Source organism: Clostridium sp., assembly GCF_050717535.1.
Classification (GTDB): domain Bacteria; phylum Bacillota; class Clostridia; order Clostridiales; family Clostridiaceae; genus Clostridium_AD.
In genome coordinates this window covers 57,672-115,342 of the sequence record NZ_JBOITM010000066.1, presented here as the reverse complement: position 1 = coordinate 115,342, position 57,671 = coordinate 57,672, and the positions used below count along the sequence as shown (strand labels likewise).

The 57,671-nt window shown below is 31.3% G+C and carries 54 protein-coding genes and 1 riboswitch (1 of these 55 only partly in view); of the genes, 23 read left to right on the top strand and 31 right to left on the bottom strand.

Annotated features, from left to right (window positions below):
- Positions 1 to 147 precede the first annotated feature (147 nt).
- From rsxC to rnfB, 6 genes are read left to right on the top strand one after another with little or no spacing between them, the layout of a single operon-like run.
- Positions 148 to 1,470 (top strand): electron transport complex subunit RsxC, encoded by a 1,323-nt coding sequence (gene rsxC / locus ACREVU_RS09645; protein WP_431551377.1) that lies wholly within the window; start codon positions 148 to 150, stop codon positions 1,468 to 1,470.
- A 15-nt stretch (positions 1,471 to 1,485) separates the two neighbouring features.
- Positions 1,486 to 2,406: an RnfABCDGE type electron transport complex subunit D gene (locus tag ACREVU_RS09640; RefSeq protein ID WP_431551376.1), complete on the top strand. Its 921-nt coding sequence runs from the start codon at positions 1,486 to 1,488 to the stop codon at positions 2,404 to 2,406.
- Entirely contained in the window at positions 2,407 to 2,973 is a 567-nt protein-coding gene (locus tag ACREVU_RS09635) for an RnfABCDGE type electron transport complex subunit G (RefSeq protein ID WP_431551375.1), read from the top strand. It abuts the gene before it with no gap.
- Positions 2,973 to 3,665, top strand: coding sequence for an electron transport complex subunit RsxE (gene rsxE / locus ACREVU_RS09630; protein WP_431551374.1), 693 nt, complete (start codon positions 2,973 to 2,975; stop codon positions 3,663 to 3,665). Before ACREVU_RS09635 ends, rsxE begins: the two co-directional genes overlap by 1 nt.
- A gap of 33 nt (positions 3,666 to 3,698) precedes the next feature.
- Positions 3,699 to 4,286 (top strand): electron transport complex subunit RsxA, encoded by a 588-nt coding sequence (gene rsxA / locus ACREVU_RS09625; RefSeq protein WP_431551373.1) that lies wholly within the window; start codon positions 3,699 to 3,701, stop codon positions 4,284 to 4,286.
- A 6-nt stretch (positions 4,287 to 4,292) separates the two neighbouring features.
- Positions 4,293 to 5,132, top strand: coding sequence for an RnfABCDGE type electron transport complex subunit B (gene rnfB, locus ACREVU_RS09620; protein ID WP_431551417.1), 840 nt, complete (start codon positions 4,293 to 4,295; stop codon positions 5,130 to 5,132).
- 387 nt (positions 5,133 to 5,519) lie between these two features.
- Here rnfB and ACREVU_RS09615 read toward each other — a convergent pair whose 3' ends face one another.
- From ACREVU_RS09615 to ACREVU_RS09595, 5 genes are all read right to left on the bottom strand, one after another.
- Positions 5,520 to 6,032: a Gx transporter family protein gene (locus ACREVU_RS09615; RefSeq protein WP_431551372.1), complete on the bottom strand. Its 513-nt coding sequence runs from the start codon at positions 6,030 to 6,032 to the stop codon at positions 5,520 to 5,522.
- Positions 6,033 to 6,055: 23 nt separating this feature from the next.
- Positions 6,056 to 6,451 carry a NusG domain II-containing protein gene (locus ACREVU_RS09610; RefSeq protein WP_431551371.1) on the bottom strand — a complete coding sequence of 132 codons (396 nt, stop codon included), beginning with the start codon at positions 6,449 to 6,451 and terminating at the stop codon, positions 6,056 to 6,058.
- Entirely contained in the window at positions 6,438 to 7,364 is a 927-nt protein-coding gene (locus ACREVU_RS09605; protein ID WP_431551370.1) for an FAD:protein FMN transferase, read from the bottom strand. Before ACREVU_RS09605 ends, ACREVU_RS09610 begins: the two co-directional genes overlap by 14 nt.
- 266 nt (positions 7,365 to 7,630) lie before the next feature.
- A complete protein-coding gene (locus tag ACREVU_RS09600) occupies positions 7,631 to 8,053 on the bottom strand; it encodes a hypothetical protein (RefSeq protein ID WP_431551369.1) in 423 nt (140 codons plus the stop codon).
- A gap of 215 nt (positions 8,054 to 8,268) precedes the next feature.
- A complete protein-coding gene (locus tag ACREVU_RS09595; protein WP_431551368.1) occupies positions 8,269 to 9,849 on the bottom strand; it encodes a sodium:neurotransmitter symporter family protein in 1,581 nt (526 codons plus the stop codon).
- A gap of 1,164 nt (positions 9,850 to 11,013) precedes the next feature.
- Here ACREVU_RS09595 and ACREVU_RS09590 point away from each other — a divergent pair.
- The 8 genes from ACREVU_RS09590 (at position 11,014) to ACREVU_RS09555 (ending at position 19,578) form a co-directional block, all read left to right on the top strand.
- Positions 11,014 to 11,934 carry an ABC transporter permease gene (locus ACREVU_RS09590; RefSeq protein ID WP_431551367.1) on the top strand — a complete coding sequence of 307 codons (921 nt, stop codon included), beginning with the start codon at positions 11,014 to 11,016 and terminating at the stop codon, positions 11,932 to 11,934.
- Positions 11,935 to 11,952: 18 nt separating this feature from the next.
- A complete protein-coding gene (locus tag ACREVU_RS09585; protein WP_431551366.1) occupies positions 11,953 to 12,891 on the top strand; it encodes an ABC transporter permease in 939 nt (312 codons plus the stop codon).
- Positions 12,892 to 12,906: 15 nt separating this feature from the next.
- Positions 12,907 to 13,917, top strand: a complete 1,011-nt coding sequence (locus ACREVU_RS09580) for an ABC transporter ATP-binding protein (RefSeq protein ID WP_431551365.1) — start codon at positions 12,907 to 12,909, stop codon at positions 13,915 to 13,917.
- Positions 13,917 to 14,894 (top strand): ABC transporter ATP-binding protein, encoded by a 978-nt coding sequence (locus ACREVU_RS09575; protein WP_431551364.1) that lies wholly within the window; start codon positions 13,917 to 13,919, stop codon positions 14,892 to 14,894. Before ACREVU_RS09580 ends, ACREVU_RS09575 begins: the two co-directional genes overlap by 1 nt.
- Before the next feature lie 102 nt (positions 14,895 to 14,996).
- The gene (locus ACREVU_RS09570; RefSeq protein WP_431551363.1) at positions 14,997 to 16,697 is read left to right on the top strand and encodes a peptide ABC transporter substrate-binding protein; all 1,701 of its coding nucleotides are present in this window, start codon (positions 14,997 to 14,999) and stop codon (positions 16,695 to 16,697) included.
- Between the two features lie 315 nt (positions 16,698 to 17,012).
- On the top strand, positions 17,013 to 17,594 hold the full coding sequence (locus ACREVU_RS09565) for a 5-formyltetrahydrofolate cyclo-ligase (protein WP_431551362.1): 582 nt from the start codon (positions 17,013 to 17,015) through the stop codon (positions 17,592 to 17,594).
- A gap of 63 nt (positions 17,595 to 17,657) precedes the next feature.
- Positions 17,658 to 18,386: an HAD-IB family hydrolase gene (locus tag ACREVU_RS09560; protein ID WP_431551361.1), complete on the top strand. Its 729-nt coding sequence runs from the start codon at positions 17,658 to 17,660 to the stop codon at positions 18,384 to 18,386.
- Positions 18,387 to 18,501: 115 nt separating this feature from the next.
- Complete coding sequence (locus ACREVU_RS09555; protein ID WP_431551360.1) at positions 18,502 to 19,578, top strand: diguanylate cyclase; 1,077 nt, start codon at positions 18,502 to 18,504, stop codon at positions 19,576 to 19,578.
- 123 nt (positions 19,579 to 19,701) lie between these two features.
- Here ACREVU_RS09555 and ACREVU_RS09550 read toward each other — a convergent pair whose 3' ends face one another.
- From ACREVU_RS09550 to ribD, 5 genes are all read right to left on the bottom strand, one after another.
- Positions 19,702 to 20,007, bottom strand: a complete 306-nt coding sequence (locus ACREVU_RS09550) for a hypothetical protein (RefSeq protein ID WP_431551359.1) — start codon at positions 20,005 to 20,007, stop codon at positions 19,702 to 19,704.
- A 511-nt stretch (positions 20,008 to 20,518) separates the two neighbouring features.
- Positions 20,519 to 20,980 carry a 6,7-dimethyl-8-ribityllumazine synthase gene (gene ribH, locus ACREVU_RS09545; protein WP_431551358.1) on the bottom strand — a complete coding sequence of 154 codons (462 nt, stop codon included), beginning with the start codon at positions 20,978 to 20,980 and terminating at the stop codon, positions 20,519 to 20,521.
- A 55-nt stretch (positions 20,981 to 21,035) separates the two neighbouring features.
- A complete protein-coding gene (locus ACREVU_RS09540) occupies positions 21,036 to 22,238 on the bottom strand; it encodes a bifunctional 3,4-dihydroxy-2-butanone-4-phosphate synthase/GTP cyclohydrolase II (protein ID WP_431551357.1) in 1,203 nt (400 codons plus the stop codon).
- An 81-nt stretch (positions 22,239 to 22,319) separates the two neighbouring features.
- Positions 22,320 to 22,970: a riboflavin synthase gene (ribE, locus tag ACREVU_RS09535; protein WP_431551356.1), complete on the bottom strand. Its 651-nt coding sequence runs from the start codon at positions 22,968 to 22,970 to the stop codon at positions 22,320 to 22,322.
- Positions 22,971 to 22,994: 24 nt separating this feature from the next.
- Positions 22,995 to 24,092: a bifunctional diaminohydroxyphosphoribosylaminopyrimidine deaminase/5-amino-6-(5-phosphoribosylamino)uracil reductase RibD gene (gene ribD / locus ACREVU_RS09530; RefSeq protein WP_431551355.1), complete on the bottom strand. Its 1,098-nt coding sequence runs from the start codon at positions 24,090 to 24,092 to the stop codon at positions 22,995 to 22,997.
- A gap of 239 nt (positions 24,093 to 24,331) precedes the next feature.
- Positions 24,332 to 24,444, bottom strand: a riboswitch (FMN riboswitch).
- Positions 24,445 to 24,778: 334 nt separating this feature from the next.
- Here ribD and ACREVU_RS09525 point away from each other — a divergent pair.
- The 3 genes from ACREVU_RS09525 to ACREVU_RS09515 are packed head-to-tail and all read left to right on the top strand — an operon-like array spanning position 24,779 to position 27,047.
- A complete protein-coding gene (locus ACREVU_RS09525) occupies positions 24,779 to 25,579 on the top strand; it encodes an amino acid ABC transporter substrate-binding protein (protein ID WP_431551354.1) in 801 nt (266 codons plus the stop codon).
- Positions 25,580 to 25,613: 34 nt separating this feature from the next.
- Positions 25,614 to 26,255 (top strand): amino acid ABC transporter permease, encoded by a 642-nt coding sequence (locus tag ACREVU_RS09520; RefSeq protein ID WP_431551353.1) that lies wholly within the window; start codon positions 25,614 to 25,616, stop codon positions 26,253 to 26,255.
- A 51-nt stretch (positions 26,256 to 26,306) separates the two neighbouring features.
- On the top strand, positions 26,307 to 27,047 hold the full coding sequence (locus ACREVU_RS09515; protein ID WP_431551352.1) for an amino acid ABC transporter ATP-binding protein: 741 nt from the start codon (positions 26,307 to 26,309) through the stop codon (positions 27,045 to 27,047).
- 153 nt (positions 27,048 to 27,200) lie between these two features.
- On the opposite strand, the gene megL is transcribed toward ACREVU_RS09515, so the two are convergent.
- The 6 genes from megL to ACREVU_RS09485 form a co-directional block, all read right to left on the bottom strand.
- Positions 27,201 to 28,403: a methionine gamma-lyase gene (gene megL / locus ACREVU_RS09510; RefSeq protein WP_431551351.1), complete on the bottom strand. Its 1,203-nt coding sequence runs from the start codon at positions 28,401 to 28,403 to the stop codon at positions 27,201 to 27,203.
- Between the two features lie 328 nt (positions 28,404 to 28,731).
- The gene (locus ACREVU_RS09505) at positions 28,732 to 30,303 is read right to left on the bottom strand and encodes a sigma 54-interacting transcriptional regulator (protein WP_431551350.1); all 1,572 of its coding nucleotides are present in this window, start codon (positions 30,301 to 30,303) and stop codon (positions 28,732 to 28,734) included.
- Positions 30,304 to 30,428: 125 nt separating this feature from the next.
- Complete coding sequence (locus ACREVU_RS09500; protein ID WP_431551349.1) at positions 30,429 to 30,848, bottom strand: hypothetical protein; 420 nt, start codon at positions 30,846 to 30,848, stop codon at positions 30,429 to 30,431.
- 76 nt (positions 30,849 to 30,924) lie between these two features.
- Positions 30,925 to 32,472 carry a DUF4153 domain-containing protein gene (locus ACREVU_RS09495; protein ID WP_431551348.1) on the bottom strand — a complete coding sequence of 516 codons (1,548 nt, stop codon included), beginning with the start codon at positions 32,470 to 32,472 and terminating at the stop codon, positions 30,925 to 30,927.
- A gap of 21 nt (positions 32,473 to 32,493) precedes the next feature.
- Positions 32,494 to 32,703, bottom strand: a complete 210-nt coding sequence (locus ACREVU_RS09490) for a helix-turn-helix domain-containing protein (protein ID WP_431551347.1) — start codon at positions 32,701 to 32,703, stop codon at positions 32,494 to 32,496.
- Positions 32,704 to 32,757: 54 nt separating this feature from the next.
- Positions 32,758 to 33,252: a DUF2975 domain-containing protein gene (locus ACREVU_RS09485; protein WP_431551346.1), complete on the bottom strand. Its 495-nt coding sequence runs from the start codon at positions 33,250 to 33,252 to the stop codon at positions 32,758 to 32,760.
- Between the two features lie 202 nt (positions 33,253 to 33,454).
- Here ACREVU_RS09485 and ACREVU_RS09480 point away from each other — a divergent pair, with 202 nt between their 5' ends.
- Positions 33,455 to 34,108, top strand: a complete 654-nt coding sequence (locus ACREVU_RS09480; protein WP_431551345.1) for a phosphatase PAP2 family protein — start codon at positions 33,455 to 33,457, stop codon at positions 34,106 to 34,108.
- Positions 34,109 to 34,203: 95 nt separating this feature from the next.
- Here ACREVU_RS09480 and thiI read toward each other — a convergent pair whose 3' ends face one another.
- Both thiI and ACREVU_RS09470 read right to left on the bottom strand, forming a co-directional pair.
- The gene (gene thiI / locus ACREVU_RS09475) at positions 34,204 to 35,346 is read right to left on the bottom strand and encodes a tRNA uracil 4-sulfurtransferase ThiI (protein WP_431551344.1); all 1,143 of its coding nucleotides are present in this window, start codon (positions 35,344 to 35,346) and stop codon (positions 34,204 to 34,206) included.
- 66 nt (positions 35,347 to 35,412) lie between these two features.
- Positions 35,413 to 36,555 (bottom strand): cysteine desulfurase family protein, encoded by a 1,143-nt coding sequence (locus ACREVU_RS09470; protein WP_431551343.1) that lies wholly within the window; start codon positions 36,553 to 36,555, stop codon positions 35,413 to 35,415.
- Positions 36,556 to 36,792: 237 nt separating this feature from the next.
- On the opposite strand from ACREVU_RS09470, the gene ACREVU_RS09465 reads away from it, so the two are divergent.
- Both ACREVU_RS09465 and ACREVU_RS09460 read left to right on the top strand, forming a co-directional pair.
- Positions 36,793 to 37,875, top strand: coding sequence for an HD-GYP domain-containing protein (locus ACREVU_RS09465; RefSeq protein WP_431551342.1), 1,083 nt, complete (start codon positions 36,793 to 36,795; stop codon positions 37,873 to 37,875).
- Positions 37,876 to 37,967: 92 nt separating this feature from the next.
- Positions 37,968 to 38,867 (top strand): DMT family transporter, encoded by a 900-nt coding sequence (locus tag ACREVU_RS09460; RefSeq protein WP_431551341.1) that lies wholly within the window; start codon positions 37,968 to 37,970, stop codon positions 38,865 to 38,867.
- A gap of 78 nt (positions 38,868 to 38,945) precedes the next feature.
- Here ACREVU_RS09460 and ACREVU_RS09455 read toward each other — a convergent pair whose 3' ends face one another.
- Both ACREVU_RS09455 and ACREVU_RS09450 read right to left on the bottom strand, forming a co-directional pair.
- Complete coding sequence (locus tag ACREVU_RS09455) at positions 38,946 to 39,542, bottom strand: metallophosphoesterase family protein (protein ID WP_431551340.1); 597 nt, start codon at positions 39,540 to 39,542, stop codon at positions 38,946 to 38,948.
- Positions 39,543 to 39,562: 20 nt separating this feature from the next.
- Positions 39,563 to 41,476: a BMP family ABC transporter substrate-binding protein gene (locus ACREVU_RS09450; RefSeq protein ID WP_431551339.1), complete on the bottom strand. Its 1,914-nt coding sequence runs from the start codon at positions 41,474 to 41,476 to the stop codon at positions 39,563 to 39,565.
- A gap of 254 nt (positions 41,477 to 41,730) precedes the next feature.
- Between ACREVU_RS09450 and ACREVU_RS09445 the strand changes: the two genes are divergently transcribed.
- Positions 41,731 to 43,074, top strand: a complete 1,344-nt coding sequence (locus ACREVU_RS09445; RefSeq protein ID WP_431551338.1) for an MATE family efflux transporter — start codon at positions 41,731 to 41,733, stop codon at positions 43,072 to 43,074.
- A gap of 118 nt (positions 43,075 to 43,192) precedes the next feature.
- Positions 43,193 to 43,642, top strand: a complete 450-nt coding sequence (locus ACREVU_RS09440) for a CBS domain-containing protein (protein ID WP_431551337.1) — start codon at positions 43,193 to 43,195, stop codon at positions 43,640 to 43,642.
- Positions 43,643 to 43,696: 54 nt separating this feature from the next.
- Here the strand turns inward: ACREVU_RS09440 and nagB are convergent, their stop codons facing one another.
- The 6 genes from nagB to ACREVU_RS09410 all read right to left on the bottom strand — a co-directional run bounded on the left by nagB (position 43,697) and on the right by ACREVU_RS09410 (position 50,257).
- On the bottom strand, positions 43,697 to 44,428 hold the full coding sequence (nagB, locus tag ACREVU_RS09435) for a glucosamine-6-phosphate deaminase (protein WP_431551336.1): 732 nt from the start codon (positions 44,426 to 44,428) through the stop codon (positions 43,697 to 43,699).
- Between the two features lie 32 nt (positions 44,429 to 44,460).
- Positions 44,461 to 45,636 carry an N-acetylglucosamine-6-phosphate deacetylase gene (gene nagA, locus ACREVU_RS09430; RefSeq protein WP_431551416.1) on the bottom strand — a complete coding sequence of 392 codons (1,176 nt, stop codon included), beginning with the start codon at positions 45,634 to 45,636 and terminating at the stop codon, positions 44,461 to 44,463.
- A gap of 59 nt (positions 45,637 to 45,695) precedes the next feature.
- Entirely contained in the window at positions 45,696 to 46,586 is an 891-nt protein-coding gene (murQ, locus tag ACREVU_RS09425; protein WP_431551415.1) for an N-acetylmuramic acid 6-phosphate etherase, read from the bottom strand.
- 30 nt (positions 46,587 to 46,616) lie between these two features.
- Positions 46,617 to 47,348, bottom strand: coding sequence for a GntR family transcriptional regulator (locus ACREVU_RS09420; protein WP_431551335.1), 732 nt, complete (start codon positions 47,346 to 47,348; stop codon positions 46,617 to 46,619).
- A 295-nt stretch (positions 47,349 to 47,643) separates the two neighbouring features.
- On the bottom strand, positions 47,644 to 49,782 hold the full coding sequence (locus ACREVU_RS09415; protein ID WP_431551334.1) for a heavy metal translocating P-type ATPase: 2,139 nt from the start codon (positions 49,780 to 49,782) through the stop codon (positions 47,644 to 47,646).
- A gap of 112 nt (positions 49,783 to 49,894) precedes the next feature.
- Positions 49,895 to 50,257, bottom strand: coding sequence for an ArsR/SmtB family transcription factor (locus tag ACREVU_RS09410; protein WP_431551333.1), 363 nt, complete (start codon positions 50,255 to 50,257; stop codon positions 49,895 to 49,897).
- Between the two features lie 267 nt (positions 50,258 to 50,524).
- On the opposite strand from ACREVU_RS09410, the gene ACREVU_RS09405 reads away from it, so the two are divergent.
- Positions 50,525 to 51,436 carry a transposase gene (locus ACREVU_RS09405; protein ID WP_431551332.1) on the top strand — a complete coding sequence of 304 codons (912 nt, stop codon included), beginning with the start codon at positions 50,525 to 50,527 and terminating at the stop codon, positions 51,434 to 51,436.
- A 332-nt stretch (positions 51,437 to 51,768) separates the two neighbouring features.
- Here the strand turns inward: ACREVU_RS09405 and ACREVU_RS09400 are convergent, their stop codons facing one another.
- The 5 genes from ACREVU_RS09400 to gcvPA all read right to left on the bottom strand — a co-directional run.
- Positions 51,769 to 52,629, bottom strand: coding sequence for a methyl-accepting chemotaxis protein (locus ACREVU_RS09400; RefSeq protein ID WP_431551331.1), 861 nt, complete (start codon positions 52,627 to 52,629; stop codon positions 51,769 to 51,771).
- 255 nt (positions 52,630 to 52,884) lie between these two features.
- On the bottom strand, positions 52,885 to 53,637 hold the full coding sequence (gene surE / locus ACREVU_RS09395) for a 5'/3'-nucleotidase SurE (protein WP_431551330.1): 753 nt from the start codon (positions 53,635 to 53,637) through the stop codon (positions 52,885 to 52,887).
- A 430-nt stretch (positions 53,638 to 54,067) separates the two neighbouring features.
- The gene (gene lpdA, locus ACREVU_RS09390; RefSeq protein ID WP_431551329.1) at positions 54,068 to 55,486 is read right to left on the bottom strand and encodes a dihydrolipoyl dehydrogenase; all 1,419 of its coding nucleotides are present in this window, start codon (positions 55,484 to 55,486) and stop codon (positions 54,068 to 54,070) included.
- Positions 55,487 to 55,620: 134 nt separating this feature from the next.
- On the bottom strand, positions 55,621 to 57,081 hold the full coding sequence (gene gcvPB / locus ACREVU_RS09385; protein WP_431551328.1) for an aminomethyl-transferring glycine dehydrogenase subunit GcvPB: 1,461 nt from the start codon (positions 57,079 to 57,081) through the stop codon (positions 55,621 to 55,623).
- A protein-coding gene (gene gcvPA, locus ACREVU_RS09380) for an aminomethyl-transferring glycine dehydrogenase subunit GcvPA (RefSeq protein WP_431551327.1) crosses the window boundary here: on the bottom strand, positions 57,078 to 57,671 show its end. The gene runs 750 nt beyond the window's last position; the window shows 594 of its 1,344 coding nt (coding positions 751–1,344); the start codon falls outside the window, past its right edge; the stop codon is at positions 57,078 to 57,080. Before gcvPA ends, gcvPB begins: the two co-directional genes overlap by 4 nt.

Sequence of the window (57,671 nt, the reverse complement as noted above, 5' to 3'; positions counted from 1 at the left end):
GCTATAAATTTATTGTATAATCACTAGTTTAACTTAAAATTAGTATAATGTGGCTTTCCATTTATTATTGTTATCTACTACATAAAACCAAAAATAGATAACAGGTAATAATTATTAGGTCCAAAGAGAACTACAAGGAGGTTTATTATGGGACTTTTGACTTTCAAAAAAGGGATTCACCCAAGTGGTAAAAAAGACTTAAGTATGCACAAAGCAATTGAAGATTTGCTTCCAAAAGGCAACTTAGTATTTCCTATGCAACAACATATAGGAGCGCCTTGCGATCCACTAGTAAAAAAAGGTGATCGCGTACTTATGGGACAGAAAATAGGTGAATCCAAAGCTTTTGTATCTGCGCCAATATATTCCAGTGTATCTGGAACAGTACTCGATGTAGCCACAAGATTACATAGCAATGGAGCCATGGTAATGTCAGTTATAATCGAAAACGATAACATCTATGAAGAAGCATCTACTATGACTCCGAACAAAGATTATGAAAAACTATCAAAAAACGAACTACTGGCTATCATTAAAGAAGCTGGCATCGTAGGTATGGGTGGAGCTGGTTTTCCAACTCATATTAAGCTTAACCCCCCTGCTGAAAAAGTTATTGACAGCATTATTGTAAACGCAGCTGAGTGTGAACCATACTTAACTTGTGATTACAGAATGATGCTAGAAAAACCAAATGAAATTGTAGAAGGCTTAAAGATTATTCTTCAAATGTTTCCTGGTGTTAAAGGATATATTGGAGTTGAAGATAATAAGCCTGAGGCAATAGCCGCTATGAAAAAAGCTTCAGAAAACATTACTAATGTAGAAGTCACTCCACTTACTACAAAATACCCTCAAGGAGCAGAAAAACAATTAATTTATTCTATTACTGGAAGAGAATTATCTTCTGGAAAGCTTCCTGCAGATGTTGGATGCATAGTTCAAAATGTTGATTCTGTGTTTGAGATATATAATGCAGTAGTAAATGGCAAACCGCTTATAGAGAGAGTTTTAACTGTAACTGGAGAAGCAATTAAAGAGCCACTTAATTTGAGAGTAAAATTTGGTACTTCTATAAGTGAAGTTATAGATGCTGCTGGTGGATTTAAAGAAGACCCTGTTAAAGTACTTTCTGGTGGTCCTATGATGGGAATGGCTTTACGTTCTTTAGATATTCCTGTAATTAAAGGAACCTCAGGAATACTTTGCTTAACAAAAGATCAAGCTAAACTTGAAGAAGAATCTAGTTGTATTAGATGTGGAAAATGCATAAGTGTTTGTCCTATGTTTTTAAATCCTACAAAACTTAATTCTTTAGTTTTAAGAGGCAAATATGATGAATTCGAAGAATTACATGGTATGGATTGCATTGAGTGCGCTTGTTGCTCTTATGTATGCCCAGCTAAACGTCATTTAACTCAAACTTGCCGTGAAGGTAAACGAACAATAAACATTAATAGAAGAAAAAAATAGATAGAGGTGACTTATATGTATACAGTATCTTCATCCCCACACATAAAATCAAATGATTCTGTGCAGGGCATAATGAGAGACGTAATAATAGCATTAATACCTGCTACCTTTGCTGGAATATATTTTTTCGGAATGAAAGCATTTTTAGTTACATTATTATCTGTGCTATCATGTGTTGCAGCAGAAGCATTATGGCAAAAACTTACACACAGAAAAGTTACAATTGGAGATCTTAGCGCAGTAGTAACTGGTTTATTACTTGCTTTCAATCTTCCAGTAGCTGTTCCACTTTGGCTTCCTGTAATTGGAGGATTTTTCGCTATTATTATAGTAAAACAATTTTTTGGTGGAATTGGACAAAATATAATGAATCCAGCTTTGGCTGCTAGAGCATTTTTACTTGCTTCTTGGCCAGTACATATGACTAATTTTACCGTTGATGGTACATCAGCTGCTACAGCACTTGGTATACTCAAAAGCGGTAGCGGTGAACTACCTAAATTAATGAACGTTTTTATTGGTAATGTAGGTGGTTGTATTGGTGAAACTTCTGTAATTGCATTACTAATTGGAGCAGCTTATCTACTATATAAAAAAATAATAAGTTGGCATATTCCAGTTGCATATATTGGTTCAGTATTTATCTTAACACTTATATTAGGTAGAAATGGCTTTATGAGTGGAGATGCAATATATGAAATTTGTGCTGGTGGCTTAATGCTTGGTGCCTTCTTTATGGCAACAGATTATACCACTTCCCCAATGACAAAAAAAGGACAAGTTATTTTTGGACTTGGATGTGGAGTATTAACCACAATTATACGTTTATATGGTGGTTATGCTGAAGGAGTATCTTATTCTATATTGATAATGAGTTTATTTGTTCCATTTATTGATAAGTTTACTGCTCCACGTATTTTTGGGGAGGTGAAATAATTGAAAGAAAATATAAAATTAGGTTTAATATTACTTTTAATTACAGGAATGGCAGGATTATTACTAGGCGGTGCCTATGAAATAACAAAAGCACCTATAGCTGAAAAGATTGCCTCTGATAAACAAACTGCTATGAAAGAAATATTACCCACTGCTGATAAATTTGAAAAAGCAGATGTAAAAATTAATGATAAAGTTTCTGAGGTTAATGTAGGGCTTAAGGGTACTGAAATAGCTGGATATGCTATAAAAGTTGCACCTAAAGGATATGGTGGTCCGGTAGAAATCATGGTTGGAATATCAAATGATGGAAAAGTTACTGGGATTAAAATTTTAACTCACACTGAAACTCCTGGTCTTGGTGCTAATGCTCCAAAACCTGAATTCTCAGGTCAATTTAAAAATAAACCTACAAAAGATAAATTAGAAGTTGTAAAAGTAGCTCCTTCAAAGGAAAATCAAATACAAGCTATTACAGGTGCAACAATTACTTCTAAAGCTGTAACTCTTGGTGTTAATGATGCTATTGATTTTTATAACTCTTCATTGAAAGGAGATAAAAAATAATGAGCGTATTTTCTGAAAGACTAAAAAACGGTATAGTAACCGAGAATCCAATATTCGTTCAAGTTCTAGCAATGTGCCCTACTCTAGCTGTTACTAGTAGTGTAGAAAATGGTATAGGCATGGGCCTGGCAGCTACAGTAGTTTTAATTGGTTCAAATCTTTTTATATCCTTACTAAGAAAAGTAATTCCAGATAAAATTCGTATACCTGCTTATATAACAATAATAGCAGCTTTTGTAATATTAATACAATTTATATTGCAAGGATTTGTTCCATCACTATACAAATCCTTAGGAATTTTCATTCCACTTATAGTTGTTAACTGTGTAATTCTTGGAAGAGCTGAATCTTATGCATCAAAAAACAAGCCACTTCCTTCAGTTTTTGATGCTATTGGAATGGGACTTGGTTTTACAATAGCCTTAGCTATTCTTGGTGCAATAAGGGAACTACTAGGAGCTGGTTCAATACTAGGATTTAAAGTATTTGGGAACTCCTTTGAGCCTGCTATAATTATGGTTTTAGCACCTGGTGCTTTTATTACACTAGGAATTTTAATGGCTTTATTAAATCAAAAATCAATTAGTAAAACAAATAAAGTTAATGACAAAATTGCACATTTTCATGAAATTAATGAAGAAACTGGTGAATGTACTAGCTGTGTATCTTGTCCTCATACTTGCAAAAAATAATTTTGTTTAATTTTTTAAGAAAGGTGGATAAAAATGAGACTTTTTTCGATTTTTATAAGTGCATTTTTGGTAAATAATTTTGTATTAGCTAAATTCCTTGGAATATGTTCTTTTCTTGGAGTTTCTAAAAAAACTGAGACTGCAAAAGGTATGGGACTAGCAGTAGTATTTGTTATGTTCTTAGCCTCAATAATGACTTATGGAGTCTACAACTGGATTTTAGTTCCTTTGAACATAACCTATTTATCAACTCTAGCATTCGTTCTAGTTATTGCAGCACTTGTGCAATTTGTTGAAATGGTTATTAAAAAAACTCAGCCAGGTCTCTATAGAGCACTTGGAATATTTCTTCCTTTAATAACAACTAACTGTGCCCTTCTTGGTATGGCTGTTATTAATATAGGTGAAAAATATAACCTAATCGAATCCATGGTTAATGCTCTTGGAGCAGCTGCTGGATACATGCTTGCTATTGTTCTTCTTTCAGGTCTAAGAGAACGAATGGAAGCGAATGATAATATGCCACTCTGCTTTAGAGGTTTACCTATTTCATTAGTTACAGCAGGCCTCATGGCTATTGCATTTTTAGGCTTTAGTGGTTTAAAATTGGGGGGTATTTAAATGGATATGAACAATTTAATTTACCCAGTATTAAGCCTTGGTGGTTTGGGACTAGTATTCGGAGTAGTACTTGGTTATGCTAACAAGAAATTTTATGTACCAGTTGATCCTAAAATACCATTAGTTAGAGAAGTATTACCCAGTGCAAATTGTGGTGCATGTGGCTTCGCTGGTTGTGATGCTTATGCTGCAGCAGTAGTTGGTGGAGATGTACCCCTTAATTTATGTTCAGTAGGTGGAAGTGCAGTTGCTGAAAAAATTGGAGAAATAATGGGTGTAACCGTTGAAACTGAAAATCCACAAGTTGCTTTTGTTAAATGTAAAGGCACTTGCACGGTTGCTAAAGATAAATATATATATGATGGAATTCAAGATTGCCGTCAAGCAGTTATTGCTCCTGGAGAAGGTCCTAAAGCTTGCTCAGATGGATGTATGGGTTTAGGGAGTTGTGTAAGAGCTTGTGAATTCAATGCCCTTCACATCATAGATGGAGTAGCTGTAGTATATAAGGATAATTGTGTAGCTTGTGGTGCTTGTATTAAAGTATGCCCTAAAAATTTAATAGAGCTCGTTCCAGCAAGTCAAGAAGTACTTGTAGAGTGTAACTCTAAATTAAAAGGTAAAGCAGTAAAAGATAATTGCGCGGTTGGATGTATTGCATGCCAAATGTGTGTAAAAGTATGTCCCGTTGGAGCAATTACTATGGTTAATAACCTAGCTACAATAGATTTTGAAAAATGTACACAATGTGGTCTATGTGCTGCTAAGTGTCCAACAAAAGCTATTTCTAAGCCTCTAAAAGCTCATGAAACTATGACTAAAGAGAGTGCAGCTGTAAGTGAATAATTAAGTAAGAAACAAAAAATAAAAAAAGATACTAAGGTTAAAATCTTAGTATGTTTTTTATTTTTTGTTTCTCTTCCTACCCGTAATAAAAGGATAGAAAATCCCGCCCAAGCGACTTGCAATATGAAACGCAGAAACTATTGAAATTTGGTTAAGGAATTCTTGCTTTGCGAATATAAAATTCTCGTGACACTGCCAGGACGGCAGTGTAGCGAACCCGAGGCAGGACGCCGAGTGCATAACAATTAATAATTGTTATGTCCCCCAGAGAACTACCCAGAGGAGAACGCTAGAGAATTTTATTTTCGCAAAAGATTAGAATTTTTTAATGGAATTTTCTGTTTTGAGTTCATTTGCAAGTCACTCGGTCGACTGCTCTATCCTTTTCTATAACCTTTTATCTAGTACTAATATTTTTTCCAATCTATTTTTTAATACATTAGCTAATACTCCAATAAAGTACCCTGTGACAATAGCTGAAATCAATAATACTGGTAAATACAAATATATTCTTAAATCTTTAATTATGAAGGCAGCTACTAGTAACTGACCTACATTATGAAAAATAGCACCACATACACTAATTGTAGGTAGACTTAGTGATTTCTTAAAATACTTATATAGTAATATCATTACTATGTTACTAAGTAGTCCACCAGCAAGGCTAAACATAAGTGCTGATAGTCCCCCTCCGAAAATAGACCCTAATACTGTTCTTAAAATCATTATTAAAAGTGCTTCTTTCCAACCGAATAAAATTAATGCAACTAAGGATATAGAATTTGCAAGTCCTAATTTTATTCCTGGAAATAACACCGGAATCTGTGCCTCAATCAAATAAATAACTAAGGCTATTGCCACTAATATGCTAAGTAAAACCATTTTTTTAGTTTTTCTCATATTCCACCCACATCTTTTTCAATTTAGAATGTTCCACCATCAATGGAACTATTCTCTTTTACTTGCTTTCCCTCAATAGTAATAATAAGTTTATTAGGTAAACATACAATAATTTCACCTGGTTTTGAAATTGATCCACTTTTAACACACTCTTTATGTAAACAATTAGCATCACTAACACGAATGCTATTATGTTTAACTAGTATGGTATTAAAATGACCATTACCTGTCTTTATTGTAAACTCTTGTGACTCTACTACCTTATTTAAATCAATAGTTTTAAACACCTTGCCATCACTTTTAATCACAGCAATATTTTCTGACCCCTTAATTGAAATTTTATATATTGAAGTTATGCCTATGGCTACTATTACAATAGCTAAAAGTACTATTCCAACTATTTTATCACCTTTTTTCATAAATAAACTCCTTGTTAGTCAAATTAAAATCATTTTTAAGACCGGACGTAACATATATTTTTTTATCCTTTGTAATAAAAATAGCATCTACACCTTTAATAGACTCTATAAGTTTAAGCCCTTTTGAAAGGCCCATAATATACGTACTTGTAGATAGTGCATCTCCATCTATTGACTTATCTGATACTATAGTTGTACTTATAAGACCTGCTTCAGATGGATATCCAGTTTTTGGGTCAAATATGTGATGATAACGCTTGCCGTTCACAATGAAAAATCTTTCATAGTTTCCTGATGTAACTACGGATTTATCTGTAACACTAATAGTTCCTATGTATTGTCCCCGAGTATCCAATGGGTTCTGTATCCCTATATTCCAGTTAGTCCCATCGACTTTACTCCCAATAGCAAAAATATTGCCTCCTAAATTTATAAGTGCACTACTAATCTTATTATCTAATAGCACCTTTTTTATTTCATCGGCTGTATATCCTTTTGCAATAGCACCCAAATCTATAGCTTCACCAGCACCTCTTAATTGTACTGTAGAATCTTTCTCATCTAAAAGAATATTCTTATAATCAACTAACTTTAACTTTTCCTCTATTTCACCTTTCGAAGGAACTCTCTCTTTATCTGTACCTATACCCCATAGCTTTACAATTGGTTCTATAGATATATCAAAAGAGCCTTCTGTTAATTTACTGTATTGCATTGCTTCATTTACTACAAAATAAGTGTCCTTGCTAAGCTTTTGCTCTGAATTTCCAGCCTTCTCATTAAGTTTGGTAATTTCAGAAGTCTCAATATTAACAGACATTTTATTTTCTATGTCGCTTATCCTTTCTAAGGCTTTCTCTGTTGCACTTTCTGCGTTTTCACCATATACCTTTAATTGAACAATTGTACCCATAAGGTATGTCTCTTTTTCAACAGGTTTACTATTATTTTTGCAAGATATTAAAAATGTTGAAATAATCAATAATAAAAATATATAATATTTTCTATGTAAACTCTTTATGATTCCTCACCATCCCTAGCTCGTTTTTAAATACATTATACCATATATACTTAAAATAAATATCTTGCTATATCATGAATTCCAGAAAATTTAAGTCTAAAATAAAAGCGCTGAAACAATAGTTCAGCGTTTTTAGTAAGCCTTTTATTTAATTTATTTCATCTAACTTGTGTGAAAATTTCTTTATTTCTAAGTAATTTCACCAAAAATAATACACAAATAGTAACCAAGCCAATGCTTAATGCAAAAAATACTGTAGTAAATGCCCCGGCCTTAGCAGACGATATATTATACTGTTCACTAATTTTAGCAATTTGGTTTATTCTATCAGCAAAAACACTTATAGAATATCTTATCCATAGCATTGAAATAGCAAACGCTATAGGAACTATTGCCATTCCTATTAAAAACCCACTCTTTCTTCTTTGCTTAATCCCTATAAGTCCCATATATATTGGTAAGACAAATAGTAACGGCAAAAGAAATCCTGTGAATTGTGAAGATAAGATTAAAAACAATGCACTTAAAATTGTAAAATATAAAGTAATCTTTTTTAAAGCCATACTTTCCTCAATATTCATATATCATCACTCTTTTCTTATTGATTCTTTAATACTGTTTTTAAACTGATAACTGATAAAGATATTATTGCGCCCCACATTACTAACATAAAACCCAATGCTTGACCACTCATATTTTATCCTCCTTATTTGTATCTAAAGTAGTAATAATAATCATTACTACTTTAGTGATTCTTAGTAATATAACAATTATTAATGGTTATAATTTTTTATTTTTACTTCCTTATAAGAACCTTGTTTTCTACAAGTTCTTTTCCATAAACACCTTTTATACTCCTATAAGTACCAATAAATCCGATGATAAATACTATTAATAAAACTATTCTCGCACCATTAACCCAAGGTACTAATACCGGTGTTTTTGCTACAAAAGTTGGTATCATTTTAAAATATCCTTCTTTAATATATGTTATAGTTGATCCTGTTAGAATAATTATTATAGTTGCAGGGGTTACAAACCTAATCATAACTGTATAAAGCCATTTTGGTGCTTGCCAGAAAGAACCATGATTCATCTCGTCTACTGGATTTTCTTTCATGAGCCAACCAGCTACAATGATTTCAATAAGACCCATTACAACTAGTAAATAAGTACCAACCCAGTTATCAAGCTCTGTAAAATAAGCAAGTTCAGCTGTTTTAGTAATTATTGGCTCTAGTGCAACTGGAAGTCCAACTATTATATATCCTATGAAAACTAACAAAGCAGCCTTCTTTTTTGCCATCCCCATGCCTTCTTCGAGTATTGTTACTAAATAATTATACATAGCAATAGCTGAAGTAAAGCCAGCAAAGAATAATAGTAAGAACCATAGTGTTCCCATTACCCTACCACCATTCATAACTCTAAATATATTAGGCAATGAGATAAATGATAGTCCTACTCCTGAACTTAAACCTTTTACACCCATGAAAGCATAAGTGATTGGTATTGCTATACTTCCTCCAAGGATTACTTCTGCAAATTCATTTAGTGATACTGTTGTCATTGATGAAGTTACAATATCATCATCTGACTTTAAATAAGAAGCATAATTTTGAATTATACCCATTCCAAGTGATAATGTAAAGAAAATTTGCCCTGCTGCTGCAAGAGCACCTTTAAAACTCAAATCTGCCCATCTTGGAGTCCAAAGATAATCCAATCCCTTTATAGCAGACCAATCTGGATTAACTGGTGATCCAATAGTTAATGTTTTATAAATTAATATGAATCCAAATATATATAGTGTAGGCATCATTAATTTTGCCCAAGACTCTATACCCTTTTCAATTCCTCTCGTAACTGCTAGTCCTAAAATTGCTAAACTAATAATCCAGAAAGTAAATACATAAGCGGGGTTTTGTATATAATTTGTGAAAAACTGTCCTGTAGATACAGCCTTATCTAAGTATCCACCAGTTGCTGATAAAAATGCATAACCTAGTGTCCACCCTATCAAATGATTGTAATATGAGTTTACCAGTAGTGTAACTCCAATAACTATCATTCCGCATATAGAACCTAAAATAATTGCACGTCGCGGTTTAATCTTGTCTCTTGATTGAATATAGATCATAAAACCTACAGTTCCATGCCCATACCTTCCACCGAGTCTTCCCATCATCCATTCTACAAGCATCAAAGGTATTCCTATTAAAATAAGAGCACCTACGTAAGGAATCATAAAAGCTCCGCCACCATTTTTAGCAGCTTGGTATGGAAATCTCCAGAAATTTCCAAGTCCAACTGAATTGCCTGCCATTGCTAGAATCATTCCAATTTTTGATCCCCATTCTTCCCGTTCTTTAGCCATAATTAAACCTCCCCTTGTGTATTTATCAATGCCGTGTTAATAATTTATAAATTATTAACATATCATTCATTTATAAATTATTAATATATTATCAAATTTTTCAGAAAATTGCAAGTGTTGTTAAATTTTTTTCATTTTATTTTTTCATTTATAAACACAACCCACATTAACAAATATGTAGTTTGGAATTTTAAAAAAATATTCCTATATAAATCAACATTATACAAGTATATTTTAGCTATTATATAGAAAAATCATAAAATAGTTTTCTCAATAAATAAGCAAGATTCTAAGAAAATAAGAAAATACTTTTAATTAATGATATTTTTTTAACAAATTGCAGTCACTTTTATATATATATTCCTATTTAACTCAAAATAGAACACGTAAAAATTTATATCTTTACATAACCTTCGTATTATGTGATTTTTTATTAACCCACTAAACAAAGGTACAGAATTAATATTCTGTACCTACTTTTGAAAAACATTACATTCACTAAATGCTAATATGCTCTTTGATCTCCATTTAATATATTCTCAATTTCTATCACTTCACTTACTCATTCTTAATACCTTTCTCAAACTCACTATTGCTGAAACTATTATTACACTCCACATAGTAAGCATAAAACCTAATGCTTGACCGCTCATATTTATTCCTCCTGACCATCTTTAGTTTTTATAAAAAATTTATGGTTTACAACCTTATTAAATTAGAACTTTTTTATAAAAAGTTCATTTAAAACTTACTATGTATAATACTTTTTATAATTTATTTATAATTATAATATCAAGCTTTTCAGAAAATTGCAAGTATTGTGTAATTTCATCCATGACTTTGTCGAATTTAAGATTTCAAGTTCAATAATAAAAGTTTGCATTACTCTTTATAATTGTGTTTATATTTCTTTTTTCTACAAATCTATTTATAAAATAATCAATTTAAAATTAATTATTTATGTCTAATAAAGTCGAAATCAAAATAAATTTTTTAATAAAGTCGAAAATCAATTAAGATGACTATATTACTGGTTTGACAAGGATAAATTTTTATGCTAATATTTCAATATAAAACATATATTTGTATAAATTCAATAATAAACCATTTCTAAAATTTCAATAATTGGACAAGACCATACTTTAAAATGAAAGGGGTTAAAAGATGTTAAATTTTATTGTTAAAAGACTATTTTCAACTTTGATTACACTCTTCGTAGTTATTACAATAACTTTTTTCTTAATGAGATTAATGCCTGGCGGACCATTTTCTAGTGAAAAAAAGCTATCTCCACAAGTTTTAGCTAATTTGAACAAGAAATTTGGTTTGGATAAACCTGTATTTAAGCAATATACTATTTACTTAGCAAACCTTTCTCATGGTGACCTAGGTCCTTCAATTAAAAATGAAGGAAGAACAGTTAATGGAATTATATCCTATTCCCTTCCCGTTTCTGCTAGATTAGGAGTAGTCTCTATGACTTTTGCCATGATATTAGGTGTATACATGGGAATAGTTGCGGCCCTTCATCAAGGTAAATGGCAAGATAAATTGTGTATGTTTATTGCAACAATTGGCATTACGGTGCCAAGTTTTGTAGTTGCAACACTTCTGATTTATGTATTTGCAGTAAAACTTCGTATATTTAATGCCATTGGCCTTAAATCAGCAAAGGATTATGTTCTTCCGGCCATTGCTCTTGGAGCATCTGCCATGGCCTTTGTTGCAAGGCTTGGAAGGTCAGCTTTACTTGATGTTGTAAGACAAGATTACATTCGAGTTGCAAGAGCTAAGGGACTTTCTAGAAATGTAGTTATATATAAACATGCTTTAAGAAACTCACTAATCCCTATTATAACTTACATCGGACCACTGCTTGCTGCTGTTTTAACTGGTAGCTTTGTAATTGAAGGCTTGTTTGGAATTCCAGGCATGGGTCGCGAATTCATTCAAAGTATAGGCAACAGAGATTATACGGTGTTATTAGGTTTTGTAGTCTTAGATGCTTCATTCTTAATAATTGCAAATTTTATAGTTGATATATTATATGCAGTAATTGACCCAAGAATAAAAATTGAAGCATAACATGGGGGGGGCCTAAATATGGAAATAAATGATGAGTTATTTGAAAGAATACCAAAGGACAAGAAAAAATTAAATGAAATAGTCAGACCAAGCGAAACTTATTTTCAGGATGCATGGAGAAGGTTAAAAGAAAATAAACTTGCAATGGGAGGATTATTTTTCGTTATATTCATAACTATAGCAGCTATTGTTGTGCCAATGCTATCAAAATATAACTATTATTCTCAAAATTTTAAATTGGCAAACCAAAACCCTAGTGCCGCCCATTGGTTTGGTACTGATAAATTCGGTAGAGATGAATTTGTTAGAATATTATATGGTGCAAGAATTTCACTTACTGTTGCTTATATAGTAAGTATATTAAATCTTGTTATAGGAATTTTATATGGCAGTATTTCAGGATATGCAGGTGGTAATGTTGATAATGTAATGATGAGAATTGTTGACGTAATTTGGTCAGTTCCCAGCATGATTTATGTTATTCTCTTAATGGTTATCCTTAATAAACCAGATGTGCCTGCTAAAGATGGTGGTATGTCAAGTATTATAATTGCAATGGCAATATCCTTTTGGGTAGTAATGGCAAGAATTGTAAGGTCACAAATCATTACCCTAAAGGAACAAGAATTTGTACTTGCTGCAAAGATTTCAGGTGCTTCTAGCATGAGAATAATACTAAAACATCTTATTCCAAATAGTATGGGACCAATAATAGTAACAATGACAATGTCTGTGCCAAGTGCTATTTTTACAGAAGCTTTCCTTAGTTTTATAGGCCTTGGAATTTCTGCACCTAAAGCATCCTGGGGAAGTCTTGCTTCTGAAGCATTAGACGGATATCAGCTTTTCCCATTGCAGTTATTTTTTCCTGCCATGGCAATTTGTATTACAATACTTGCGTTTAATTTCCTTGGCGATGGCTTAAGAGATGCTCTAGACCCGAAGATGAGAAAATAGTTAGGGGGAAAAATTATGGAAAGATTACTTGAAATAAATAATTTAAAAACATCCTTTTTTACACATGTAGGGGAAGTGAAAGCTGTAGGAGGTGTATCCTTTTACCTTAACAAAGGTGAAGCTCTTGGAATAGTTGGAGAATCTGGGAGTGGAAAAAGTGTTACTATGATGTCGCTTATGAGACTACTTACTGATACAGGAAAAATAATAAACGGTGAAATCATATTTCAGGGAGAAGACCTTATAAAGGTATCTGAGAAAGACATGGAAAAAATAAGAGGAAATGAAATTGGAATGATATTTCAAGATCCCCTTACTTCCCTAAATCCAGTATTTACTGTAGGCAATCAAATAATGGAACCATTACTTAAACATAGAGGATTAACCAAGAAAGAGGCTTTTGCAAAGTCAGTTCAAATGCTTTCCTTAGTTGGGATTCCAAGTCCTGAAAAGAGAATGAAACAATACCCTCATGAATTTTCTGGAGGTATGAGACAACGTGCAATGATTGCCATGGCCTTATGTTGTGATCCAAAACTTCTAATTGCAGATGAGCCTACTACAGCCCTAGATGTTACAATACAAGCACAAATTTTAGAGCTTATGAAGGACATTAAAGAAAAATTAAACACTTCAATTATTCTTATAACACATGATTTAGGTGTGGTTGCAGATGTTTGTGCCAGAATAAATGTTATGTATGGTGGATTAATTGTCGAAACAGCTTCAACTAAGGACTTATTTTACAATCCAAGACACCCTTACACTTGGGGACTTTTAAACAGTATTCCGAATCATAAAAGTACCACACGTGAAAAGCTTAAACCAATAGATGGACAACCACCGGATTTGTTAAAACCACCCGTAGGATGTCCATTTGCACCTAGGTGTGATTATGCTATGAGAATTTGTGAACAGCAAAGACCACCATTATATCAAATTAGCCCTGAGCATAATGCAGCTTGCTTTCTAAATCACCCTAATGCACCTAAGATAAAAGCACCTGTTGGAAGGGGGAGTTTATAATGAATAATGAAAATGTACTAGTTGAAATTAAAGATTTGAAAAAGTATTTTCCAGTAAAGAAAGGTTTGTTTACCCCAAATCACAGTTATGTAAAAGCAGTAGATGGAATTTCTTTTACAATAAATAAAGGTGAGACTTTAGGACTAGTAGGAGAATCAGGTTGTGGTAAAACCACCTGTGGAAGAACAATAATAAAATTATATGAACCCACTGGTGGTGAAATAATATACGATGGACATGATTTATCAGGGTTAAGTCCAAAGCAAATGCTTGCTTATAGGAAAAAAATACAAATGATATTTCAAGACCCCTATGCTTCATTAAATTCGAGGATGACCGTTGGTGATATAGTCGGAGAATCAATTGACATTCATGGTGTTTATAAAGGGAAGGAACGAATGGCAAGGATTCAAAGTTTACTCACAACCGTAGGACTCAACAGTGAACATTCTAGCAGGTATCCACATGAATTTTCTGGTGGTCAAAGACAAAGAATTGGTATAGCTAGATCCCTTGCTGTACAACCAGAATTTATAATCTGTGACGAACCTATATCTGCATTAGATGTTTCCATACAAGCACAAGTTATAAATATGCTTGAAGAATTACAAGAAAATATGGGACTCACTTATCTTTTTATAGCTCATGATTTATCAATGGTTAAGCATATATCCAATAGAATTGGAGTTATGTATTTAGGAAAAATGGTAGAAATAGGCAATAGCGATGAGGTATACTGGCATCCAATGCATCCATATACGGCGGCCTTACTTTCAGCTATTCCAATACCTGATCCTGAAGAAGCCGCACTAAGAAAGAGAATTATGCTTGAAGGAGAAATACCATCCCCTATAGATCCTCCACCTGGATGTAGATTTAAAGGTAGATGTCAATATGCTATGAAAATATGTTCAGAGGTAGATCCAGAGCTTAAGAATTTAGCAGCAGACCACTTTGTGGCTTGTCATTTATTTTAAATGGTATAAAAATCTTGTCTAACCCATATATTACTGAATATAATTCGATGCTCTGCACCGAATATATATATATTTTTATATAATAGAGGGGGAATATTAAAAATGAAGAAATCAGCAAAGATAAGTGCAATTTTGCTTACAGTAGCTTTAAGTGCTTCATTACTATCAGGCTGTGGCAAAAATGCTACTACACCAGAAACTGCTCCTAGTGCTACTGCTGTACCACAAGTAATAACTTTCAATTTAGGTGCAGAACCTAAGACTATTGATCCAGCATTAAGTACTGCTGTTGATAGTGGAACAGTTATCGGGAATGCTTTCGAAGGTTTAATGGCATTAGATAACAACGATGCACCAATTCCAGGTATGGCCGATAAGTATGAAATGTCAAAAGATGGTTTGATTTATACTTTCCACATTAGAGCAGGTGCTGTCTGGTCAGATGGTAAACCAGTTGTAGCTGGTGATTTCGAATATGCATGGAAAAGAGTTTTAAATCCAGCCACTGCTTCTGAATATTCTTACCAAATGTTTTACTTGAAAAATGGGCAAGGTTATAATGAAAGTGGGCTTGCGGCTGACAAGAAAACTGCTGGTGTTAAATCTGCAACAATTGATGAAGTTGGAGTTAAGGCAACAGATGATTCAACTCTTGTAGTTACTCTTGAAAACCCAACTGGTTACTTCCTTTCACTTCTGGCTTTCCAAACCTATATGCCAGTGAGAAAAGATGTAGCAAATACTGATACTGCCTGGGCAACTAAACCTGAAACTTATATTACTAATGGTGCATTCAAAATGAAAGAATGGTTACCTAAAGATGTAATGACCTTTGTGAAAAACGACAAATATTGGAATGCTAGTAATATCAAACTTACTACTCTTAACTATAAAATGCTAGAAGATGCAACTGCAGCACTTTCAGCATTTAAAGCAGATCAAATGGACATGATTACTACACCACCACAATCAGAAATTCCTGGTCTTGTAAAAGAGGGTCTTTGTAAAATTACTCCTAATTTAGGAACTTACTATTATGTAGCGAATCTTACCCCTGAAGCTGTTAAGCTAAACCCAGTAGCTGCTAAGGCTATACAAAACCCTAAAGTAAGAAAAGCATTATCACTTGCTATCAACAGAAAAGACATAGTTGAAAATGTTAGTAAAGGTGGTCAAACTCCTGCAACATCCTTTGTTCCAAAAGGTATTATAGAACCAGATGGTAAGGATTTTGCAAGTAAAGAATACTACCCAGCGCAGGGAGATATAACTAAAGCTAAAGCATTACTAGCTGAAGCAGGTTATCCAGGCGGAAAAGACTTCCCTAAACTAACCTTTCTTTATAACACAGGTGCAGGACACCAAAATATCGCTGCTGCAGTTCAAGATATGTGGAAGACAAACCTTGGAATAGATATAGAACTTAAGAATCAAGAATGGAAAGTATTCTTAACAACAAGAAATGATAAACAATATACTCTTGCAAGAGATGGATGGCTAGCAGACTATACAGACCCTATGACATTCCTTGATTTACTTACAACAAGTTCAGGAAATAACGACCCAGGATACAGCAATCCAGTATATGATGCTAAAATTTTAGCTGCTAAAAAAGAATTAGATCCAGCTAAGAGAATGACAATGCTACACGAAGCAGAAGACATTATTATGAGTGATGATGTTGTAATTCCTATTTATGCATATACAAATACAATAGTTACAAAGCCAACTATTATGGGAGTTCGTACCTCATCCTTAGGAATGACATGGTTCCAAGGTGCTTCCGTAACTGCTGCAAAATAATATAACTTAGTAAAATAATAAAAGCTCATAACATTAGAATGTTATGAGCTTTTATTTGAATACATACCAAACCCTCCTGATATACATAAAATTCAGAATAACCATTCCACTTCGCCCTTCTTTTTCATATAATATTTTACCACCATGTTATGTTTTAAATTTTTTTATATAAATGACCACTTGTAAAAACTTCTATAAATTGCATATATGAAAAACATATGTTATAATTACATAAATTTTATTTAATATAAATATTTTGTCAAAATAACTTACTATATTTATAATACTTTAATAATCGCTAGGGAGGGGGTATTTATGGAAACTAATCTTAAGGATGATTTAAGGAAAACTATGCTACTTCAAAGAAAAAGCATGAAGATGGAGAATGTAAGTGCTTTTAGCAATAGAATTGTAGAAACGATTATTGAATTACCGGAATTTATAAACAGCAAAAATATAATGTTATACTTAAGTTTTAAAAGTGAAGTAAGTACATATGACCTTGCTAAATGGTGTTTAGATAATGGTAAAAAAGTAATTGTACCTTATTGCATAAAAGAGACAAGACAGATAATACCTTTTGAAATACATAATCTTACTACTGACCTTACTAAATCTTCTTTCGGTATTATGGAACCTAAAAACGAGTTACTCAAAAAAGCTAACATTAAAGATATAGATTTAATAATAGTTCCCGGTGTAGTATTTGATGAACATTGTAACAGAATAGGCTTTGGTGCAGGCTATTATGATAGATTTCTACCTGGAAAATTAGAAACCACTCCTGCTATAGGTATAGCCTATGACTATCAAATAATCAGTGAGATCCCAACAGGTATTTATGATGTACCTTTAGATTTTATAATCACCGAAAAAAGAATAATATTTCCTAAGTAATGTCTTTATATTTATAAAATTACAAAATACTCTATTAAATTACTAGTGTTGGAGGTGACCGCTTTGGGAAAAAAAATAGCTGCTTTCTTTGATATTGATGGTACTCTCTATAGAGACGGTTTAATAACAGAGGTTTTTAAAAAATTAATCAAAAGCGAACTGATAGAAAATGATAGGTGGTACAAAGAAGTAAAACCTTTTTATGTTAAATGGGATAAACGAATAGGAAATTATGATAATTACCTGCTTAAAATGGCTGATATTTATAGTGAGGCAATAATTGGACTTCATAAGTGTCAAATTGAGTTTATTGCTAGCCAAATTATAAAGCAAAAGGGAGATAGAGTTTATACCTATACCCGTGACAAAATTAAATGGCATAAAGATCAAGGTCATATGATTATAACCATATCAGGTAGTCCCATTGAACTAGTACGTGAAATGTCAATAAAATATGGATTTGATGATTATATAGGAACAAAGTATTTATTGGATAAGGATGACATATATACTGGTGATATTATTCCTATGTGGGATAGTGATAGTAAAAAAACTGCTATAGAAAATTTTGTTCTCAAATACAATATTGATTTAGATCAAAGTTATGCCTATGGAGATACTTCCGGTGATTACAACATGTTAAAGTTAATTAGTAACCCTACAGTAATAAACCCCACTAAAGAACTTCTACTAAAAATTCTAGACGATAATGAATTAAAAGAGAAAATTAAAATAATACTAGAAAGAAAAGATGTGGTTTATAAACTAAGGCCAGAACACATTGAAATATAATTCTTGTTTTTTCTATTTAATATCCTTTTATTTGCTAAAAAATTACTATATAATAATATATAGTAATTTTTTTTAGTCCTATAAATGGATATTTTATTTTGAAGGGAGTTATATTATGTTAAGAGATATATTTATTAACGGCACAATACTAATTTCATTTATTTTTATAAGTAGTCAGATATTTAAAAAGACTTTTCTAAACTTATCACTTTCATATAAAAATAAGTTTTTCTTTGGACTTACACAGGGAATATTAGGTATTATCTTAATGTTATTTACTATCCGCATTACCCCTAAAGTAATTATGGATTTTCGCCATATTCCAATTTTAATAGCCTCTCTTTATGGTGGTGGATTCGCTACAATTATTACAGGCATCACTATTGCAATATTTAGAATAAGCTACTTTGGTACAAGTACCCCTGCTATGATAGCATCTATCAATATGATTAATATTGCTATTGCTTGTGCTCTGCTATCAAAACTAAAAGTAAATAGGTTTAAAAAATGGAATTATATGAACTTTGTAAGCTTATTAATTGTTACTAGTACATTTTTATTAAACATTAAAGATACAATAGCACTTCGTAATTCTCTCATATATTTTTGGCTTGGTTCATTTATTATTGGAAGTTTGGCCTATTATATTGCAAATTATATGAGTACTTCAATTGTACTGCTTAATAGGTTGGAACAAGAGTCAACAATAGATTTTCTTACTGGTTTAAATAATGTTAGACAATTCGATAATGCACTAAACGAATCACTTATAAATGTTAAAAATAAAGATGAACGTTTATCTATTTTAATTATAGATATTGATTTTTTTAAAAAAGTAAACGACACTTATGGCCATTTAGCAGGCGATTGCGTGTTACAGCAATTGGGAACCATATTATCTACCTCTTCCAGAAGTTTTGACATTGTATCTAGAATTGGTGGGGAAGAATTTTCTGTCATTTTACCTGATTGTCCAAGCCACCAGGCAATGGAAGTTGCACAGCGCTTAAGAGTAGCTGTAGAATCCTATAAATTTATCCTACCAGATGAAAATAAAATTAATATTACTATTTCTATAGGGGCTGCTACTTACCCTGACAATGTATCCGATTTAGACAATCTTATAAATGAAGGGGATAATGCACTATATTCTGCTAAACGTTCTGGAAGAAACAAAGTATGCCAGCCCTAATATTTATACTTTATAAAGAAATGTAAATATTAAGCTATAGAAAGCACCTTACTTTCGAATATTAAAATTATTCGAAAGTAAGGTGCTAATATTTAATCTTAATGACATATCATTTAATACAAATTAATTTTTCTTTGAAAATTTCTTTTTAGATATTACCGAATAACTAATCCATATTATTAATAAACTTACCATTGTTATATTTGTTATTATATCTCTAAATGCTGGTATTCCTTGTCCAAGGAAAGTTCCAAATAAAATTATTCCACCCATTGAAATTAAAATAATCTTGTTTAGTTTTATATACTCACTCTTATTTTCTCCTTTAAATTTACTGCCCTGTTTTTTCTCAAAATTCAAGCCAGAAACAACAGCAGCTGCCCCCATCATAATAAATATAATAGTAAAAACACTATCGCCAAGTCCCATTTCAAATCCCCCCACTCTACTTATCTTTTAGTACTAATATTATTATATCATATATATGTATACGTAATCAGACTAGGGGCACATAACAATTAATAATTGTTATGTGCCCCTATAGAACATCCAGCTAGTTACATAAAATAGCAGGTAAATATTAAGTATGGAATTTCTCTGAAGGACTTGCAATAAGAAACGATAAAACTATTGAAATTTCATTTAGAAATTCTTCTTTTGCGATTATAAAATTCTCGTAAGCCTGCCAGGACGGCAGTATCCTTACACTCTACACTCTAATAAAGGTGAATAAGTAAATATTGAAGGATTCATGTAATGCGGCAGAATGAATTTGAGCAAGTCTTAGTAATTCTAATTTATTTTATTTGGAGCTGCGTGAAGAAACACACATGTTTGAGCGTAGCGAGTTTGTGTGTTTTAGCAGCTCTAAATAAAATAAATTTTAGAATTACTTGACGCAGCGAATGCATTCAGAGCATTACATGAATCCTTTAGTATACTATATCTCTTTTAACAAGTTCGCCATTTCTATTGCAGATACTGCAGCATCATAACCCTTATTACCGGCTTTAGTTCCCGCTCTTTCAATTGCTTGCTCAATATTTTCAGTAGTAAGCACTCCAAAAATAACTGGAACTCCTGTTTCTAGTGATACAGATGCAATTCCTTTAGTAACCTCACCAGATACATATTCATAATGAGATGTAGCACCCCTTATAACTGCTCCTAGACATATAACACCATCATACTTACCTGACTTAGCCATTTTTTTTGCAACGAGTGGTATCTCAAATGCTCCAGGCACCCATGCAATTTCAACGTTTTCTTCTTCCACCCCGTGACGTTTTAGACCATCTAATGCTCCTGATAATAATTTGCCGCCTATAAATTCATTAAATCTAGCTACTATAATTCCAAATTTTAAACCTTCTGCTACTAATTTACCTTCATATGTTTTCATGTGTTTTCCTCCTATAATTTTATTATTAATTGTGTCACTTAAAAATAAGTAAAATCTATTTCATCTTAAGTAAATGACCCATCTTCACTCTTTTAGTTTCCAAATAAAACCTATCTCTTTCATTATGATTCATCTCTATTTGAACTCTTTCAACAATTTCAATTCCGTAACCTGAAATTCCTGATATCTTTTTAGGATTGTTAGTCATTAATTTTATCTTTTTAGCACCTAAAATCTCTAATATCTGCGCTCCTATACCATAATCTCTCATATCAGCTGGAAACCCTAAAGCTATATTTGCTTCTACGGTATCCATTCCCTTATCTTGAAGAGCATATGCCTTTAACTTATTTATTAAGCCTATTCCTCTTCCCTCCTGCCTCATGTATACTAAAATTCCACATTTTTCTTTTGCTATTGCACTCATAGCTGCATCATATTGCTGCCCACAATCACATCTTATAGACCCCAATGCATCTCCAGTAAGACATTCTGAGTGTACCCTAACAAGTACAGGCTCATTGCTATTTACTTCGCCTTTAACTAACGCTACATGGTGCTCTCCGTTTACCTTATCCACAAAACTATAGATTGTAAATTCACCATATCTAGTTGGCATTTTAGCCTCTGTAACCATTTCTACGAGACATTCAGTTTGTCTTCTATAAGAAATTAAATCTGCTATAGTAACTATTTTCAAATCATGTTTTTCCACATACTCCATAAGATCTGGTACTCTAGCCATGGATCCATCTTCATTCATAATTTCACAAATTACACCTGCAGGGTATAATCCAGCAAGCCTTGCTAAATCCACTGCAGCTTCAGTATGACCAGCCCTTTTTAATACTCCGCCCTCTATTGCTGCAAGAGGAAATACATGACCTGGTCTATTAAAATCTTTAGCAGTAGCCAATGGATCTATTACCTTTAATATAGTAGTTGCTCTGTCTGCAGCTGATATTCCTGTAGTGGTATTTATAGTATCAATAGATACAGTAAAGGCTGTTTCATTTGCATCTGTATTATTTGTCACCATCGGTTTTATATTTAATTTATCTAATCTTTCTTTAATTGTAGGCATGCAGATAAGTCCACGAGCATGCATTGCCATAAAATTTATATTTTCCTGAGTAGCTTTTTCGGCAGCTATTATTAAATCTCCTTCATTTTCTCTATCCTCATCGTCTACCACTACAACCATTTTTCCATTTTTAATATCTTCTAGTGCTTCCTCAATAGTATTAAATTTATACATTTTTGCACCCCTTAATCATCGCTCCCTGGTGATGTAGTCATCACTTTTGGTGATGTATTATTGCTTCATTATGAAGAATATTTATACAAATCCATTTTCCAGAAGAAAATCCATACTAACAGTTTTCTTTTCTTTTGGAGTTTCATCATATTTTAATAATTTTTCAACATACTTTGAAAGCATGTCACACTCTAGGTTAACCTCATCACCTATGGTCTTACGTAATAAAGTAGTTTCTTCCACTGTATGAGGTATAATTGATACTTTAAAAACATTTTCATCAACATAAGCCACCGTTAAACTAATTCCATCAATGGTTATGGAACCTTTATGTACAATATACTTTAATACGTCCACTTCGGTTTCTACAGATACCCATGTGGCATTGTCTTCTTTATAAAGATCTACAATGGTTCCTATTCCATCAATATGTCCACTAACTATATGACCCCCTAGTCTGTCACAAACCCTAAGCGCTCTTTCTAAATTTACCATGAACCCAGGTTTTAATTCTCCTAAATTGCTGCGCCTTATAGTCTCCGCCATTACATCTACAGTAAAACTGTTTTTATTAACCTCTGTTACTGTAAGGCACACTCCATTGGTATTTATGCTATCACCAATTTTGGTATCCTCAAGAATTTTTATAGCTTTTATAATAATTCTCGCAGACTTAGCACCTTTTTTTATGGACAATATCTCCCCAATTTCCTCAATTAAGCCTGTAAACATCTATTCACATCCTTTATAAGAACTTTAAATTTTCTCTACATAACCCTCAATCATAATATCTTCATCAAATTTGCTTACTTCAACATCCCGAAGTTTAATAGAATCTTTTACATGTTCTATTCCACTTCCTCCTACAGGAGTTTTGCCAGAAGCACCTCCAAATATTTTTGGTGAAATAAAAGTGATCACTTTATCCACAATACCTTCGTTTATAGCAGAATAATTTAGTGTACTTCCGCCTTCTAAAAGAATACTATCTATTCCCATTTCACCTAGTACTGTCATTAAATACTTCAAATCCACCCAATTATTTTTACTCCTAGTTACAATTACTTTTGCACCTTTTTCTTTTATAGCTTCAATTTTACTCTTTTGGGCAAATTCGGTTGTAACTATAATAGTTTTTGTACTCTCATCACATTTTAATATCTTTGCATCTATTGGTATTCTCGCCTTACTATCTATAATTATCCTTGTTGGATTTAAGCTAAGTGCTCCTTCTCTTCTTGTTGTAAGTTCGGGATCATCCTTTAAAACAGTTCCAATCCCCACCATAATTCCAGATACCATTTGCCTTAATTCATGCACATAGGCTCTAGATTTTTCATTACTTATCCACTTTGAATCCCCAGTAAAGGTTGCTATTTTTCCGTCTAAAGTCATAGCAGTTTTCATTATACAAAATGGTTTTTTCTCAGTTATGTATTTTATAAATATTTCATTTGTTTTCATTATTTCTTTGTTCATTATGCCTGTAACCACTTCTATACCATTTTTTCTAAGAATTTCCATGCCACTACCTGCCACCAGTGGGTTTGGATCTATCATTCCAATTACTACTTTAGATATTTTATTTTTCACTATTGCATCCGCACAAGGTGGTGTTTTACCAAAGTGAGAGCAGGGCTCCAGTGTTACGTACATAGTTGCACCTTCTACTTCTTCAATGGCATTTGCAAAAGCATTGACTTCTGCATGTGGTCCGCCGAAATATTCATGATATCCTTCACCGATTATTCTATTGTCTTTTACAATAATAGCGCCCACTAGTGGGTTGGGATTTACAAATCCAGCTGCTTTTTTAGATAATTCAAGTGCTCTTTTCATATAATAATTGTCCAATATACCACCCCTAATTATATAATTATAATGTTAATCTTAATGAATATTTCACTTCTTAGTATCCATGTCTTTAAAGAAATAAAACTATATAAATTAATAAAAGCCCTGAAAACAATGTTTTCAGGGCTTAATAAGCTAATTATATATCTAGATTTGCTAGATACTTTCAAATCAAAACATAAAAATATTTTTCAACTATCTTTATAGTTTACAAATAAAAACCTTTTATATCTATCATTATTCTCCTTCTCTCATCCAGACTTTACTGTCGGCTCTGGAATCTGACCAGATCTACCTTTCGGCTCGCGGGCTATACCGCCGGTTAGGAATCTCACCTACCCTGAAGGATCTATTTAATTTTCAACCTAAGAATAGCACTTTGTTATTTTACTGTCAAGTGAAGAACTATAAAATACAATGAAGAACCATTATTTAGCCCTTTAAATAATGGCTCTTTACAAATTTATATTTACTTGTATTTCCACTAGAAAAGAGATTTGTACTACTAATATTTTTCAATAAAGAAAAAATATAAAATTATTTTTATTTTTTTTACTTTACAAAGTTAACGTGTTAAAGTAAAATGATTATTATAAGATTTATAACTTGTACACAATATCAACTGCCAGCTACCCTAAAGGGATAGTGGTTTTATGCTTAAATTTATAAATGAAGGAGTGTTTAGTATGAAAAATAAGTTTAAATTATTAATAGTAACAATGATTGCAGGTGTTATTTTAACTGCCTGTGGTAGCACATCCAAATCAGATAATTCATTAAAAGATATACAAGAAAAAAAAGAACTTGTAATTGGTCTTGATGATAATTTTCCACCAATGGGTTTTAGAGATAAAGCTGGTGAAATCGTAGGTTTCGACATTGATATGGCAAAAGAAGTAGGAAAACGAATGGGCATAAAAATAACATTTAAACCTGTAGAATGGGATGGAGTAATATTAAGTCTAAATAATAAAGACATTGATGCTATATGGAATGGATTAACCATAACAGATAAAAGGAAAGAACAAATCGCTTTTTCTAGTGCATACCTTCAAAACAAGCAAATAATCATAGTAAAAACCAAATCCAATATTTCTAGTAAAATTGATTTAAAGGGTAAAACTGTAGGTCTTCAAATGGGAAGTAGTAGTGAAAGTGCTCTAAGTTCAGATTCAGCGCTTTCTGATTCATTAAAAGAAGTAAAAAAATATTCAAATAATACAGAAGCACTACTGGATTTAAATGCTGATCGTATTGATGCTGTTATAGTAGATGAAGTAGTTGGAAGATATTACACTAATTTAAAACCAGGTGATTATAAAGTACTTGATGAAAATTTAGGTGTAGAAGATTACGGTATAGGTATGAGAAAAACTGACGCAAAGCTTACTGCAGAGATAGATAAATTTCTAGAAGAAATGAAAAGTGATGGAACTTCAGATGCTATATCCCAAAAATGGTTTGGTAAAGATATTATAAACAAATAATAATTATGAATTTTTTCAGAATGGAGTGTTATATTTGGCAAACTTTATGGATATTACAGCTTATATTTTAAAAGGGAGTATCTTTACAATTGAATTGTACTTTGCAACAATAATCTTTTGCATACCTCTTGGAATATTGGGAGCACTAATTAAAGTTTCAAATTTAAAAATACTGGGTAAAATTGTAGATCTCTATACTTGGTTTTTTAGAGGAACACCCCTACTTCTTCAACTTTTTTTCACATATTTTGGACTACCTATTATCGGAATTAAATTTTCTCCTTTTACCGCAGCTGCACTTACCTTTTCTTTAAATTATGGAGCTTATTTTACCGAAATATTTAGATCCGGTATTCAATCTATTGATAAAGGACAATATGAAGCTGCCAAAGTCTTAGGCATGAATTATAGACAAACTATGTCAAAAATAATACTACCACAGGCTTTTAAACGAATAATTCCCCCTACTTGTAACGAGGGAATTACTCTAATAAAAGATACAGCTCTAGTGGCTGCCATCGGATTACAAGATTTACTAAGAGCTGCTAGAGAAATTGTTACCAGAGATTTTACAATAATTCCTTTTTTTATCGCCGCAATAATATATTTAATCTTTACTTCACTTATTGTCATGGCTTTTAGGAAGTTAGAAAAAAAATATTCTGTTTACGAATAGATAATCACCCGCTAAATAAGAATAACCTGCTAAATTAAGGACGGTGCTCGTATGAATTTACTTAAACTAACTAAAATAAGCAAAAGTTTTGATAAAAATCAAGTTTTAAATGATGTATCCATGAGTTTGAACAAGGGTGAAGTAATATCCATTATTGGTCCTTCTGGCTCTGGCAAAAGCACTCTTCTTAGGTGCATAACTGGACTTGAGCAAATGGATAGTGGCCTCATTGAATTTAATGACATAACTATTGCAGAAGCTAAAAAAAAAATTGTTGATATTGAAGCTGTTAATGCACATAAAAAAATAGGTATGGTATTTCAAAACTTCAATCTATTTCCTCATAAAACAGTTTTAGAGAATATTATTGAAGCTCCAATTATAGTAAATAATATAAATAAAAAAGATGCCATAGATATAGCAAAAAAACTACTCCTAAAAGTAGAATTATTAGATAAAATTGATTCTTACCCTTGTACTCTTTCCGGTGGACAAAAACAGAGAATTGCTATTGCTAGGGCTCTAGCAATGAATCCGGAGTTAATTCTCTTTGATGAACCAACTTCCGCTTTAGACCCTAAACTCACAGGTGAAGTACTAAAAGTCATTAGAAATCTTGCCCTTGAAAAAATAACACTGATTGTAGTTACTCATGAAATGCAATTTGCCAGGGAAATTTCAGATAGAATTATTTTTATGGAAAATGGAGAAATACTAGAGACTTCTACTCCAGAATTATTATTCACAAGTCCTAAACATCCAAGAATAAAACAGTTCTTAAATTTAGCCTAAAGTAGTGCCACCCACGTGGCAAGTGGCAAAAGTGACAAGCTCTAGCATATGGATGTTATTACAGCCACTTCCCCTAGCTGTTTCCTATAAAATAGAAAAAGATTATCTATATACAAACGTATAGATAATCTTTTTTGTCCATTATAACAATTACTATTTAACCATTAATTTAAGCGCCTGGTCTAAATCAGCAATAATATCTTCAACATTTTCAAGACCTACTGCTAGTCTTACTAAGCCATCCGTTATACCAGCTTCTAATCTTTCTTCCTTAGAATATGGTGAATGAGTCATGGATGCTGGATGCTCAATTAGTGTTTCAGCATCCCCTAAACTAACAGCTATGCTACAAAGCTCAGTAGAATTTAAGAATTTTTTGCCTTCTTCAATTCCACCCTTTATTTCAAAAGCAATAATCCCACCGGAAAGACTCATTTGTTTTTTTGCCAGTTCATATTGTGGAAAGCTCTTAAGTCCTGGGTAATACACTTTTTCAACTAATGGATGAGCTTCCAAAAATTTAGCTACAGCCATTGCATTACTACAGTGTCTTTCCATTCTTATTTCTAGTGTTTTCATTCCTCTTATAATCAAGAATGCATTAAAAGGACTTAATGAAGCTCCCGTCATATCCTTAACACCAAATAATCTAACCTTATCAATAAATTCTTTAGATCCAATAGCAAAACCAGAAATTACATCTCCATGTCCATTAAGAAATTTTGTTCCTGAATGAACCACAACATCTGCTCCAAGTTCTAGAGGCCTTTGTGTGTATGGAGTACTAAATGTATTGTCCACTATAACCATACAATCTTTTTGCGCATGAGCAATCTTTGATATTTCCTCAATATCCGTTATAAGCAATGTTGGATTTGCAGGGGTTTCTAAGTAAATAACTTTTGTGTTTTCTTTCATAGCAGCCCTAACATTATCTAAGTTTGAAACATCAACAAAAGTAACCTCCACACCATATCTAGAAATACCATGAGCCAAAAACGCATGAGTACAACCATAAAGAGTTTGTGCTGAAATTACATGATCTCCAGCCTTTAATGCCGTCCACATAACTGAAGATATAGCTCCTATGCCAGATCCCATAGACATACATGCTTCTCCACCTTCAAGCATTGCCAATTTTTCTTCCAGTACTGTATTAGTAGGATTTCCAAGTCTTGTATAAATATAACCATCCTCTTCTCCTGCAAATCTTCTCCCACCTTGCTCAGCTGTGTCAAAAACAAAGGTAGCTGTTTGATGTATTGGAGTAGCTAGTGAACCGTATTGATCCTTCTTATTTCCACCATGTATTGCTTTAGTTGCGAATCCACTATTACGTAAATGTTCTCTATCCATTATAATTCCCCCTAAAGTGATTATTTCTTAATATAAATATATAAGCAATTATGCTGCCATTTTTTAAGGAAAAATTCTTATAATTCACATTATAAATTTTTTAGCCTTTGATAAATAAATAGCTTCTTATTTTTATAAGGTGTCTTAGGCTTTTAACTATAGTTTTATATATTAATTGTATTATTTATATTTAAAAAAATTTAAGCTAATTAGATACTATAAATAAAATGCCAGTGCTTTATTTAATGCACTGGCATTTTTTATAACCACTAACGAATTAAAAGTGTAAATAATACTTTCCAGTTGGAAAGTATTATTTACACTTTTCTTAATTTTCATATATTTTATATTTTTTGATTTTATTAATAATTGTGGTATGTGAAACACCTAGCTGCTTTGCTGTTTTTCTTAAGCTTTTGTTTTTAGAAAGAGCGGTTATTATAGCCTGTTTTTCACAAATTTCCACAACTTCTTTTAATTTTAAGGCTTTATACAGATCCGAATCAATTTTATTCTCCAACTTACTCCCTACCCCTATATCCATAATAAAGTTCTGTGAAGATATATATTTCTCCTCACACAAATTCATAGCCCTCTCAATTACATTTTGTAGTTCTCTTATATTTCCCGGCCAATTATATGATAGTAATTTATTTATAAAAGAAAGCTCTGCGCCTTTTACTTCTTTGTTTAGCTTTTTATTATATTTAGAAATAAACAGTGCAACTAAGGATGAAATATCTTCTAGTCTATCTCTAAGAGGCGGAATAATTATGGGAATAACATTTAATCTGTAATATAAATCCTCTCTAAATTTCCCCTCTTTAATCATCTCTTCTAAGTTTCTATTAGTAGCTGCAATAATCCTTACATTTATATTTTCTTCTTTTGTACTGCCAATCCTTCTAATAACACCTTCTTGAAGAACCCTTAAAAGCTTTGCTTGCAGCACTATAGACAATTCACCTATTTCATCTAAAAACAAAGTTCCACCATCTGCCTCTTTAAAAAGGCCCTCTTTTCCACTATTCATGGCCCCTGTAAAACTTCCTTTTTCATAACCAAATAACTCGCTTTCTATCAGACTATCTGGAAGTGCCGCACAGCTTATAGTTACAAAAGGGCTATTTTTCCTGCTACTTAAATTCTGAAGAGCTTTTGCAAATAACTCTTTTCCAGTCCCACTTTCTCCTCTAAAGAGAATAGTAGAATCACTTTTAGCTACAGTTTGTACTAACTTTTTTACACACTCAATCTTATTGCTATTTCCTACGATTTCTTTAAATGCACCCTCAGTGGTTCCCGCGATAACATTTGCAATCTCTATAGCTTTATGAATATCTTTAATAGAGGCTACTGCACCTACGGTAATATTATTATCATCTACAATTGGTCTACCTGTAGTTAGATAATGAACTTCTCCTTTTTGCGTTTTAACATTCACTTCTACATTATCATACTTTATCCCACTATTTATAAGTTCTACAGCTGGGGCATCCCCACCTATTAATTTTCTAATGTCAGTACCTATAGCCTCTTCTTTATTACAATGAAACACCTTTTCGCAATAGTTATTGAATATGTCAATTTCAAATTTTTTATTTATAACCATTATACCTTCATCTACTGAATCTAAAATAGCTAAAAGTTTTCTTTCATTTTCCTCATAATTAAGCAAGTTAATTTCATTAACCATAACAACGTCTTCTATAACAGTAAGTTGCTTTTTTAATGCTTCCTTTGCCTCATCGTCCCTAATTTGCATCTTAACACAAATCTTTTTAGGAAACACTTCCACAGAAAGCAGGTTTATTTCCGCCTTATAAATTTTCTCTAATATTATTACAGTTATTCCTAATCTGTCTTTAGTTATTATTTCAAATCTAATGTTTCTCTCCATGCTTTTTCCTCCTGACTTGCTTAGAATGATATAACTCTTTCATATAAAATTATAGCATGCAAGTAAAAATACAGCCATATCTAAATCTCACTCCAAATCATTCCTTCAAATATTCTTACTATATTTTAGCCCTCATTTAGTTCTTTTCTATAACCAGCAAAAACATATCCACAGAGACATATCTGAATTACACTTAAAATTAATAATTCCACTGTTGCCAAATATGTTTCTCCTAAAATAATTATTTGAAATATAATGCTTATAAATAATATACAGCCAATTATAGCAGTTGCTAACCATGCCTTGCTATTATCTTTTTTAAAACAAATAATTGCTGCTAAAATATTTCCCAGTCCAAATAATACTATTGCTATAATGCCAGGAATAACCCAGCTTTCAAAAGGGATTTTAGGTAACCATTCATGTGGATATTCAATAAACTCTCCATTATTTGAGCTTACCATCATTACTCCAATATAAATCGCACCTAATGCTAATAATAAGTCATAAACCCCTAATAGGTTCAATCTTGTTTTTTCTTTCATTTCACATTACCTCCACTAAATAAATTTAAATGACTATCTATCCTATAGTCTATTCACATACTTTACAGTGTTTGCATTAATTTTGATCTAAGACCTTTCTAGCCCTATATTTAGAATAGTTAAATTCATACCAGAAATGCTCTGACCATAAATCATTCTTTACGTCATATAAATAATCATTAACCTCTTTAGCAACATTCTTATTAGGATCATCTTTTAGTTTCAATATCTCTGGAATAGCATCATAAGATAAACATTTAAAATATTGCACATCTATTTTCTGAGTTTGATAATATATATCTATATTATTTTTTGCAATTATTTTATCTACATTAATGTAGTTTACTAATATATACATGCTTAAAAGAATTACTATTAAAATCTTATTTAGTGGCATTTTCCTATTCCATATCCCAATTAGAGCCGCTATAAATAACATAAATAGCATAAACATGAATAAATGAACAAAAATTCTTAAATAAGTAAATCCATAAGTTTGTTCATATAGTGACATCTTATAATGAGCTGAAAATAGCATATTAAATGTAAATGCCACAAGTAGTGTTAAGAAAACATTAGATATACTGTTTATTTTCTTATTATCCCTTTTTAAAAATTTCATACTGCTGAGTAATATGGTGAAATTAATTAGTGTCACAGCAACAAGCTCAAAGAACCCTTTTCTAGCATATTCTGAGTAAGTAAATTTCTGTGGAAGAAAGTTACTACCTCCACCATAAAGATAAGAAAACTGCACTATTGAAAATAAAAGATATACTATATTTATCATGAATATAATAGTTAAAATAGTAACTGGCTCCCATTGTATATCCTTCTTATTACTTATCCCTTCATAAAAAGCATATTTAAAGCTCCATATATATGAAAATAATATTATAAAAACTATTATAATAACCAATAAATGCCCTGTTATTTTTCCTAAACTTATCTCTCCTAGTCCAAAGGAAAAATTGGTTATATAGTTTTTAAATACCATGTCTGCGGATGTTAACAAAACTAAAATAACAACTAATAGGGGTATAGAAATAACTAATCCCTTTAATATGTTTTTCTTTGTAGAGCTTATTTCTTTTTTATTTTCCCTCATTATATTACCTTTTATAAACATGAAAGGCTTATAGGAATTCTCGCCAATAGACTTAACCCCTCTGCTAAATACTTTTTTTACAAAATTTAAATTATCCCATTTTATATTCTCATATCTAATTAATACTGTGCTCACTCCAGTAAGTATCAATATCATAATTCCATTAAAAAAGTTTAAAATCTCGTTAGAGTGAATAGAATAATTTAGTGCTATTAATAATGTAGGAATAATTATCACAAACCCTATACTTTTCTTAAATGCAACCATTCCCCGAGCACTCCATAAGAAAAATCCCATAAACATAAGATAGAAAATAGGAATAGAAATACCCCCTTGCTTTCCAATAAAAAATCTTTCATAAATTATCGCTAACATAATTGCTATACCTATAGTATATTTTTTTTCACTAAAATCAATTTTAGAATCTATTTTTTTTATATCTATCATACGTTGTTTATTTAATGACTTTATATTGTCATCTTTTATAATAATAGCCTGATCAAAATCTTTCTCCATTTCAATTTCCCCTTTCCCATTTTAATTTTCTTCTCTGTATTCAAGTATGTCTCCTGGTTGACAATGCAGTTCTCTGCAAATAGCTTCTAAGGTACTAAACCTAATGGCCTTTGCTTTACATGTCTTTAATATAGATAAATTTGCATTTGTGATTCCAACTCTCATTGACAACTCTTGCAATGATATCTTCCTTTTTGCCATCATAACGTCTAAATTTACGACAATTGCCATATTCATCCTCCTAGTAGTTACCTGGTATAAATAATAATTCTTTATTATTTACCATTATATTGTAAATTCATTTTCTTCTATGGCCTCAACCGCTTGTTTAAATACCTGAGATAGAATTAAAATAAAACACCCAGCAAAAAAGAATATTAAAAATTCAATATCAGTATGTATTCCACTATTATCAACATAGGCAATTTTAAAGTTTTTATATTGACCATTTATAACAAAATTAACAGCATAACAAATTGATACCACAAAACTTAACAGAGATATTCTTTTCAAACAGAGCACATTGTCTTTAATAAAAGGTGTTATATTTATTAAAGATCTAACTATTTTTCTAAGGTTAAACAAGATTAGTATAACTGCAATTCCTCCTATGCTAAATAAAATGTATGTGATAATAAATCTACTCACAGGCATTTCTACTACCTTTCCTATTAATATTCCTTTCGATAATACAAAATAAACAACTATACCAATAACAATCATAATATCTAATGATATTTTTAATAATGAAGCTAATGACATTTCTCCATAATATTTCATTATATTCCTCCTGAACTAAATTTCTTTCAATTTTAATATTACTACTAAACAAATTGTTTTTCAATGTATTTTTATTGTTTTTCAATAAATATTTATTTATAAACAAATTTTATTTATTTTTCATGTATAAAAAACGGTCTATATTTTACAATAGTGTTAACAAATATTATAAATGTAGCTTTTAATTGTAGCTTTTGATATAATGTTAGTTAATGATTATGACTTAATTCGAGCTTTTATTTTTCAATATAGAAAGGATGATTATATTAAGATGACTAATTATTTAATACAATCTATGCATTGGGCATGGATCCAATTTTTTATTGCTATTTCGAACTCTTCAGATCCCGTTCCTCAGATTTTATTAACCTTTGTGGTTTTTATTATATTATATCTTTTGAATAACAAATTAGAAGCCATATGCTGTATATTTAATATTGGCATTACTGGTTTTACCAACTTAATACTTAAAAATACAGTAAAAAGACTTAGACCCATGGAAATAAGATTAATTGAAGCTAATGGATATAGTTTCCCTAGCGGCCATTCTTCTATTTCTACAGCTATTGGTATTGTACTTATTTACTTTATACTTAAACGTATAAAGAATAAAAAAATCGCCTATACATTAAGTGGTCTAATAATTACATATTTACTGCTTGTCGGATTTAGTAGGGTTTACCTAGGTGTTCACTATCCAACAGATGTTCTTGGTGGATGGTTTATCGCTATAGTATGGTCATATATCACTATTTCTGCTTATAAGTTCTGTATGAACAAAGGTGTGGATAAATTTTTAGACAAGTATTTTACTATTAAACTTAATATTTTTAAACACAAACCAAAGTCTATTTAGTTTTTAAACATCAAAAGCTCTAGTTATTCATTATTGAATAATTAGAGCTTTTTATTAATTTAATATACATAATGAGTCAATTAACATGAATATAATTATTTATAAATTTCCATTTCCAAAATTGCCTTCTCAACCAATGCTTCAATATCTAAAACTGACTCAGACCTAATTATCTCTACTAGCCTTGGCTTTGTTTTTGGATGTTTAGGAACAAAAATTGTACAGCAATCCTCATAAGGTAAAATGGAAGTTTCATAGGTTTCTATTTTTCTTGATACATCCATAATATCTACTTTGTCCATAGCTACTAGTGGCCTGAAAACTGGTCTGTCAGCCACATCGTCACTTACTACAAGCCCTTCCATAGTTTGACTAGCTACTTGACCTATACTCTCTCCTGTAGTTACAGAATTTATTCCAAACTTTTCAGCAAGTCTACACGCAAGTCTCATCATAAATCTTCTCATAATTATTGTTAATTCATCTTCTCTACACTTTTCTATAATTTGCATTTGAATTTCAGTAAAAGGCACTACATACAATGTTAATTTTCCAGTGTATTCTTTTAAAATATTAGTTAATTGTTTTACCTTATCCTTTGCTCTTTCGCTAGTATATGGGTGACTATGATAATAAACTGCATGGAGTTCTACCCCTCTCCTTGCCATCATATATCCTGCAACAGGGGAATCTATGCCTCCTGATAACATAAGCATAGTGCTACCGTTCATTCCATAAGGTAATCCGCCCACTGCCTTTATTCTTTTAGCATAAACATAGGCCATGTTTCTTATCTCTACATTTACTATACATTCTGGATTATGAACATCCACAGTTACTTCATCATTATTTTGTAATATGTAAGACCCTACTTTTCTACTTACTTCCAATGATTTTAGTGTAAAGTTCTTGTTTGCTCTGTTGGTTTGTATTTTAAAAGTTTTAAATGAGCTTTCACTAAGATCTAAGAGTGCTTGTTTTTCAATCTCCTCCATATTTGCTTCAACCTGCGTAACTATACAAACCTCCATTATTCCAAAAACATTTTTAACCTTTTCTATGATTTTCTCCATTTGCTCTGAGTATATAAACCATCTTCCTTGATCCTCAACAAATTCATATTCTAAACCTATTAGTACATTTTTTATATTATCTTTAAGTTTTTTTTCGAATTTACCTCTGTTTAATCCCTTTAAAAAAATTTCTGGGGCATACTTTACCAAAATCAATTTTCTCATCTTTAAGCACTCCTCTTTTTCTTATATAGAATAACTCATTTCTAACATAAACTAACTCATCATCCATTATCTTTTGTTTAACTTTCTCAAGAACTTTAATGATTTATCTAATTCACATATAACATAATCTATTTCTTCTTTATTATTATATTCAGAAAAACTAAACCTTACAGTTCCCTTTTGCTCCTCTAAACTTCTTCCTATAGCCTTTAATATTTCACTGTTTTTAGGGCTTTTGGAAGAACATGCTGAACCAGTAGATACATATATACCCTTTTCTTCTAGTGAATGAAGTAGAACTTCTCCTTTTACACCCTTAAATGAAACACTTAATATATAAGGTGTAAAATATGGTTCTAACTTACTATTAATTATTACATCATCTAGTATAGAAAGTTTTTCAATAAAATATTTTTTCACCTCTAAAACCTTATTAAAATTTTCATATTGATTTTTGTAAATAATTTCTACTGCTGTTTCAAATCCTACAATTCCAGCAAGATTCTCTGTACCTGACCTTAAATTTCTTTCTTGCCCTCCACCGTCTATTAAGCAATTAGGTGCAAGTCCTTTCCTTACATATGCAAATCCAACTCCACGGGGTCCATGAATTTTATGTGCGCTAGTAGATAACAAGTCAATATTGCATTTTTTCACATCAATAGGAATCTTTCCATAACTTTGTACAGCATCCACATGAAATTTAGCCCTACTACTTTTTTCTTTAATTAATTTTCCTAGGCGCTCAATGTCTTGAATAACACCCACTTCATTGTTAACATGCATTATACTAACAATTTGAGTATCGCGAGTTATACTATCTATAAGTTGTTCTACATCAATCCTACCACTTTCGTCTACATCAATATATGTAACTGCTACTCCTAAAGCTTCTAAGGCTTTAAATACATTCCCTACACTTGGATGCTCAATTTTAGTTGTTATTATATGAGATTTTGCCTTAGCAAAACCTTTTATAAGAAAATTATTACTTTCACTACCGCCTGATGTAAATATTATTTCCTCACTTGTTGCATTTATGCTACTGGCAATATTTTTTCTTATTTCTCTAAGTTTTTGCTCTGCTTTAAACCCTAAACTATGGGATGAAGATGGATTTCCATAATAATTTCTCATAGTACTACTAACTGCCTCAATAACCTCTTCGTAAGGCATAGTAGTTGAACTGTTATCTAAATATATTTCCATATTTCTGTATCTCTCCTCTTTAAATATCCATTAAACTAATACAATTAATTCTTAGTGATTCGCTCTGATTTACTTAATTATAAATTTTATAATTATTAATGTCAATAATTAAAAAACATTCATTTAGGCTAATGCAAGTTTTTATGGTAAAATAAAGTTATTAAAATATTTAAATTAAATGTTGTCATTTCAGTAATTTCACTTAACCTATGAATTAATTTTAAAGGAGATGAATCTATGAAATCAAATATTGAAAGTATAAGCATTTACGGGCTAAAACCAGGTATGATTTTAGCTGAAGATTTAATACTAAATGGCTTAACTTTAGTTGCAAAAGAAATTGCATTAAATAGTTCCATTATTAAAAAAATACTAGAATTCTATCCATTAGACAGTGTATCTATTTACACCCCTAAAGAAGAAACACTAGTTCCTAGTTCAGAAAACTCAAGACAACAAAATTTAATTCAGACTGAAAATATATTAAATCATTTTTCAAGTCGTATGGATAATTTTTTAAATAGCATAGAGAAAAATAAAAAATTAGACATAACAGAAATTAAATCAATGTCTAAAGAAATTTTAGATAATCTTAATGATTATGATTCTATCTTAAAGAGTATCACAAATTCTAGGGATATAGATGAGTATCTTAAAAGACATTCTGTAAATGTTGCACTTTTAAGTTCTATGCTAGGAAAATGGCTTAATTTACCTAGTAAGGATTTATCACTTTTAACCTATGCAGCTTTTCTTCATGACATCGGCAAAACGAAAGTAGACCAAACCATATTAAATAAGCCTTCAAAGCTTACAAAACCTGAATTTGAGGAAATAAAGAAACATTCAGTTTACTCTTATGACCTCCTACGCAATATTCCTTATTTAGATGAGTCTGTAAGTTTAGGTGTGCTTATGCATCATGAGAGGCTAGATGGTTCAGGATATCCTATGGGTTTAAAAGAAGACAAGATTAGTACCTTTGCAAAAATAATAGGAATTATAGATATGTTTGATGCTATGACTTCTGACAGAGTCTATAGTAAAAAACTTAACCCCTTTGCGGTATTAGATATTATGCAACATGATTGTATGGGTTTGTTTGATTACCATTTTCTAACTACCTTTATAAAACAAATGTCAAATTACTACACCGGTGAAATGGTAAAACTAAGCAATGGTAGTATTGGAAAGATAATTAAAATAGACCTTAATAATATTTCAAGGCCTCTCATATCCATTAATTCAGATACTAAAGATACTGATTTTATAGATTTAAGTAATGAAAAAGATTTATTTATTGTAGAACTTTTACCTTAAGTGGATTTTAATATAGAATTGTTCCTATTTTATCACATTTATTTTTAAAATAACAAGTCAACGATGCCTTGGATATTAAGGGAGTGCAAACCATGGAAAACACTGACAAAAGAAAGAGTATACTTGCGGACATGTCACTACTACTAGTGGCAATTGTTTGGGGAGGTGGATTCATAGCTGTAAAAGATGCTTTAGATAGTATTACACCTTTTTATATCATGGCAATGCGTTTTGGTATTTCCGTAATAATTATGCTCTTATTTTTCAGAAAAAAACTTAAACACATTACTAAAAATCAACTAGCAGTTGGAACCTTGGTTGGATTTCTCTTGTTTTTAGGCTTTACTGCTCAAACTATTGGTATGAAATATACCACCGCCGGTAAAAATGCTTTTTTAACTGGAACTAATGTAGTTATTGTGCCCTTTCTATATTGGGCAATTAGCAAAAGAAAACCTGATGCCTATTCCTTAGTATCCGCTTTTATGTGCTTTATAGGAATAGGAATGCTGACCCTAGATGGAGGCATACATATTGGACTAGGAGACGGTTTGACCTTACTATGTGCAGTATTTTTCGCAGCTCATATAGTATCTGTTGGGTTTTTCACGCAAAAAGTTGGTGCTATAATTCTTGTAATAATACAATTAGGCTCTGCTGCAGTTTTCTCATTTATAGCTGCTTTAATCTTTGAACCAGTGCCAACACAAATGAATTCAAGCACAATAATTGCAATTGGTTATTTAGCAATTTTCAGTACAATGTTTGCATTTATGGTACAAAATGTAGCACAGAAATATACTACCCCTACTCATGCCGCTATTATTCTATGTTTAGAATCGGTTTTTGGTGTTATTTTATCTGTTTTAGTACTTAATGAAATATTTAATATAAAAATGGTTTTAGGTTGTTTAACTATATTTCTTGCAATTATAACCACAGAAACTAAATGGGCTTTCCTTAGAAAAAAGAAAATATCAGTTAGTAACTAAACTAATGCTAAGATAAATTCAACTTAGATACCAGAAAATATAAAAATCTCATGGGCAAGATCATTACCCATGAGTTTTTTATATTTCAATAATATGATATTTAAATGCATTTATAATTATAGTATCATTATAAATCATTTTTCTTTCGCCTCTTCCATACTCCAAATGTTGATGGCCATAAAAAAAATATTTTGGAGAATATTTGTTTAAAACATCGATAAACACTTCAAACCCCTGATGACAACGATCTATTCCATCCCCCATGCCTTTTGCTGGTGAATGAGTTACTAATATATCAAACCCTTTGCTCTTCCATAAACTTATTTTTAATTTTGAAACTCTTTTATGCATTTCCTTTTCTGTATATTGAAAAGGTCCACTATTATAATCAATAGACCCTCCAAGACCTAGTATTCTAATATTTTTATATACAAAAATTTTGTCATCTATAGGAATACAACCAGCAGGAGGCTTTACTAAATACCTCCCATCATGATTACCATTAACATAAAGTACTGGTGCCTGAATCATATCAGCTAGATATTCTAAATAGTCTGCTTTTAAGTCTCCACAGGATATAACAAGCTCAATTCCACTAAATCTTTCATGATCAAAATGATCCCAAATATAACTATCTTCAACATCTGAAACTAATAGAATTTTAATCTTAATCACCTACTCATCTTTTGAATATTTTATTCTTCTTCTGGTAGTTCTCCTACCACATTGTCTACAAACCAGTCCATATATAACATATCCTCATAGTTTCCTATGTCTCCATCCTTTATACGAATTTCGCCGTCAGTGTCATAAACTGGGCCGGCAAAAGTATGAAATCTATTTTCAATAATTAGTTCGCGCATTATATCTACTAACTTTTGAGTTTGTATAGGAACATTATGTTTTGAATAAATAATATCCACAAGGCCTGAGTCCATCCCCCACCAAAAACTTACACGTTTAGACTGCGTGCTAAATATGCCTTTAAAACTACCATTTACGATATTTCTAAGTATTTTCTCGTAAAATTCTCCCCAATCCCATGTAATTAAACCATAATTTACTTCTGGTATCCACTTTTCCTCTTTTTCGCTGTATTCTAAAGAATATAGTCCAAAATCTCTTGAGCCCTTACCTAGTGCTGTTAAATCATTTTGCATTATAAGATCTGCACCAGTGCTTTTAAGGCCTTGAATTAATTCTTTGGAATGCTCCATATCTCCCGGTTCATTAAGCCAAGAAATTGTAACCTTCGCATTTGGATTTACAGTTTTAACCCCTAAGGCAAAAGCATTAATTCCTGTTATAATCTCTGTCTCATTATAGGTATCTATATATCCTATAATATTAGATTTTGTAATTGTACCGGCAATAAGACCCATTAAAAACCTTGGTTCATGAGAACGCCCAAAATAAGTACTTACATTTCTATAAGCCTTTACTGGAGAACAGTTAAAGAACTTAATATTGTCATATTTTAGTGCTGCTCTAAGCGTTATATTAAGATAATATGAACATGTAGTAAAAATAATATCATAATTTTCTTCGCACAACTGACTTAATCTTTCATAGCTATCACTATCATTTTTAAAATTATCTATAACAAAAGTTTCTATTTCACTGCCTAATTGCTGCTGAGCATATATTCTTCCTAAATCATGAACATAACTCCAACCAGATGTATCAATAGTTTTTTCTAAAATAAAAGCTACTCGCAGCTTTTTAGGTGGAGCTACTAAATTTGTAAAAGATGTAATAACATTTTTCTTATGAACATCAAAAGGCTGCGTTTGAATATCTACTGCATTATTTTTTGATATTATAGTAAGTTCCTCCAAAAACTTTTCAACCCTTGGTTTTCTCTTTAATTCTTTAAACTCATCTGAAATACCATAAATTTTTATATATTCTAAAAATGCATCTCCAGTGGTGATATTTAATTTATCCCCACCTAATTCATAGAAAGTATTCCTAAATGGTGAATAAACATTTTTTATAAAATGTTCGTATTTGTTAGCAAATAAGTGGAGCTTAGGATCATATTCTTCCAAATACTTGAAAAGCATCGGAAAGCTACCCTCTTTAGTAAACCAGATATCATTTATCCCAGTACTATTATTAAAATCTAAAAACTCGTAATATATTGTATTATTTAAGTCATTCTCATCTCTTTTAGGAACTAGCCTAGTAATTTCTCCTTCTATTGCATAAGCATCTACATATTTTAGGACACTTACCCGTTTATTCCCCTCCATAACATAGAACTCGTTCATGTACTCATATAATTTTATAGGGTCTGCTATTCCATCATTAATGTGATAAGCATATACTGCTTGCCATTTCGTAGAAAACTCACTATCTTCATTGGCTAGTGGAAGGAAGTTCATTGCAAAGTCTCTACTTCTTGTGTAAAAATAAGTTCCTATTATCTTTTTTAATGGAATACTTTTTATTCCCAGGGGCATTTCTGCTACTATATCTAGTTTTTTTAAAATACTATCTAAGGATAATATATGCCCTGAATTTCCTTTTGATTTATCCAAGTAATATCTCACTTTAGCTAATTTACTGGCCTTTTTATATTCATCAACAGATGAAAAATTCATCATATACCCACTCCTTAGCATTTTTAGCTATCAATATTTATTACCATAATGTGCTATTATGATAAATGCTCTTTTCTCTATTATAATATACCAAATACTATTTTACCAACATTTAGAAACATACAAGATTTATTTAGACACTTGCATAATTTATACAGTAAAACTTGTAGCAAAATCCATAAATAAATAAATAAATAAATAAATTAGATGAACTGTAATGTTATAATATATATATTAACTAAATTAGAGGAGACATTATGAAGTGGATAAGAAAAGACGTATTTGATTTAACAATTCCAATTTTAACAGAACAATTATTTGTTATATCACTAGGTATGATAAATACTATGATGGCTGGACATATAGGGAAAGAAGCAGTTTCTGCTATTGGAATGGTAGACTCAATAAATAATATATTTATAGCATTTTTTTCAGCCCTGGCAATCGGCGGAATGGTTGTAGTATCTCAATTTATCGGCCAAGGTAATATAAAAAAAGCTAATGCTACTATGAAACAAGCACTTTTTTCAGGACTTATAATTACTTTTCTCGTAACTATTATGATGTTCATATTTCAAGGTCCTATAATCGCTACACTTTTTGGCGGCGCAGAACCTAAGGTAATAAGCAATGCTCATACGTATTTAGGTATAACTTTACTTACTTATCCACTAATAACTATTGATTTAGTTGCTAATGGACTTCTGCGTGGAGCCGGAGATACAAAAACTCCTATGAAAATTAGTATCTTTATGAATATTGTAAATGTTTCCTTAACCTATACTTTTATAAATATTTTAGGAATGGGCATAGTAGGAGCAGCACTTGGAATAGCTATTGCAAGAATTAGTGGCGGTATAATTATAATAATAGTACTTATCCGAGGTTCAAAAATTCTTAAACTTACCAATATAAAAAAATTCAAATTTGATAAATCCTTATTAAAACTCATATTTGGCATTGGTATCCCTGCAAGTATAGAATCTTTACTTTTTAATGGAGGAAAGTTAATAACTCAAATCTTTATAGTAGATATGGGAACTATAGCTATAGCTTCAAATGCAATTGCCGGATCTGTTGCTACTATGCTTAATGTTCCAGGAAATTCACTATGCATTGCAGCAACCGCTCTTGTAGGAAAATATATGGGAAGTGGTGAAACAGACGAAGCTGAACATGCACTATCCTATATTACAAAGCTATCAACCATTCTTTTAACTATGGTAGCTTTGATGTTTATACCCTTTGCAGGAAAAATTGTATCACTATTTACAACTAATGATGATATAATTCACTTAGCTTCAACTGTACTTATAGTGAATTCATTATGTATACCACTATGGTCAATATCCTTTGTTCTTCCAGGAGGACTAAAAGGTGCAGGCGATGTAAAATATACACTGGTAACTACAATTATAGGCATGTGGCTTTTTAGAATTACCTTAGGTTATTTGCTGGGAGTTGTATTACATTTTGGACTTGTAGGTGTATGGATAGGTATGGTTATTGACTGGGTTGTTCGTGGCAGTTTATATTGTATAAGGTTTAAGAAGGGAAAATGGAAGCACAAAACTGTAATAGAAATCACAGCCAACTCTTAACAGAATTTTCAGTAAAAATAGATGTTTAATAGATTGTTAATAGATAAATATAAAAATCATGTTATAATAAGATTGTAAGATAACTGGTAAAATAAGATTTTTAAAGGATGGGTAAATTATGAACATAGCTTTTTTTCTTACACCTAAAAGTGAACTTGTTTATGAAAAGTTGACCTCTACAATGAGGCAAGCACTAGAACGAATGGAATACCATCGGTATACATCTATACCATTAATAAATGAAAAAGGTAATTATGTAGGTACATTAACTGAAGGTGATCTATTATGGAAACTAAAGAATAGTCCCAATTTAAGTTTTAATGACACAAATAAGATTTTAATTAGTGATATTCCAAGACATATCTGTAACACAGCAGTATTAATTAATTCAGACATAGAGAGTTTAATATCTCTAGCAAAAGATCAGAACTTTGTTCCTGTTGTAGATGATAACGGAGTTTTTATAGGAATAATTAAAAGAAGTGACATAATAACTTATTGTTTTAATTTATTATACGAAAATAATGAAAATAGTGAAGAAAAAGGTTTTAATTTAATAGCAAAATAATAGAATTTAATAAAACACCTATACTAGACTAAAATATCTAGTATAGGTGTTTTATTAAATTTTTAAAAGACTGGCAGCTTCACTGTCTAAAATTACAGTTACATCATTATGGAGCTGTAAAATAGAAGCAGGCACTTTAGGGCTTATTTTGCCATTAATAGCTCTTGCAATAGATTCAGCCTTGCTTATTCCGTTGGCAAGTAAAATTATCTTCTTAGAATTCATTATTGTCTTTATCCCCATACTTAAGGCTTTTACTGGAACATCTTCTATTGAGTCGAAAAACCTAGAATTAGCTTCTATAGTTTCTTCTTCAAGATTAACTAAATGGGTTCTTGCTTCAAAATTTACATTTGGCTCATTGAATCCAATATGCCCATTTCCACCTATACCTAGCACTTGCATATCTATGCCACCAGCTTCTTTTATTTTCTCCTCATAGTCTGAGCATATAGCATTCACGTCCTGTGACATACCATCTGGCACATGAATATTTTTTTTATTTATATTTATACTATTAAATAAATTGGTCATCATATACTCATAATAACTTTGAGCATTTTCTCTATTAAGTCCGTAATATTCGTCCAAATTAAAGGTTGTAACCTCCTTAAAATCAACTTCATTTTTGCTATACAATTCGATTAATTCCTTATACATTCCAAGAGGTGTATCTCCAGTAGCAAGCCCCAATACGCTATTAGGTTTTAACATTACTTGACTTGCAATCATCATTGCAGCTTTTTTACTCATTTCCTCATAATTATCTACTACTATTATTCTCATATTTGCACCACCTTATAATAATACTCAAAATTCTATTTTTGAGTTTGAAACACTATTCTACCTTCAACTATTGTAAAACATACATCTATGTTTTTATCAAAAATTGCTATATCTGCATCTAATCCTACCTCTAAACTTCCCTTTCTATCCTGAATATTAATAACCTTTGCTGGAACACTGGATGCCATTGCCACAGCTTCATAAATCTCTAAGCTACTGTGACTTAACATATTTTCAACTCCCTTGTTCAGAGTTAAAACGCTTCCTGCTAAAGTACCATTTTGAAGCCTTGCAGCTCCATTTTCAACTATTACCTTTTGCCCACCAAGATCATATGTGCCACTCTTCATACATCCAGCTCTCATAGAATCTGTTATAAGTACAATTTTATCTTTCTGCTTTGCATTTATGAGTATATTGAAAATTGCTGGATGAATATGAATCATATCAGCTATTAACTCGCAGGTTATATCACTTGAAAATATGGCCCCTACAATGCCTGGTTTTCTATGATTCAAGGGAGTCATAGCATTAAATGTATGAGTTGCATGTGTTATTCCATCCTCAATAGCCTTAATTGCCTCTTCATAGCTTGCATCTGAATGACCTATTGACAAGGTAATTTCAGAATTATGCTTTACCTTTTTAATAAAACTATGATCCTTATCCACTTCTGGTGCAAGAGTTATAATTTTAATAATATCTAAATAATTCTTTATAATATCATAATCTGGCTCTATAATATTATCTGCTTTCTGAGCCCCTTTATACTTTTCATTTATAAAAGGCCCCTCCATATGTACCCCTAAAATCTTTGCCCCTTGATTTTCTATTTTCATTGCTTCTCTTATAGCGTCTAACGCACTGTATATACTATCCTTATCCATAGTCATCGTAGTAGGTAAATAGGAAGTTACTCCATTTGCTGCTATTGTACCACTTATTACTTTCAATGCTTCAGCTGTGCCATCCATAGTATCATAGCCACCTGAACCGTGAATATGAATATCAATAAAACCTGGTGAAACATATTTACCCTTAGCATCTATTACTTGGATTTCTTCTTTATACTTTTCCTTATAATCTTTTTTATATTTAAGAAATTCTTCTGAATTTATAATTTTTATAATTTGTTTATCAAAAATTATTATGCTATCATGCATTATTCTATCTTTCATAATAAGTTTTCCATTAATAATAGCTTTAATATTAATCACCCCATTATATATTTTAATTTTAAATCAATATGTTAGTCTAATTTTGATTATTATAACAATGCTAATGCTTTAGCTACATTACCTTTGCTCTTTTTAAGAAGTTCTTTTGCTTTTTCAATGGTTACATCACTCTTAATTTTAACAATACATACCAACGGGTCATATTCACAGAGTTCTAAAGTTTCATTTACAATGACCTCATCCTCTCCTGTGGCAATCTTAACTATTTCACGTACACGACACCGCAACTTTTTATTAATAGGTTTCACATTCACCATTAAATTAGAATAGGTTTTTCCAAGTTTTATCATGGCTACTGTACTTAACATATTTAAAACCATCTTTTGTGCAGTTCCCGCTTTCATTCTAGTGGAACCTAGTATAAGTTCTGGTCCAACCTCTATAGCTATAGTAACCTGGCAAATATCTTTAATCACTCCCGTTGAATTACACATAAGCGCTATAGTTTTGGAGCCCATTTCTTTAGCATATTCCATGGCGGCTACAACGTATGGAGTATTTCCACTAGCTGTTATACCTACTAAAACATCATTTTTGTTTATATTTACCATTTCTAAATCATGAACAGCTAGTTCCGGATTATCCTCTGTATGTTCAAGCCAGCCACTCAAGGCTTCCACTCCACCAGAAATAATTCCCTGAACCATAGAATCAGAAACACCAAAGGTAGGAGGACATTCTGATGCATCCATTACTCCTAATTTTCCACTTGTACCGCTGCCAATATAAAAAAGTCTACCATCTTTTTCAAGGCTTTCAACAATTAATTCTACGGCTTCTTCTATATTACTAAGCTCTTTTTCAATAGCCTTAGCTACCTTTTTATCCTCATCATTTACTTTCCTAAGAATTTCAAAAGTACTCATTGTATCTAAATTATATTCAATTTCATTGCCTTCCACCATAAAAAGCCTCCTTATATGTGGCTGATTTACAAAATTATTCTTTGATTATTTTAAGATTATTTGATATTTATATTTATCACTTCTATATATAGCTTTGGTATATTCGATTGGAGTTTCATTTTCTAAATAAGTAGTTCGCCTAAATATTAATGCTAGTGCACCATTTTCTTGATTTAAAAGTTTACTTTCATATTCATTTAGCATTGTAGGTTCAATAGTTTGCTTTGCTTTATCAGGATAATATCCATATTTTTCACGAAAGGTCTCATACAATGATTTATTTTCAATCATATCTCTAGTCATTCCATTAAATAAATAATATGGAAGCCATACAGTCTCAATGGCTACTGGTTGTTCATCACTAAATCGCAGTCTTTTAATTTCAATGATTTTATTTTCATCTTCAGACATTTCTAATTCAATTTTATACTTTTTTGTTGCCTCTATAACCTTAAAAGATAATATCTTAGTTTTTGATATTACTCCATTTTCTTCCATTTGTTCAGTAAAACCTTTAAGCTGCGAAATTTCTCGATTAACCTTTGCAATAGATACAAACGTACCTTTCCCCTGTTCTCTATAAACTAACCCCTCATTTACTAAGGACATGATAGCCTTATTTACGGTCATTCTACTAACCCCTTGAATTTCACAAAGTTCTCTTTCTGTTGGAATTGCTTGTCCCGGCTTTAACACCTCATTTTCTATCATTTCCTGCAATATTTCTTTTATCTGATAATGAAGTGGTATAGGATTATCCTTTGAAATCTTTCTCAAATTTTTTCACTCCTCAGTTAGGAAAGAATTTTTTTATATATAGCCATAGTTAATATGTTGTCATATTGTCATGTTGTATATACCAATTGTAATCTAAATTTGTTATTTTTACAACACTAAAATTGATAAAAAGAAAAAAATATAAAAAATTCCAATGTTTTTCTACGGAAATAAAAATACTCTATATAATAGACCTTTTCTTTGTCTAATCTATAGAATATTTTTTAACTTTTATCCTTTTAACTAGTGTATCGTGTTATTACATCAGTCTAGGTGATGTCACAACAGGCCATGCTTAAGCCTTCATAGCTCTCATAGAATTTAACACTGCAATTAGTGCAACACCTACATCACCAAAAACAGCTTCCCACATGGTTGATATTCCAAAAACCGCTAATATTAAAATAACTGCCTTTACACTAAGTGCAAATATAATATTTTGCATAACAATCCTCTTTGTTCTTTTAGCAATCACAATAGCCTCAGCAATTTTTGAAGGCTCATCAGTCATTATTACTATATCCGCAGCTTCTATTGCAGCATCAGAACCTACTCCACCCATTGCTATTCCAATATCCGCTCTTGCCAGCACTGGAGCATCATTAATCCCATCCCCTACAAATACTATCTTTCCTTTAGGAGACTTTTTCCCTTGCAGCCTTTCTAATTTCTCCACCTTCTCATGTGGAAGAAGTTCTGAGTATACTTCATCTACACCTAGAATTTTACCTACATTTAAAGCTATATCACTATTATCCCCGGTAAGCATTACTATTTTCACAACACCCATAGATTTTAAACTAGCTATAGCTTTTATGGAGTCTTCTTTTATCTCATCAGCAATTATAATACTACCTGCATATTTCTTATCTATTGCTAGATATATCACTGTACCTACATTTCTAGCTTCATTATAAGAAATTTTCTCACTATCCATTAATTTAGAATTACCGGCTAGCACATATTTCCCTTTAACCAAAGCTTTAATACCTTTTCCAGCTATTTCTTCCACGTCTTTAATATCCTCTTTGGATACATCTTTACCATAAGCCTTTAATATAGATTGGGCAATAGGATGATTAGAATTACTTTCTGCATGAGCTGCATACTCCAATAACTCATCACTACTAATTCCATTTTCTACCTTTATCTCTGTAACTTTAAATACTCCCTTAGTTAGTGTTCCAGTCTTATCAAAAACCACTACTTCAACACTGTTTAGTGCCTCCAAATAGTTTCCGCCTTTTACCAAAATTCCATTTTTAGATGCTCCACCTATTCCTCCAAAAAATCCAAGCGGAATAGATATTACTAATGCACAAGGGCAAGATACTACTAAAAATACCAATGTTCTATATATCCACTCAGAAAATGTAGCACCAGGTATTAAAAGAGGTGGAATTATTGCAAGGATAACTGCACTTATAACTACAATTGGGGTGTAATACCTTGCAAATTTAGTTATAAAATTTTCAGTTGGTGCTTTTTTACTGCTAGCATTTTGAACTAAGTCCAAAATTTTTGCCAAAGTTGATTCACCAAATTCTTTTCTTACCTGGATAGTCAATAAACCATTTTTATTAATACATCCAGCCAAAATATCATCACCACTTACAACTTGCCTTGGAACTGATTCACCAGTTAAGGCAGCTGTATCTACTAAGGACTTGCCTTCGATTACCATTCCATCTAAAGGCACTTTTTCTCCCGGCTTTACTATTATAATATCCCCAATGTGAACTTCATCCGGATCTACTTTTACAATTTCATCATTAATCTTTTTATTTGCATAATCTGGCCTTATATCCATAAGTGCAGATATAGATTTTCTCGACTTATTTACAGCCATATCTTGAAAGAATTCTCCTACTTGGTAAAAAAGCATAACTCCAACGCCTTCTGCAAATTGTCCGATAGAAAAAGCTCCCACTGTAGCTAGTGCCATTAAGAAATTTTCATCAAACAATTGTCCCCTCAATATATTCTTTATAGCAATTAGAAGGACTTCTCCCCCAATTAATAAATAGCTTATTAGGAATAATGCAAATTCAACCCAATAACTCAATTTAAATATAACTGCTATAGTGAAAATTATTACGCCTATAGAAAAAGCGATAACTTTATTTTTATTACTACCTTGTTCCGCTTGGTCATGTATATGGTTATGAGTCTTTTCCTCATGTTTAATTGTTTTTACGTTTTTTGCTACAATCACAACATTAGGTTCAATGCGTTTTACTATTTTTTTTATTTCATCTATAATTCCTAATATTTTTTCTTCACTTTGAAATTGGACTACCAAGTTTTTACTAATAAAATTTATATTCGCATCTACTACTCCATCTATTCTTTTACAGTTAGTTTCAATTTTATTGGCACAATTAGCACAACCTAGGCCTTGTAAAATGAATTCTCTTTTTATTATAGTCTCCATTTTCTACCCCCCTATTTCAAAATTTTTTTTGCATTTTGTATTTTATATCTTATATTTTTCTTTATATACATTGTGTATATATATTGTGTATTTTTCTTTATATAATAGGATATTATTTTAATTCTTTTATGTGTATAAGTCCTTGGTCAAAAATTTGTTTAACATGCTGGTCATCCAAGGAATAGTAAACAACCTTACCTTCCCGCCTATATTTCACAAGTCTAGCATTTTTAAGTACACGCAATTGATGTGATATAGCTGATTGAGTCATATTAAGAAGCGCTGCTATATCACAAACGCACATTTCAGATTCAAACAACACACAAAGAATTCTAATTCGTGTACTATCCCCAAAAACTTTAAAAAGTTCTGCCAGGTCATAAAGTGTTTCCTCTTGAGGTATTATTTTTCTTACCTTTTCTATTACATCCTCATGAATAGTAGAACAAGTACAAAACTCTATATTTTTATCCATTAGATCTCCTCCGTTCATATGAACATATGAATTATTGTTCATACGTTATAAGTTCATTATATGGTACTGATTAACAAATGTCAACAAAATCAAGTGGGGACGGTTAACATCCTTTTTCCCTAATCAACCGGGGACGGTTAACACCTATTTGCCCTAATCAACTGGGGACAGTTAACATCTATTTGGCCTAATCTCTTAAAATATGAATAGCATCTCGTCTCATAGGCAAGAATTTAAAAGAAAATTTATGAGTAGAGGTGATTTTTTATGGCAAGAATGAACAGAATAAAACCAATAGATGGAATATTTCACATCATATGCAAAAGTATTAAAGAGGTACCCTTATTTAAGGAGGCCGAGGATAAAGAAAAGTTTTTACTTCTTATAAAAAAATATAAGTTAAGTTATGATTTTAAGATTTACGGGTACTGCCTTATGGATAACCATGCACATTTAATGATTGCTGCTAATGGCGCAGATATATCCAAAGTGATGCATGTAATAAATTTTTGCTATGCAACGTACTTCAATAAAAAGTATGAAAGGGAAGGCCACCTTTTTAAAGATAGATTTGTGAGTAAAGTAGTTGATAATCCTATATATTTGAAGACTTTATCGCTATATATGCACAATAATCCAACAGCTATAGTTGCATATAAAGATTGCCCTCAAAACTATTTTTTTTCTAGTCTTGGAATATATTTAGGCAACAGACGTGATCCTTTTAATTTAGTTGATTATGGATTTGTAATGAGTTTTTTCGGAAAGAACATTACAAGTGCAAGGAAAAATTATCGAAATCGTATTTTTAAATGTAATGATGAAAAATTTAAAGATGATATTGAATTTAAAGACGAAAAAACAGATTACCGAAGTGGAAGAAAAATACTTATAAGAAACTTTAAATCAAATGATATAATAGAATTTATAGCTTTAAAAATGAATATACCAAAGATACATTTTAATATTAAATACAGTAGAAAACTTGTGCATGCAAGAGCTTTAGCAGTTGTTTTAATGAGAAGCCTTTGCAATTTTAAATCAAGTGATATATCTGGTGTACTTGGAAACATTACACAGTCTAGGATATCAAAATTAAGTAGCATTGGTATAGATTTAATTGAAACTAATGAAAAGTATGAAAATATTATTGCTGAATTTATTAAATGTTATGCTTAGTTGGTTTTAATCTGTCTGTGGTCAATTACAATTTCAAATATTAAGATTAATAACAAATTCGAATATAGTCCTTAATTTTAGAGCGTTTTTACATTGATTTTATTTTATTAATATATTTCAATAAAAAAAATCATGGAATAAAAACAATTGTTTTTATTCCACTTTAATTGGACAAGCATAAATATGTATTACATTTAGTAATGTTTAAAATGCAAATAATTAAAATAAGTGATGAATAAATTCATTCATCACTTAATAGATACAGGTTTTCATAGAAAACATGTACCTATTTAAAGGAAAAAAAGTTGTTAACCGTCCCCAATCTTTCGTCTCTATAATTTACTTGCCATTTCAGCTAGAATCTCGGCACTCTTATTTAACTCTTTTACAGATTGTACTATTTGAGTTAATGATTGTTCTTGTTTCTCAGATGAAGCAATTGAGGTATCAATACTTTTTTCTACTATACCTATTGAATCCTTAATGCTTTTCAATATAGTATTAATTTCAGTTATAGATTGTGTGCTAGATCCTGATAGCTTTCTTATTTCAGTTGCCACAACCCCAAAACCTCTTCCAAGTTCACCTGCCCTAGATGCTTCTATTGCTGCATTTAGACCCAAAAGATTTGTTTGCTTTGCTATACCTTCAATAAAGCTAATTATTCCATCAGTATTATTGCATTGATTTGAAGTGTTTTTTACTTCCTCTACAACCTTAGTATTTATTTCTCTAATATTTTGAATGTCATCATTAATTTCATTTGCCATTTTTAGTATTGATGCTGTTGCATTTGACAAATCAACAGACATTTTAGTTACACGAATACTATTTTCTAAATTTTTACCATATGATATTGCTCCTACCACTTTACCTTGATCATCCTTTAGTGGAATTGCAACTACCCTAATACTCATATTATTATAATCATCAATTGTAAATACTTTTATTTTACCACTTTCCATAACTTCTCTTAATGCTTCACCCTTTGGAATTACTTTTCCGATTTCAGAATATGCAGGCATGTTCTTACTTTCAACAAACTTAACAAAGTGTTGTTTATCTGTTAATGTAAAAGAAATTTCTTCCTCGAATAATGCAGGTAATTGATCTAGTATTTCCTCGAAACTTTTTATTATTCTGTGTCTATCATTTGTATTTTCAGTTTCCTTTAACGATATTTTATTAATCACTTTATTTCCCCCCCAATGATTAGTTTAATTTTCCTTTGCACAGTATAAGCTACTGAAACAAAAGTGAAAACTTCAATTAATCAATAATTCATTTCATATGTAAACCTTTGTTAATTTTAGTATAATGATATCATACTGTAAAAGAATATAGCAAATTTTCTTAATACTGCTAATCAATTCTTTCATAACATTTATTTGTATCTGTAAAAAAAGACGGCCTACAGTTTATAGGCCATCTACAATACATTTATAAAATTAAAACCATTTACTTACATCGTTTAAAATATTAAAATTAGTTAAATCATAATGAAGTGGTGTTACAGTTACATACCCTTCTTTAAAATATAACGTGTCGGAATCCTCCTCATGAATATCTTTTAATTCACCCTTTATTTCATACTGAGTTTCATCATTTTCTCCAACAGTTTCTATATAACAGTTGTTATATAATCTACTTCCAATTTTACATACTTTTATTCCTTTTATTTCATTTTTCTTTAGAAGCGGAACATTTACATTTAACACCATATCATTTTTTATGTTATTTTCCATAGCCATAAGAAGTATTTCTCCAGCATACTTTGAGGCCATTTCATAATTTTCAACTTCTTTATTAACCTGCATAGAAATCGCCATAGATGGTACTTTATAAATAGCTGCTTCAATAGCTGCAGAAACCGTACCAGAGTATAGAACATCCGTACCTAAATTTAAGCCTTTATTTATTCCCGATACTACCATATCTATTTTACCCTCAATAAGCTTATTAATTGCGATTTTTACACAATCCGCCGGTGTTCCATCTACACTAAAAGCTTTTGATTTTAATCCTTTTAGCTCAATTTTTCTTACAATTAATGGCCTAGAAAGTGTTATTGAATGCCCACAGGCACTTCTTTCACTATCTGGTGCTATGATAATTACTTCATGCTTTTTTTCTAGTTCTTTTGCTAGTGCATATATTCCTCTTGCATTTATACCATCGTCATTGGTAAGCAATATTCTCATTTTCATTCCTCCATTTAATTCAAGATATTAAATATCAACTTTTATAATTTAAAACAAGATAATACATTTTTATATTATTCACTAAAATGATTTCACTTATTTTTAAGAAGGCAATAATTAATATTTCTATCTTATATAATATATTCCTTCTTATATTATATGTTTAATAACAATAGATATCTATGGGCAAATAGTAATTCTTATTTATATTTTGTACTATTACCTAAACTCAAGTTAAATTACTTACATTAACTACATTATTTCTTTATATCTTTATTTAATGATTATAGCCATTAGTTGTTAACTGTCCCCACCTATTTAACTTCTTATTTAACTTCTAAAGCACAAAAAAATACCTATATCTCAAACACTTTTTTCAGTGTCTAGTCTATAGGTACCAATTTAAACTACTAATTTTTATATATTCCTTTTATCTCTTTTTACTAGGTACTGTATGAATAGATTCACCTTTTAAGCCTAGCACTGCTTCTTCAAAAGCCTCAGATAGTGTTGGATGAGCATGTATCATGCTAGTAATATTATCTGCCTTCATATTATTATTAATAGCCATAGCACCTTCATGAATTAAATCTGATGCATGGGGACCCATTATGTGAACTCCAAGGATTGTATTATCAAGGGAAGCTATAACCTTTACTAGTCCCTCGCCTTCACCTAATGCCAATGCCTTACCATTAGCTCCAAATAGAAACTTACTCGTTTTATATTCTATTCCTTTTTCTTTAGCTTCGTTTTCTGTTATACCCACGCAAGCGATTTCTGGAAATACAAAAATGCAACTTGGTATTATTTCATTGGAGAAAGGAGCAATAAGGCCCATAATTCTTTCAGCTACTTTTTTGCCTTGATGTGATGCAGCATGTGCCAGCATACTTATTCCATTCACATCGCCAATAGCATATATACCTGGAATGTTAGTTTCATAATTTTCATCTACCACAATAGCTTTTCTATTAACATTCATCCCCAAATCCTCTATATTAAGGCCTTCTGTCATAGGCATTCTACCAACAGATATAAGTACATTATCTGCCGTAAACACAACTTCTCCTTTTTTTCCCTCAGCAGTTACAATTAGCTCTTCATTAGATTTTTCAATACTAATTACCTTTGTACTGATATTAATATCTATACTTTTTCTTTTAAGTGAAACACTAAGTCTCTTAGTTAAATCAGTATCCACTTGTGCCAGAATACTTGGTAAAAATTCTATAACAGTTACCTTAGAGCCTAACGCATTAAATATACCTGCAAACTCCATACCTATAACACCACCACCTATAATGGCTAAATTATTAGGCACTTCTACAAATTCAAGTATACTTTCACTTGTAAATACTCCTGGTAAATTTATGCCAGGTATATTAGGGATTGACGGAGTTGAACCAGTAGCTATGATTATATTTTCCGATGTTATTTCCCTTAAATCACCATTTTGAAGTAAAATAGAAACAGTATTTTTATCTTTTAAAGAAGCTGTTCCTAAAATTATATCAATATTATTTGCCTTTAATAATTGCTCTACACCACTTACCAACTGATTAACTATTTTTTCTTTTCTATTTTGAATTTCTTCCACATTAATACTATAACTATCAATTTTTATTCCAAATTCATTAATATTCTTTAAAGTATTTAAGATTTCAGCATTTCTATATAACACCTTTGTAGGAATGCATCCTCTATTTAAACACGTCCCTCCAAACTCAGCTTTTTCTATAATAGAAACCTTTGCACCAAGTTGAGCTGCTCTAATAGCCGCAACATAACCACCCGGCCCTCCACCAATTATAACTATATCCTTCTCCATAACTAAGTTCTTCTCCATCGCCACTCTCCTTATATGTTAAATTTTTATAATTTATATACACTACTTCTCAGCGCCATGAAACGTACCAAACTTAAATTCAATGTGCGGTGAATTAGATAACTTCGGGATAGTTTACCTACCCCGAAGTTATGTTAAAGTGGTTTAGAATATCTTAAAACTGGATTTCTAGCTGCACGAACCTCATCAAGTCTTCTGACAATAGTATTATATGGGGCATTCCTAAGTAGCTCTGGATTTTCTTTTGCTTCCTTTGAAATATTTATCATAGCTTCAATAAAAGCATCCATAGTTTCAAGACTTTCAGTTTCTGTTGGTTCTATCATAATTGCATTATCTATAATTGTAGGAAAATATATAGTAGGTGGATGATATCCATAATCTAAAAGTCTCTTAGCAACATCCAATGTAGTTACTTCACTTACACCCTCCTCAAGCCCTCCTAAAACAAATTCATGCTTGCAAACTTTTGTAATAGGCAAATAATAATAGTCCTTTAATCTACTTTTCATATAATTTGCATTGAGTACTGCCATTTCACTTGCTTTCTTTAGCCCCTTTGCACCCATTGAAAGAATATAAGTATAAGCCCTAACAAGTACTCCGAAATTTCCATAAAAGCTCTTTATTTTTCCAATAGATAATGGTTTATCATAATTCAAAATAAATTGATCTTTATTTTTTTCTATTATTGGAACAGGTAAATATGGTATAAGCTCTTTTTTTACTCCTACTGGCCCACTTCCTGGTCCACCACCACCATGTGGGGTAGAAAATGTTTTGTGAAGGTTCATGTGGACAACGTCAAAGCCCATATCTCCTGGCCTTGCTATACCCATAATAGCATTTAAATTTGCACCATCGTAGTACACAAGTCCACCAGCTTCATGTACTAAATCAGATATTTCTTTAATATTCTCATCAAAGAGCCCTAATGTGTTTGGATTTGTTAGCATTAGTCCCGCTATTTCATCATTCAATACAGATTTTAAGCTATCTAAGTCTATGCTGCCTTTTTCATTAGATTTAATTTCTACAATATCAAATCCTGCTACACTTGCACTAGCTGGGTTAGTACCATGAGCTGAATCTGGGACTATAATTTTTTTTCTCTTAAAATCTCCCTTATTTTCATGAAAAGCTTTTATAATCATAAGGCCAGTAAGTTCTCCATGGGCACCTGCTGCAGGTTGAAGTGAAACCTGATCCATGCCACTTATTTCAGCTAATTTTTCACCAAGTTCATACATTAACTGTAAGTTTCCTTGTACAGTTTTCTCATTTTGATAAGGATGAGTTCCAGTAAATGCCGGAATACTCGCCATATCTTCGTTTATTTTAGGATTGTACTTCATGGTACAAGACCCTAGTGGATAAAATCCTGTATCTACTCCATAATTTTTATTGGATAATAGAGTAAAATGCCTTATAATATCTACTTCACTTACTTCTGGAAGAGATAATTGATTTTTACTTAAGAGATTTTCAGGTATCATTTCACTAATATCCATACTCTCTACATCACAAATAGGCAATTTATAGCCACGTCTTCCTTCTTTTGAAATTTCAAATATTAATTTATTATATTCACTCATTTTATCCCCTCCATTACAGTTATTAGTCCATCAATTTCTGATTTTGTTCTCTTTTCTGTTACGCATATTAATAGTGTATTTTTATGCTCAGGATAATTTATCCCTATGTCATATCCGCCAAGTATATTATTTTCTAATAATTTATCGTTAATAACACTCGCACTTTGTGGTCCCTTAATTAAAAATTCCTTAAAGAAAGGTTTATCAAATACTGGCTTATAATTATCCAATTTACTAATTTCATTAAAAGCATAATGTGATTTTTGCATACTTTGATTTGCTACCTCTTTTAATCCCTGTTTTCCCATAGTTGTAAGATAAATTGCAGCAATTAATGCATTTAGTCCTTGGTTTGAACATATATTCGAAGTCGCTTTCTCCCGTCTTATATGCTGTTCTCTGGCCTGAAGTGTTAATACAAATGCTCTTTTCCCATCTACGTCAACGGTCTGTCCTACAATCCTTCCTGGCATTTTACGCATAAGTTTTTTAGTTGTTGCCATAAATCCCAAATAGGGTCCTCCAAAATTCATTGCATTTCCAAGCGATTGACCTTCTCCTACCACAATATCTGCCCCAATTTCCCCCGG

Bases quoted from the DNA above. Each gene is read 5' to 3' on its own strand.
- ACREVU_RS09585 (WP_431551366.1), top strand. From the start codon at position 11,953: ATGGAAATAAATGATGAGTTATTTGAAAGAATACCAAAGGACAAGAAA.
- ribH (WP_431551358.1), bottom strand. From the start codon at position 20,980: ATGAAAACATATGAAGGTAAATTAGTAGCAGAAGGTTTAAAATTTGGA.
- ACREVU_RS09575 (WP_431551364.1), top strand. From the start codon at position 13,917: ATGAATAATGAAAATGTACTAGTTGAAATTAAAGATTTGAAAAAGTAT.
- ACREVU_RS09590 (WP_431551367.1), top strand. From the start codon at position 11,014: ATGTTAAATTTTATTGTTAAAAGACTATTTTCAACTTTGATTACACTC.
- rsxC (WP_431551377.1), top strand. From the start codon at position 148: ATGGGACTTTTGACTTTCAAAAAAGGGATTCACCCAAGTGGTAAAAAA.
- surE (WP_431551330.1), bottom strand. From the start codon at position 53,637: ATGAGAATATTGCTTACCAATGACGATGGTATAAATGCAAGAGGAATA.
- ACREVU_RS09610 (WP_431551371.1), bottom strand. From the start codon at position 6,451: ATGAAAAAAGGTGATAAAATAGTTGGAATAGTACTTTTAGCTATTGTA.
- ACREVU_RS09550 (WP_431551359.1), bottom strand. From the start codon at position 20,007: ATGGGACTTGGCGATAGTGTTTTTACTATTATATTTATTATGATGGGG.
- ACREVU_RS09600 (WP_431551369.1), bottom strand. From the start codon at position 8,053: ATGAATATTGAGGAAAGTATGGCTTTAAAAAAGATTACTTTATATTTT.
- lpdA (WP_431551329.1), bottom strand. From the start codon at position 55,486: ATGGAGAAGAACTTAGTTATGGAGAAGGATATAGTTATAATTGGTGGA.
- gcvPB (WP_431551328.1), bottom strand. From the start codon at position 57,081: ATGAGTGAATATAATAAATTAATATTTGAAATTTCAAAAGAAGGAAGA.
- ACREVU_RS09500 (WP_431551349.1), bottom strand. From the start codon at position 30,848: ATGAAAGAAAAAACAAGATTGAACCTATTAGGGGTTTATGACTTATTA.
- ACREVU_RS09450 (WP_431551339.1), bottom strand. From the start codon at position 41,476: ATGATGAATTTTTCATCTGTTGATGAATATAAAAAGGCCAGTAAATTA.
- rsxA (WP_431551373.1), top strand. From the start codon at position 3,699: ATGAGACTTTTTTCGATTTTTATAAGTGCATTTTTGGTAAATAATTTT.
- ACREVU_RS09570 (WP_431551363.1), top strand. From the start codon at position 14,997: ATGAAGAAATCAGCAAAGATAAGTGCAATTTTGCTTACAGTAGCTTTA.
- ACREVU_RS09410 (WP_431551333.1), bottom strand. From the start codon at position 50,257: ATGGATAAAAATATAGAGTTTTGTACTTGTTCTACTATTCATGAGGAT.
- ACREVU_RS09555 (WP_431551360.1), top strand. From the start codon at position 18,502: ATGTTAAGAGATATATTTATTAACGGCACAATACTAATTTCATTTATT.
- ACREVU_RS09480 (WP_431551345.1), top strand. From the start codon at position 33,455: ATGTTAGTTAATGATTATGACTTAATTCGAGCTTTTATTTTTCAATAT.
- ACREVU_RS09640 (WP_431551376.1), top strand. From the start codon at position 1,486: ATGTATACAGTATCTTCATCCCCACACATAAAATCAAATGATTCTGTG.
- ACREVU_RS09565 (WP_431551362.1), top strand. From the start codon at position 17,013: ATGGAAACTAATCTTAAGGATGATTTAAGGAAAACTATGCTACTTCAA.
- ribE (WP_431551356.1), bottom strand. From the start codon at position 22,970: ATGTTTACAGGCTTAATTGAGGAAATTGGGGAGATATTGTCCATAAAA.
- ACREVU_RS09580 (WP_431551365.1), top strand. From the start codon at position 12,907: ATGGAAAGATTACTTGAAATAAATAATTTAAAAACATCCTTTTTTACA.
- ACREVU_RS09485 (WP_431551346.1), bottom strand. From the start codon at position 33,252: ATGAAATATTATGGAGAAATGTCATTAGCTTCATTATTAAAAATATCA.
- rsxE (WP_431551374.1), top strand. From the start codon at position 2,973: ATGAGCGTATTTTCTGAAAGACTAAAAAACGGTATAGTAACCGAGAAT.
- ACREVU_RS09595 (WP_431551368.1), bottom strand. From the start codon at position 9,849: ATGGCTAAAGAACGGGAAGAATGGGGATCAAAAATTGGAATGATTCTA.
- ACREVU_RS09465 (WP_431551342.1), top strand. From the start codon at position 36,793: ATGAAATCAAATATTGAAAGTATAAGCATTTACGGGCTAAAACCAGGT.
- ACREVU_RS09505 (WP_431551350.1), bottom strand. From the start codon at position 30,303: ATGGAGAGAAACATTAGATTTGAAATAATAACTAAAGACAGATTAGGA.
- ACREVU_RS09445 (WP_431551338.1), top strand. From the start codon at position 41,731: ATGAAGTGGATAAGAAAAGACGTATTTGATTTAACAATTCCAATTTTA.
- ACREVU_RS09470 (WP_431551343.1), bottom strand. From the start codon at position 36,555: ATGGAAATATATTTAGATAACAGTTCAACTACTATGCCTTACGAAGAG.
- rnfB (WP_431551417.1), top strand. From the start codon at position 4,293: ATGAACAATTTAATTTACCCAGTATTAAGCCTTGGTGGTTTGGGACTA.
- ACREVU_RS09415 (WP_431551334.1), bottom strand. From the start codon at position 49,782: ATGGAGACTATAATAAAAAGAGAATTCATTTTACAAGGCCTAGGTTGT.
- ACREVU_RS09615 (WP_431551372.1), bottom strand. From the start codon at position 6,032: ATGAGAAAAACTAAAAAAATGGTTTTACTTAGCATATTAGTGGCAATA.
- megL (WP_431551351.1), bottom strand. From the start codon at position 28,403: ATGGATAGAGAACATTTACGTAATAGTGGATTCGCAACTAAAGCAATA.
- ACREVU_RS09495 (WP_431551348.1), bottom strand. From the start codon at position 32,472: ATGGAGAAAGATTTTGATCAGGCTATTATTATAAAAGATGACAATATA.
- ACREVU_RS09440 (WP_431551337.1), top strand. From the start codon at position 43,193: ATGAACATAGCTTTTTTTCTTACACCTAAAAGTGAACTTGTTTATGAA.
- ACREVU_RS09525 (WP_431551354.1), top strand. From the start codon at position 24,779: ATGAAAAATAAGTTTAAATTATTAATAGTAACAATGATTGCAGGTGTT.
- ACREVU_RS09490 (WP_431551347.1), bottom strand. From the start codon at position 32,703: ATGGCAATTGTCGTAAATTTAGACGTTATGATGGCAAAAAGGAAGATA.
- ACREVU_RS09460 (WP_431551341.1), top strand. From the start codon at position 37,968: ATGGAAAACACTGACAAAAGAAAGAGTATACTTGCGGACATGTCACTA.
- thiI (WP_431551344.1), bottom strand. From the start codon at position 35,346: ATGAGAAAATTGATTTTGGTAAAGTATGCCCCAGAAATTTTTTTAAAG.
- nagB (WP_431551336.1), bottom strand. From the start codon at position 44,428: ATGAGAATAATAGTAGTAGATAATTATGAGGAAATGAGTAAAAAAGCT.
- ACREVU_RS09540 (WP_431551357.1), bottom strand. From the start codon at position 22,238: ATGTATAAATTTAATACTATTGAGGAAGCACTAGAAGATATTAAAAAT.
- ACREVU_RS09605 (WP_431551370.1), bottom strand. From the start codon at position 7,364: ATGGGTACAATTGTTCAATTAAAGGTATATGGTGAAAACGCAGAAAGT.
- ACREVU_RS09515 (WP_431551352.1), top strand. From the start codon at position 26,307: ATGAATTTACTTAAACTAACTAAAATAAGCAAAAGTTTTGATAAAAAT.
- ACREVU_RS09405 (WP_431551332.1), top strand. From the start codon at position 50,525: ATGGCAAGAATGAACAGAATAAAACCAATAGATGGAATATTTCACATC.